Here is a 57,671-nt window from a genome sequence, read left to right on the forward strand (position 1 = left end):
TGATGGGATAGTTGAGAATTTTTGGATGATTTTCTCAGGTTTTGGTTAGAGAAAGGGCTTTTTGTTGAGAAAGTCATGAACCCATTGGTATTGTTGGTCTCTCTCATGATTCATAAAAACAAAAATTAATTCTTGTGAATATTGAACCATCCCAACCGTAAATAAATGGATTAATTAATTGCATTCATAGTGTTCTTTTCTCTTAGATAACTCTTTATAAGCGGCGAATTGATTAGATTGTTGAACGTAACGTTTTGGAAGTGTGGTCACTTGCAATAAATAGTCATTGCCATTTGGGATTAACTCAAAGACAGGGGTGATAATGATGACCTTTAAACTTGAGTTGAGTTCCTTGATTTGAGTCGCTATACCTAGTCCACTTTCAGTATGAAATTTTCCTGCAATATGCACAATTTTTGTATCGGGGTGCTGAGATATATAATCTACAATACTCTCGGCCATGGTTGCATCCCAAGTTAGTTGAGACGCATATAAATTTTCATGTTTATTGGGCTGACCATGGTGCATGGATGCCATAAACTTTTGCTTATATTCTGAATCACGCGTATCTAAATTTTTAGCCACATATTGTCGCTGATCTGGCTCTAACCTCCCTAAATAATCTAAACCTTCTTTTGCGATACATTGAACTATGGGTTTTGGTGCATTGGCAGCAATAACATCCAACTGGTTTGTTTTTGCGATTTCAACCAATGGGCGATAATCACTTTCATAATTCGGCCAAGCTTTTGCTTGTTGTATGAGTGTTTGTTCACCAATTTGGTCGGTTAAGTACTTATTGAGAATCGGCTGGGCATCACGACTAAATTGCTCCATAGAAAGAGCTATACGTGTTTGCTTTTGAAGAAGGGTATGTAAAAAATCTGCCTGAAAGTGATGTACACCAGAATGAGTATGCCATTCACCGATTAAAATTACGTCAGCATTAGTGAACTCTTGTTGCCATTCAGACAAAGGTAGAGGAGAGAGAGTTGCATTGTATAACTGATAATCATAAAAGTGGGAAATAGGCTTTGTATTAGAGGTCATACTGCAACCACTTAATAACAATATAATGATAATGAATTTAAAATGAAGGAATGGTGAATGCTGGATCATAAATTGCCTATATCTAGTACTATTTTTGCCAATAATACCAGATAAATACAAATGAGAACTGTTTTTATTTGGTTTTTTTTAATGGATTCTCTCAAAACTTGGATCATCACAATCTAGTCTTTTACTATTTTTTTCTGATAAATTTGTTAATAAAAGTATTAGAAAAGTATTAAAAGGCACGTAAAATAGAGACTTCAATTAGGAAGTCTCAAATGAAAAAATGGCCATTAATAGCGTGTGTGTTGTTTTCGTCGGTATTGTTTACTAATGGAGTTTCCGCAACCCAGAACACGCAAATAGATTCGTTTTCAAAAGCAAAACGATTGCTGATGAAAAATGTTTATAACAAGACAGAGATGCGTAAAACAGTCTACTGTGACGCTAAATTTGATGAAAAAAAGCAAGTAACACTGCCTCAAGGATTTAATGACTCCTTGTATACTTCACGCTCTAAGCGAGTTGAATTCGAACATATCGTACCTGCTGAAAACTTTGGCCGTGCATTTAAAGAGTGGCGAGAAGGGGATGGCCAATGCGTGAGTAGCAAAGGTAAGCCGTATAAAGGCCGTAAATGTGCAGAAAAAGTAAACCATGAATATCGATTAATGCAGGCTGATGGCTATAACCTATTTGCCGCAATCGGCAGTGTTAACGCATACCGTTCTAATTATAATTTTCAGATGATGTCTGGCACCCAAAGTGATTTTGGATCGTGCGATTTTCATGTTGAAGATAGAAAAGCTCAACCACCACAACAAGCACGTGGTTTAATCGCTCGTACTTATTTATATTTTGATATGACTTACTCACAGTTTCGTTTAAGTAAGCAACAAAAGCAGCTATTTACCGCTTGGGATAAGCAATATCCGGTGAGTGTGTTTGAATGTCAGAAAGCGAAAATAGTAAAAAGTTATCAGCACAACAGTAACCCTATATTAGAAGAGCGTTGTGCTGCTTTGTAGGCCTAAACGTTACTGATATTAGTCATCTTTTTTGCGATAAACTCGTAAAATAAAATCTGCTTCACAATCAAACTGTGGGGCATTTTGTAATTGTACTTTTATTTCTTCTGAAGCCTTCCAAGCAAACGGCGTCATCTGGAGTAAATCTTCCGCTTCACTACCTATCATTGCCATTTCATAATGCAGCTTTTGTTCTTCTAGTAGCGCAAAGCCTGCAATATTCTCTGGTGACTCATCATGTAATCTCACGTCTTGATAAACCAGTTCTCGCAACTGATATAAATGGCGAGCAGCAGGGGTAACCGTAATAACTAGCCCATGCTCTGTAGTCGTTCGTTGCAGTTCTTGATGATCACATGGCGCGTAGATACGTAAAATGGCATCGAGTGAGTGATCTGCAAAGGGTAATCGATGGCTAGAGGCAACACAAAATTGCATCGTTTGATGGTTGTAACGTTTTGCTGCGTAGCGAATGGCAACTTTAGAAATATCTAATCCATAACAAGTAGTTGCTGAGTTTTGTTTCTGAAGCTGTTGTGCTATGTAGTGAGTGTAATAACCTTCGCCACAACCTATGTCTAGTAATTGGTGAGAAGTCTTGACTAGGTGCTTTTTGCACAATTCAGCTACTGCTTCACGCATCGGGTGGTATTGCTCAGATGCTAAAAAGCGACGTCTGGCTTGCATCATTTCTGCATTATCACCCGGTTGCTTAGAGCGTTTATGCTGTACCGGCATTAGATTAACGTAGCCTTCTTTCGCACGATCAAACTGATGATTATGAGTGCAAGTAAACCCATTTTGAGTAGCGTTTAAAGTGTGATGGCAAAGAGGGCATTGATAGGTCATACAGGGTCATTCTTGTTAGTCATTTGAATGTGGAGTATGGCATGGAGTATAAAACCAAAAAAGGGGACTAGATTAAAAAAGTTCCGCTATCTGGTGTCGAAGCTCTAGCACTATGCTGATGTATTTTGACTATTCTTTCAAAGCTCATGCTATATTCAGATGTATTATATACTCAAGTGACTTCAAAACGCAGAATTCAGAGCTATCTTCCAAACTTTAAAGCAAGGAAGATTGGCGAAGGAATGTAGGCACCTTTCAAGTCAATATGACGCTACTATCTCTTATAAAAAAGAAGGGGCTTGAATGAAGCTCCTAAAGGGTATTTAAAGCTTGTTTTATTCTTACTGACATTGGCATATTGAAGTTACTTGGATATAAATGCTATCAGTGTTCTTCAGCACTTGAAGTCGCTTTGTCGCCAATTATTAGTTAGCATTATTCTCTACATAGTATAGGTATAAGGTTATAGTTTATTTTTGTCGAAACAACTTATAACGCTTTACCATGATACTCAAAAAGTAATGACGAAAGCTCAAAAGGCCTTAAGAGTTTACATGAATTTTGCTTCAGCCTTTGAGACGCATAGCCCATCAGAAAAGATACGGCTTTGCATAAAATAGATACCTCGCTTGCTCTTTATACAATGAGCTTTAACCTCAATGAGTGAATTCAAAGAAATTGGTTTGATGAAGCGGACATCCAGTTTGGCGGTCATTGCGCAAACATCGTGAGCAAACAGACAATGTGTCATGGCTGCATCGTGTAAAGCGGCAATCGCACCGCCCTGCATGACACCGTTATAGCCTTGTACTTTTTCTGTGGGTACAATTTTGCCTATAACTCCTCCATCAGCCATAAGATCAAATTCGAGGGTATGGTCATTATTGAAGAAAGGCTTGGAACAAACGGCACATTGTTGATGATTGTTGGGGATAGTGATGGACATAAATTACTACTCGTGTAAAAAAGGCGACAAGCCTAGGCCATAATTACGGAGGAAACCAAAATGGCTAGACCAAAAAAAGAGCGAAACATTTGCCAAAGGGCACCATATGAGTGTTTTAAACCTAATGGTGTGCCAATTTCTCAACTCGATAAAGTTGAATTGTTAGATGAGGAATTCGAGGCGTTGCGTTTAGCTGACCTCGAAGATCTCAGTCAAGCTGCAGCAGCAGCTAGTATGGGGGTGTCTAGGCAGACGTTTGGTAATATCGTGAAATGCGCTAGAGCCAAAGTTGCGCAAAGCTTAGTACATGGTCAAGCACTCATGTTGAATCGAGAATCATAGACATAGCCTAAAAAGTAGAGTTTTTCGGTTCTTGAATTTGGTAAAGTACACGAGCATGATCATCACATATGTCTATGCAGTTACACTCTCTTTCTATATCGATCCTAGTAAGTCCACCACAACTGCCTTGTATGGTTTGGCGATTTAGCATTACACCTACTGCCATTAGAGCTGTAACAGCCAAAAATATGGTAAAGCTGATTAAGTAGGTCATTGTTACTTCTCTGGTTGGTCCGTTGATTTGAATACTTTCGTTAAGTGTTTGAGCGCTTGTGGTGAAAGCTTATTATTCAAATCGCATTGTCCAGGAACTTTGTCTCCACTAAATACTTCTCGAAGATCAATTGTAGATGCGTGTGTCGAACTTTCTCTCGAGTAATTCGCTTTATTTTTCCTATGCGATTGGCGAGCAAATGCCATTTCAGTCACTGGCGTTAAGCGGCTATCGTCAAAGTCATCCAAACAGAATCCACGTGGTGCGCTCAAGACCTTTACATTGAGCTTAAACAGTGCACTTAGCATATTTGAGCCAATTGAACGAACAACAACGGCATCTACTCGATTATCTTCTATCACTTTACGCCATAAGTGTTTATGACCACAACACGGCGATGATTTAGGTAATTCAAAGATTCGTTTGGAATTAGTTTGGCTATTCCACAACATAATCTGAGGGGCCATTGAAAAGTGATTAAAAAGAGAGGTTTCTCTGCATGGGATGGCAAATAACATAGTATTCTCCTTTACCTGACCATTTACACTAATATATAAATGATATTGGCATATGACAATAACCTTTTATGAAAAATAAGGATCCATAACCGAACTACTGTAGGAGCAACTTCATCAAGATACTCCAAACTTGCACTGCCAAACGACATCAACGAGATATGCTCAATTAGTAAAAAATTACGCCAGTATGATATTGCTGGCGTTTATTATGATGTGGCTACCGATGTATTGTTGAGTAAAATAGATACAGCAAAAATCAACAGATCCTGGTTCTATTCATTTTAAGTTTTCAATTGCTAAATTAGTTCTTTAAGCCAATTTGAGTACTTAACTGATAGCTTTCACCTGGTTGTAGTGTGTAGCCATCTTCAAGTGTTTCAGCATATAAAGTTGACTCTACGCACACCATATTGGTATAAGCATCATCTTTCATATCTGCCATGCTTTGTGCAAGTTCCCACGGGTTCCAGATGACAGCAGCATTATCACCTTGGTTTTCTACACGGATAGTACGTTGATTTTGAGGATCTGAAATACACACTTGCTTGGTTGGATGGGTGTAAACACGGTCGACACCTGAAGAGATAGTAAGTATATCTCCACCTAAGCAAACTTTTCCATCTTGTAATTTATCGATGTAATGCTCACCCATACCAATGATTTGAGTGTCTAAAATATTGGCAATGTTGAAATAGCTGTGCAGCGCACCAGAAAATGTCCATGCATGATCATCGGTATTTTTAATATCCAGAGTGACTTTAAGTTGCTCTGATACTTCTACATTAAGAAAGGCGGTAAATTGATGAGGCCAAATCGCCAATGTTTCTTTAGAAGGGCAAAGACCGAGTTTTAATATTACGCCTTGTTCATTTTCACAATGATCAACCAGTTCCCATTCTGATGTGCGACAAAAACCATGTGCAGGTTTAGCAATGCGAGCAAACCATGGCCAACAAACAGGAATGCCGCCACGTAGAGGCGTTTTTCCATCAAAAACGGCATCTTCACTAGTCCAAATTAACTCTTCTGAATTCAGCGGTTTAAATGAAATAATATGACTACCAAATAAAGAAATTGCCGCTTCTGCTTTGGCATGTTGAATTCGGATGATTTTTGCTTGGTCTTTTTGGACTACAGTGACACAGTCAGAGAGAGTACTGATGATAGGTAAATGGGTTAGATTCATGAATCCGGTCCTCGTAACTAGGGTTTCGTTTCTCGAATGGGTAGTTAACACAGCTCGAGATACGAGCTTTCGATATTCCGAGCAACGTAAAATCAAAAAAGGCGACACAATGGTCGCCTTTTATTTAGCTTATCTTCAAATGAAGATCTTGCTTAATGCTTACTTAGAGATGTGAGCGATTAAATCAAGAACTTTGTTTGAGTAGCCGATTTCGTTGTCGTACCAAGATACAACTTTAACGAATTTGTCGTTAAGTGCGATACCAGCAGCTGCATCGAATACAGACGTGTTAGTTTCGCCGATGAAATCTTGAGAAACAACAGCATCTTCAGTGTAGCCAAGAACGCCAGCTAGTTCACCTTCAGAAGCGCGCTTCATTTCAGCACAGATTTCTTCGTAAGTTGCTGCGTTTGCTAGGTTAACAGTTAGGTCAACTACAGAAACGTTAGCTGTTGGTACACGGAAAGCCATACCAGTTAGTTTGCCTTGTACTTCAGGAAGTACAACACCTACTGCTTTAGCAGCACCAGTTGAAGATGGGATGATGTTTTGAGAAGCACCACGACCACCACGCCAGTCTTTCGCAGAAGGACCATCTACAGTTTTTTGAGTTGCTGTAGTTGCGTGAACAGTAGTCATAAGACCAGACTCAATGCCCCACTTGTCGTTAAGAACTTTAGCGATAGGCGCTAGGCAGTTAGTAGTACAAGATGCGTTAGAAACGATATCTTGACCAGCGTAAGTGTCGAAGTTTACGCCGTTAACGAACATTGGAGTTGCGTCTTTAGAAGGACCTGTAAGAACAACTTTCTTAGCACCAGCTGTGATGTGCTTACGTGCAGTTTCGTCAGTTAAGAAAAGACCAGTTGCTTCAGCTACAACGTCAACGTTGATTTCGTTCCACTTAAGATCTTCTGGGTTACGTTCAGCGGTAACACGTACAGTTTTACCGTTAACGATAAGGTTACCGTCTTTTACTTCAACAGTACCGTTGAAACGACCGTGAGTTGAATCGTACTTAAGCATGTATGCCATGTACTCTACGTCGATAAGGTCGTTGATACCAACAACTTCGATGTTGTCACGCTCAACAGAAGCACGGAAAACAAAACGTCCAATACGGCCAAAACCGTTAATACCTACTTTGATAGTCATTGTAGTTGCTCCACAACTTAATTTTAGATTAAAGATAACTGGTAGTAAAATTACAGAAACTAATCACATACTGCAAGGCATAATCGGTATTTACTTGTTTAAAATCAAAAAAAATAGTTACTTTCTTTCTGAATTATCCTAAGTCGATTAATTCATGCCCAGCATGTATGTTTCTGATTTCATTATATCAAACCCCATAAGTAAGAGATTAAATTAGCGTAGGGAAAAGCTTGATAACAAGGCATAAAATTTCTGTTAGCAGGTTACTACATACAAATTTTATAGCACAGTTAGCGAGCATTTTAACAAGCTAAGATGATTAATTACTTGTTGGAATTGGTATGACTACCAATTTGGAAACATTGAGACTATGAACCATAGTTTCCTGTGATTCAAGTCACTATTTTAAACTGTGGGAAAGTATGTGCCACATCATGGGTCATTGGCAAGTTTTTGTTCAAAACAATCAATGGTAAAGTAGGGTAATAATTTTGCTTTAATAATGGTTGACTTTGCAGTGCATAATAATGAGGTCGTTGTGAAAAAGACGGATAAAGAATGGGAAACATCTCTAACAGAAGAACAATATAGAGTCTGTCGCCTTGGGGGAACGGAAGCACCATACTCAGGTACATTGCTTCATAATAAAGAAACGGGTATTTATCAATGTACTTGTTGCCAAGCCGATTTATTTGCCTCAGATGATAAATTCGACTCTGGTTGTGGCTGGCCAAGTTTTGATAAACCGATCTCAAAAAACGTAATTAAATATTTAGAAGATCATAGCCATGGAATGATTCGAACTGAAATCCGTTGTGCGCAATGTGATAGTCATTTAGGACATGTATTTTTAGATGGTCCTCAAGAAACAACCGGTCAGCGTTTTTGTGTGAATTCGGTGTCGTTAGTTTTTAATCGTTAACTTGGGTATATTTCCACATTAATTAAGCGAAGGCAGTGGATATGTTGTCGCTATAATTCGAAAGGGATAAGAATATGAATGTAGAACAATTGCTGAATGCGATGACACCGGAAGTGTTCGAGCGTTTAAATTATGCCATTGAAACGGGTCGCTGGTTAGATGGCTCGCCCATTACCAAAGAACAGCGTGATTCATGTATGCAAGCGGTGATGCTGTATCAGTCAAAGCACAACCATGATTCCCAACATATGTCGGTTGCTGCGGGCGGTGAAGTGACGTTCAAATCGAAAGCTGAACTTAAAAAGCAGTTTTTAGAAGTAGAAGAAGATATCTTGCGAGTGAAGGTGGAGAATTAGAATATCATCCTAGTTTTGAAAGAGCCGGAGCTCGTTTCTCGGGCGCTTTGCTTCTCGTTGCTCGAATTATCTTTTCCGAGCAACGAGAATCCGAATAACGCTTATAAACTCATCTCACCGCGCAATACTTGCTTCATTTGAGATTTAACTTCTTCGTAGCTTAGCTCTTTACTCAACAGGTAGTGTAGTTTCGCTAGGGCTGCTTCATGCGTCATATCATAACCACTAATTACACCTGCTTCTGCTAAAGATACACCGGTCGCGTAACCATCCATATTTACTTTACCAGTTAAACACTGAGTTAGGTTAACTACAATCACACCACGTTCTGACGCTTCTTTTAAATGGCTAAGCATTTCTTTGTTTTGCGGGGCGTTACCCACACCGAAGGTCAGTAAGATCATTGCATTGACGGGTTGACGCAATGTGTTGCGAATCACTTCATGCGAAATCCCAGGGTACATGGTAATCACGCCAATCGGTTGTGGTGTGATGGTGTGAACTCGAAATTCACCTTTTGGTTTTTTATCAATTAAGTCTGGATTGCTGACTTGAATGTTGATCCCAGCTTCAAGTAGATGAGGCATATTAGGTGATGTGAAAGCATTGAAGCCATCAGCACGCGATTTAGTACTACGGTTACCGCGCATCAATTGGTTATTAAAAAATAACGTCACTTCATTGATTGGATAGTTTGCTGCAATGTGTAGGGCATTTAATAAGTTGGCCTGACCGTCTGAACGCAGCTCTGCTAATGGAATTTGAGAACCGGTGACAATGACTGGCTTGCCAAGGTTTTCAAACATGAAAGATAAAGCAGAAGCCGTGTAGGCCATGGTATCGGTGCCGTGCAGAATTACGAAACCATCGTATTTGTCATAGTTGGCTTTAATGTCATCAGCGATATGCTGCCAGTCATTTGGCGTCATATCCGAAGAATCCATTAGCGGAGAATATTCATGTACGGTAAAAAGTGGCATTTCTTCACGGTGGAACTCAGGCATTGCTTGTAGCTGTTGAGTCATGAAACCATCGGCAGGAATATAGCCATGAGAAGAACGCTTCATGCCGATCGTGCCGCCAGTGTAGGCAATGTAGATATGTTTTCTAGTCATAATTTTAGGATATCGTTTGTAGGAACAGACAGGTGGCGGATTATAGCGATAATTAACGGCATACCCAAGCGACTTCCATTGGTCGAGAATTAGAAATTGTATATAGAGAAATGAAAAAACCAGCGATAGGTCACGCTGGTTTTTGATTGGTGACTACTTTGAACGTCGTTAGTTAGCTTGGCAAGTTAAACAAAACGAATAGTAACCTTTAGGATCGTTTAAGCTATTTAGCAGATCGGCACTTTGTGTCATTTGCGCTGCCGCTGGTTTGAGTGAATCTGGTAGCCATTTGTTTAATGGGTTACCGATTGATGCATCCATTGAGTTAAACAGATCTTGCAACATTTGCTGTGTTGGCGTTAGTGGCTTATCTACCCACGTTAATTCATAGCTATCAATCTTCGCCAGTTTTGCCGCTTCATTGATCGCATCATCGAAATCACCAAGTTGGTCCACTAAACCATATTTCATTGCATCTTGACCTGTCCATACTCGACCTTGAGCGATTTTATCGACATCGGCAACTTTAATACCGCGGTTCTTACCGACGAGTGAAATAAAGCGATGATAACCATGTTCAATTCCCATTTGCATGGCTTCAGAAGCGCCTTTCGATAGACCATTGGTTAGGCCAACACCCGAGAATGGACTTGTGCCGATACCATCTGTATTAACGCCAAGTTTACTTAACCCTTTTTCAAAGGTAGTGATAATGCCAAAAATACCAATGGAACCGGTAAGGGTAGTCGGCTGGGCAATGATTTTATCTGCGCTCATTGAAATCCAGTAACCGCCAGAAGCGGCAAGACTGGACATAGAAACCACCACTGGTTTACCCGCTTGCTTTAACGCTTCTATTTCATTACGAATAATCTCAGAGGCAAAGGCACTGCCACCTGGGCTGTCTACACGTAATACTACCGCTTTAATATTATCGTCTAGGCGAGCTTGTCGTAATAGGTGCGCCATGGAATCTCCACCAACACTGCCTTCAGGTTGGTCGCCATCTAGAATGGTGCCGCTTGCGACCACGACTGCAACTTTATCTGCAGTTGTGACGATAGGCTGTGTAACTTTCTCTTTATAGCGATAATAACTAATACCGTTATAGCCATTTTTCTCTGTGCCACCGAATTTAGAACGCATAAATCTCATGGCTTGTTGGCGAGTCATCAATTGATCGACTAAGCCGACTTGTTTCGACAGTTTCGCTAAATCACCATCAACACTTTTCATCTTCGCCAAAAACTCATCCATGCTTGGAGTGATGGTTTTAGCATCGATTTTTCTATTGTGAGAAACATCATCAATATAAGCACCCCATAATTGGGTCAACCATGCGGTTGCTGATTCTTTGGCTGCCGGAGACATATCATTACGAATGAAAGGTTCTACCGCCGATTTGTAAGTTCCTACGCGGAAAACATGAGTGGTAACATCCAGTTTTTCTAATAGATCTTTATAATAAAGCGTATAAGCGCCATAGCCTTTAAGCAGAACCGCACCGTCTGGAGAAAGGAACACTTTATCGGCATAGCTTGCTAGGTAATATTGGCTTTGATTGTAAAAATCACCATAAGCATAAATAGGCTTACCAGTTGCTTTGAATTCACCAATTGCTTTAGCGATATACCTAAGCTTGGTGAGATTGGTTTCTGGCATTTGTTTTAGGTTCAACACTAAACCAGACACAGAATGGTCCGCAGCGGCAAAGCGAATGGTCGAAACGATATCGTAGAGTACATTCTCTTTTGGTAAATCTTTATCAAACAAGGTGCCTGATAAGGAATCAAAAGGGTTAACGTAAGAACGTTGTTCGACAATCGGCCCTTCTAAATTGAGTACCAATGCTTCTTTTTTAGGCGTGTCTGCTTGCTCTGAAGTTGGATCTTGTTGTGGGAAAAAAGAGAAGTAGGCAAGAATCAAAACACCAATAAATAAAAGGTTGAGTAAGGCAACACGTAGGAAGGAGATAAACTTCCATAAGCCTTTAAAGAGCGCGGCAATAAAGCAAAATAGTTTTTTCATATTTCTGTCCGGTTAAACATGATCAATAACTTATCGGAGCAATGTACCATAAGCGGAACTAAGAGTGTTGTCTCATCATTTGTTAAACACAAGATTCATCTAAAATTTTTCTGAACATCTTCCGTTTTTTCGTAACCACATCTTAAAGTTACTTGAGGGAGACTTTAAAAAATAAGATGTGGAAAATTGAGCTAGGTTGCAAAAATGTAAACAGATGTTTGAATGCTAGTGTTAGAAGCTATACCGTGGTCGGACCATATAATAATAAATAGACTCATAGGTGAGATCATGTACCCACATTTATTAGCGCCACTCGACCTTGGATTTACTCAATTACGCAATCGTGTGTTAATGGGCTCAATGCATACAGGATTAGAAGAAGAGCGTGGTGAGCTAAAAAAACTTGCGGCCTTTTATGAGGAACGTGCAAAAGGTGGTGTGGGTTTAATTGTAACAGGTGGATTCTCGCCAAATTTAAGAGGTCGATTGGCACCATTTAGTGCTCAATTAAGTACGTCTTCTCATGCTAAAAAACACCGTGTTGTTACCGAAGCGGTTCATAAGCATGGCGGTAAAATCGCGCTACAAATTCTCCATGCTGGCCGTTATGCAATGCACCCATTCTCACAAAGTGCTACCGCTACTCGTGCGCCAATCTCCAAATTTACTCCGAGTAAAATGAGTGCCAGGCAAATTCGCAATACCATTGATGACTTTGCCAATACGGCCTATTTGGCGCAAACCGCTGGCTATGATGGTGTCGAAATCATGGGGTCTGAAGGCTATTTGATCAATCAGTTCATTTGCCAGAGAACAAACCAACGAGGTGATGAATGGGGCGGCAGTTATCAAAACCGTATTCGTTTCGCTTTGGAAATTGTGAAATCTATTCGAGAAAAAATCGGTAGTGAATTCATTATCATCTTTCGGTTATCCATGCTGGATTTAGTTGAACAAGGCAGTACGTTTGATGAAGTCATAGAGCTTGCTAAGGCATTAGAACAAGCGGGCGTTACTTTAATTAATACCGGCATTGGCTGGCATGAAGCTCGTATACCAACCATTGCAACTCAGGTACCTCGCGCAGCATTTAGTTGGGTGACTGAAAAAGTTAAACCGCATTTATCGATTCCAGTGATCACTTGTAATCGTATTAATACCCCAGAAGTAGCAGAGAATATTTTATCTCAAGGACATGCTGATATGGTATCGATGGCACGTCCTTTCTTAGCCGATCCAGACTTTGTGAATAAAGCTGCTGAGCAAAAATCCAAGCTGATTAACACCTGTATCGGTTGTAACCAAGCTTGTCTTGATAATATTTTCAAAGGAAAGACGGCGAGCTGTCTAGTTAACCCAAGAGCTTGCCATGAAACTGAAATGCCAATTATATCGACCGCAACCAAAAAGCGTGTCGCGGTTATTGGTGCAGGGCCTGCCGGTTTAGCATGTGCAACGATTGCTGCAGAACGTGGCCATCAAGTGGATTTATTTGAGAAAAATGATCGAATTGGTGGGCAGTTCCGTTTGGCGATGCAAATTCCCGGCAAAGAAGAGTTCCGTGAAACGATTCGCTATTTTGCCAACCGAATAGAAGAAACCGGAGTGAACTTAAAGCTCGATACAGAAGTTAATTTTGATGATATTTCAGACTACGATGAAGTGGTTATAGCTTCTGGCGTGAAACCAAGAGTGCTGGATTTAGAAGGGATGAAAGATAATCAAAAAGTTATCGATTACCAAACTTTGATCCGTGAAAAAACGGCACTAGGCGATAAGGTGGCGATTATTGGTGCTGGTGGTATTGGCGTGGATGTCGCGAGTATGATCACTGAGCCAGATCAACATAGTATTAGCGATTGGTTGGATGATTGGGGGATTGATCAGAATCTCAAAATGGCAGGTGGTTTAATGCCATTACCAGAAAGCTTTAGTGATAAAGAAGTGTGGTTAATGCAACGTCGTCAAGGTCGTGTTGGCAAGGGGCCAGGGAAAACCACAGGTTGGATCCACCGTGCTACGTTGCAGAAACGTGGTGTTAACCTGATGGGGGGCGTTGCCTATCAAAAAGTCAGCGAACAGGGCTTGCACATTACGCTAAATGAAAAAGAAACCTTACTTGATGTAGATAATATTATTGTTTGCGCAGGCCAAGTATCGGTTCGCCCGTTTGAAGATAAGTGGCAATCACTCAATGGTAAATTACATGTCATTGGTGGCGCAGACGTTGCAGGTGAATTAGATGCGGTACGCGCGATTCGTCAGGGCACTAAGGTTGCGATGTCATTATGATCTAGGCTTTTTTCCTACATGAATTGTTGAAATTGTAATGAGAATCATAGCCAAGTCATGACGATTTGATTATGATTCTCATTCTTTATATCAGGCCGTAGGGATAGTTATGCAAGCATTGGATTTATTATTAGAGCGCCGTTCAATTGCTAATCTCGTAGAACCTGCACCGGAAGGGAAAGCGTTAGAAAACATTATTAAAGCAGGGCTGAGAGCGCCGGATCATGGCAACCTGACACCTTGGCGTTTTGTGATTGCTCAAGGTGAAGGTTTACGTAAATTAGCCGATATTCTGGTTCATGCTGCTGAAGTGAATCAAAGCTCTGATGCGGTGATTGAAAAATTAAAGAAAGCACCATTTCGTGCCCCTATGGTGATCACTGTGATCGCGAAAGTGAAAGAGCATGAAAAAGTGCCAGCGTTAGAACAATATTTATCGGCAGGTTGCGCCGCACAAGCAATGCAAATGGCTGCAATTGCACAAGGCTTTCAAGGGTTTTGGCGCTCGGGCGAATGGATGTTCCACCAAGAAGTTCATCAAGCATTTGGTTTAGAAGGTGAGGATCAAATCGTTGGTTTTTTATACTTAGGTACGCCAGGTTGCTCTGCGATGAAAGTGCCAGAGCGCAACATTGGTGATTATGTTTCATACCTATAAACGCACCGTACGTTAAATACTGTATAAATTAACAGTTTTGGGTTGATTTTTAAGGGCGACATTCGATAATGTGGCCCTTTGTTTTTGGTGATACGGAAAAATTGTGCGTTTATTTATTGCGGAAAAACCAAGTCTAGGGCGAGCGATAGCCTCAGCGTTACCTAAACCTCATAAAAATGAGCAAGGTTATATTCGCTGCGGCAATGGTGATCTTGTCACTTGGTGTATTGGTCACCTGCTCGAACAAGTTGAGCCGGATGCTTACGATGACCGTTATAAAAAATGGAACCTTGCCGATTTACCGATAATTCCTGAACAGTGGCAGCTGCGTCCTCGTGCAGCGGCTAAAAAACAACTCTCGGTTATCAAACAACTCTTTAAGCAAAAGCCTGATTTAGTCAATGCGGGCGATCCGGATCGAGAAGGGCAATTACTGGTGGATGAAGTCATCGACTACCTCAAAGCCAGCAAAGCACAAAAACAAACCGCGCAACGCCTATTAGTTAATGATTTAAACTTGCCCGCGGTAAAACGCGCACTAACTCAAATGCGTTCTAACCAAGAATTCATTCCACTTTCCATTTCGGCTTTGGCTCGCTCTCGTGCTGATTGGCTATATGGCATGAACATGTCCCGCGCTTATACCTTACTTGGGCAAAAAGCTGGCTATCAAGGTGTATTATCGGTTGGTCGAGTACAAACGCCAGTCTTGGGTTTAGTGGTACGTCGAGATGAAGAAATAGAGAGCTTTATTCCACGAGATTACTTCTCTCTACATGCTTTAATTCCATATCAAAATGGAGCAGATTCATTTGATATTCGCGCTAAGTGGAAGCCAAGTGAAGCGATTAAACCTTGGCAAGATGAAGAGGGTAGAGTGCTTAATCGTAAGTTGGTCGAAAATGTTGCTGAACGAATAAAAGATCAGCCAGCAACCGTCAAGAACTCTGAGCAAAAACAAACCAAACAAGCGCCACCCTTGCCTTATTCATTATCCGCATTGCAAATTGATGCCGCTCGTCGCTTTCAAATGAGTGCACAAGATGTATTGAATGTGTGTCAGTCTTTATATGAAAAGTACAAACTGATCACCTATCCACGTTCCGATAGCCGATACTTACCGAAAGAGCATTTTACCCAAGCTCCAGCGGTAACAAGTGCGATTAGTCAAAATGATAAGCAGTTGGTAAGTGCCGTCGATAATGCGGACTTAACCCTTAAATCTAAAGCATGGAATGACAGTAAAGTGGATGCTCACCACGCGATTATTCCGACGCCGAAAAAGATGTCGAGCAATGGCTTATCTGGGCATGAAGCGAAAATCTACCAGTTAATCGCAAGGCAATATTTAATGCAGTTTTATCCTGCCGCTGTCTACGCTGAATCAAAATTAGAGTTTGATATTGCTGGTGGTTTATTTATCGCAAAAGGTCGAGTGCTCGTCTCCGCTGGGTGGAAAAGCTTACTGCCTGCGGGGAAAGTGCTTCAAGTTGAAGAAGATGAGGCCGATCCAGTGCCTGCATTACAACAAGGTGAAATACTCACTTGTCGTGAAGGTGAGATAAAGGATCATAAAACCGAGCCGCCTCGTCATTTTACTGAATCAACATTATTACAAGCAATGACTGGGATAGCTCGTTTTGTCGCCGATAAAAACTTAAAGAAAATACTGCGTGAAACGGATGGCCTAGGAACGGAAGCCACACGAGCTGGCATATTAGATACCTTATTTAAAAGGCAGTTGTTAGTACGTCAAGGACGAAATATTCTAAGTAGTGAAGCGGGTAGAGGGTTAGTTCATGCTTTGCCAATTGAATCGACTTATCCTGATATGACTGCCCATTGGGAGCACCAACTACAAGCGATGGCTGAAAAACAGCAATCTTATGCGCCTTTTATGCAAAATTTAGAGCAGCAGATCAGCACGATTATCAATAAAGTTCAAAACTCTGGCGTGCCATCTTCATTGCGAGATTTACCACAAGTCGAGCGGAAACCATTCAAAAAGCGTAGTTTTAGAAAATCCCCCACAAAGAAAGCGGCCGTGAAAAAGCCAAGCGGGAAGTAAAGCGTTCTGATATAACTATTGTTAATAATGATTGGTATTAAATGATTGAGTATAAGTAACAAGGATGGATATGAGTATTATTTTAGAATGCATTCGCACCGTTGGACGTGGAGAGCGCGGTCGAAAACCACTTTCAGAGCAACAAGCTTTTGATGTAATGGAGGCATATTTAGCCAGTAAGGAAACTGGCGATGATTCGGTAGGTGATGATCAAATGGCAATGCTATTGATGTTGATCCGTGTGCAGAATGAAACTAATGAAGAAATTGCTGGTTTTGTGAAAGCATTTCAATCACGCATGCCATCGTTAGACGCTGATATTGACTGGCCTTGTTATGCTGGTAAACGTAAAAACGAAGAAGGCACAGGCTTACCTTGGCATGGTTTAGCTGCAAAAATATTGTCGCTTAACGGTTATAAAGTATTACTACATGGTTACAAAGATGATGCAAGCGGCCGTGTGCATATTCAAGATTACTTATCTCAATTAGGCATTTCTCAGGCTGATGACCTTGAGCAAGCTCAATTCTTCCTACAACAAAATAATATTACCTATCTTTCATTAGATACCTTTGCACCGATTGCTAAATCCATGATGAGTTGGAAAAACCGTTATGGTTTACGTACACCAATTAATACCGTCGTTCGTGCGTTAAATCCGGGGGCTGCTCGTATTGGTGTAAGAGGAAGTTTTCATCCAGGCTTTCAACAATTGCATGCTGAAATCGATCAGAAAATTGATCGTAAAAGTTTATCGGTAGTCTCTTATAAAGGCCAAAATGGTGAATCTGAATATAACCCTAAGGTTAGTCAAACTGTATGGGTTAGTGATGAAAAGGGCGTGAGTGAACATTATTGGTCTGCTAATGTGAACAATGACTTACCGCTATTACAGAATAACCCGTTTGATGTATCAGATAAGAATATGCACCAACTAATGAGCAATGCTGTAGTGACTAGTATGGCAGCCGCGTTATTTGCAGAAAACAAAGACTATGCATCATCTTATGTTACTGCTTGCCGATTCTGGCAGTCATATTGTGAAAATTAACTGTTTGTTGTAAAGGTTTATCAGTTTATTGGCATCGGCAATTAATTATCGAACAATCGTTGAATGCTTATTCAAACTTTAATGCAAAAGATCCTATTCAATACTTATGCCTAATCTTAATGCTGCAACTCAATTTTCGACTCAAGAAGTCAATAAAAAAGATTTCATTCGAATTTTTACTATCGTGTTTTTACCTATGTTTTTGGCCGCGATAGATCAAACTTTACTTGCCGCTGCAACTCCAGCCATCGCTCGTGATCTTGGTGGTATTCAAACTGCCTCTTGGATCGCGATAGGTTATCTATTAGCTGGTGCTTCCTCAGTACCTATTCATGGTTGGTTAGGCGATTTATATGGTCGACGCAATGTCCTTATTGTTGCCTTAATCATCTTTTCTATTGGTTCTGTTGTAGCGGCATTAGCGCCATCAATGGGAATACTCATTGCTGGACGGGTGATCCAAGGTATAGGCGGTGGTGGTTTGATGAGCTTATCGCAAGCCTTAATTGGTGAATTAGTTCCCCCACGGCAACGGGCTAAATTCCAAGGCTATTTTGCTTCCATGTTTGCACTGGCAAGTGTGTCAGGTCCTGTAGTCGGTGGATTGGTGGTCAATTATTTCAGTTGGCATTGGCTCTTTTGGGCAAACTTACCGATTGTGATATTTGCTATCTATAAATTATTGGCTTTAGAGTCACCAAAATTAGTTAAATCAACACGTAAAGTCGATTGGTGGGGTTTATTACTGTTTCCAACCACAACAACTATTATCATTTACTGGTTATCCTCAGGAGGTCATGAGTTTGCTTGGCAGTCAGTGACCAGTATTCAGTTATTAATTTCAATGGCAATTCTGTCTGTAGTATTTATCTTCCAACAATCTAGAACGCAAGATTCATTTTTACCATTGGCCTTATTAGCTCGTAGAGAAATTCATATTCCATTATTGTCATCATTCTTATTCGCGGCGTGTATGTTCGCTTTAGTTTTCTTTTTGCCAATTTATTTACAATTAGGATTAGAGGCGAATGCGGCTATGTCAGGGCTATTATTATTGCCATTAACAGCTGGTATTATCACAGGTTCCTACATTACAGGCAAAACCATCGCAAAAACTGGTGTTCCAAAGTGGATGCCGGTTATTGGGATGTCGATAACCACGTGTGGATTCTTATTGTTAGGTTTATTAGAGCCCTCAAAATATATGACAGGCATATTTGGGTTAATTTGTGGTTTAGGTCTAGGGACAGTGATGCCATCGACACAAGTGTTGATTCAAACAGTAGGTGGAAAGCCAAACTTAGGGCGTGTTACCGCAATGGCAAGTTTATGTCGCTCATTAGGCGCATCAGTGGGGACCGCTTTATTTGGTACATTAATTTATTCGTTAATCCCAGGCTTTACGGCAGATAGCACTATTACCGATTTAATGACAGGCCCAAAAGATATTATTATTGAAGCGTTCCAAACGGGCTATTTAGTCGCGGCTGCAATTGCATTTATTACAGTAATGAATGCTGCAAGAGCACCGAAAATCCATTTAGATGATTATTCGTAAGTTGGTTAACTGTCTAAGAGGTAAACAGCAGATGTTAAAAAGCCTGACTCCGGTAGAATACCGAAACCAGGCCTCAGAAGCCGCATAACAGAAATGTCCAACTTTAAGGGGGCACTTCAAAGTAGCGGGCTTTCTTAATGTGGCGGAGGGATAGGGATTTGAACCCTAGAAGAGCTATTAACTCTTGCCGGTTTTCAAGACCGGTGCTTTCGACCACTCAGCCATCCCTCCGAATTGCGATAAATAATATATACAGCTTAAATTTTTGTAAACCCTTAATTTTAATTATTTGTCTGGTTTTTAAGCAAATAAGCGGGGTTAAAATTTAAATATAAAAAAGGAAGCCGAAGCTCCCTTAATTTGTGTTGTTTTAGTGATTAGTCACTTTGACGATAGAAGCGTTTCAGCTCTGAAAGTCCTTGTAATACGATGGAAAGTTTAGGTTTTGCATTGTTATTACGTTGGTAGTTTTTATCGTATACCTTGTAGTTACCAAACTCATCAACCACCGTGGTTGTCTCATTAGTGATTAAAGCAATATTATCTCTATCACCAGCTAGGATCCATGGACGAGATGAGGCATTAAATAAATTTTTGCCACTACCGTAGTCATACGGATTAGAGGATGACTGGAAAAGATCTTGCATTATAGTCGCGGAGAAATCTAAGTGGCTGGTTTTATGTTGATACAGTTCAGGAGCTTTACCCGGCCAATGAATCACCATAGGTACTTGTAACTGGTAACGGCTAAAGTTGCTGTTTGAGCCCCAGCTATTGTTTTTGGTCTCATTAAACTCAGTACCATGATTTGACGTGATTACCACGATGGTATTGTTTAGCAATTTCTTGCTTTCTAACTGAGTGAGAATCTTATTCACTTTCTTGTCAGCAGAAAACGAGGCTGATTTATATTGTGCAATTAACTTTTCAAAAGGAGCTTTTGAGTCAGTTTTAAATCGAGGTAAAACATTTGGAGTATCTTCAAATTGTTCTACTTCTGAAAGCTCAATATAACTGAACCAAGGTTGATTTGGTGATTGGTTTATCCATTGAGTCCATTCTGAAACTGCACTCTGATCTGGGCTGTTCTGGCTTTGCTCATAATTTGCAGTATCAATAGGTGCAAAAATTTCATCATAAAATGCTGTGTCACTAAATCGTTGACTGCCAAATGCCGCCATAGAGTAGTCGCGATCATTCATAGTTGAAATGAATAAAGGTGGAGTGTCTTGTGATTTTATGCTAGCAGAGTAACTGCTTGGTAAACCATAGAATAATCCAAATACACCATAGGTGTTATTGCTTGCACTGTAATGGTTAATAAAGTTCTGATTGTTTTTCGCAAACTGATATGTCATCGGCATGACTTCTTTTGTCAGCATATCACTGCGTAAGTTATCAACCATTATCATCAAGACATTGTACTTTTTACCACGACCATCAAATTTAAGTGGTTCAAGAGGGTAGTTAACCACTTCACTTGCTTCACCATTTTGCTCTAGGCGTTCAAGATATTCATCTTTATCCAATAAGCCATGCTTTTCCATGAAAGATTTTGCTGTCATTGGATAAGACAATGGGAAGTTGGCTTTTTGGCTAGTAATTGGATTATAGAAAAAGGCATCTGCCCAGATATAAACCAAGTGACTACTTACAAAACATAAGAAGAAAACAATGGTTGCAGGTTTGCCAATACGCTTGCGCGATAATTGACGCTGCTTTTTCCAAATCCACTCTGAAATGGCTATTTGTAGCAGGAAAATAACGGGTACTGCTGCAAAGAGATATTGCCACTCTGCATTGAATGAGGTTTTTTCTTTGCTAAGTAATAATTCCCAAACGACAGGATTTAAATGTAGATGTAGTCGTTCATAAGCTTGAGTATCTAACAAAAGTAAAGTCAAGCAGATGGTTGAAAAACATACACTTAATAAACGTAATAACTTTCGAGAAGGTATAATGAAGGTGAGCGGAAATAAAATAAGAATATAAAGGGCGAACACTAGAAAGCTAAAGTGGCCTACCCAAGATACAATGAGGTAGGCTTGCCCCAGTAAAGTCTCCGGCCAAGGTGATTGAGCGACAAAGCTCGTACCAATTAGCATGGCCAAGATGATATTAAAGAAGGCGAACCAGTGTCCCCAGCTTACCAGTCGAGAGACGCGCTCTCCGTATGAATTTTCGCTATCAACCATTTAAAATATCGTTCTAACTCAATTTGGTTTAAGAATACATTTAATCATCAATTGATGATAAAAGAGCTTGAGAAAATTTATCTGCAATGAGTTTACGTTGAGATTTTGGCACATTTGAGTTCAATATGTTAGTAACCATATTACCCGCAATCATTAAGCTTAAATCAGGATTTGCATCATGCTTTTTTAATACGGCAGCAATTTCTGCCAGAATTTGTTCGATTTTTTGGTCGCTGTACTTAGAGTTAATAGGCATAACGTTTTTAAATAACTTCCTAGATTGAGTTAATGATAGTGCTTAATTGCTCTGTGTTATTACTAATTAACATATTGTTTCAGAGAATTTTTAAGTCACTTGGGTATATAAAGCGGCTTATGATAACCTAGTCTTCCTCACAACTGAAACATCAACTGAAACTAATTTACCATGAGCTTAGATATTTCCAACGTTATACTGCATAAATTGACCAAAAATAATCAAGATGAACTTGTTGTTAGCTTACGTGACTCTGCACTGCCTAGTGATGAAGTGACGGAACAATTGGTTGCAGAATTACACCGTACTTTCAGTGCCAAAGCAGGAAAAGGCTTTGGTATTTATAAAGAAGAAAGTGAATTTCAAACTTGGATGAAGCAATTGCGTCAAGGTGAATTGAATTTTTATGACTTTTCACAACAATCGGCTGAACGATTAAAATCAGAATTATCTAAATATCCTTTTGCAGAAGAAGGTGTGTTGGTTTTGGCTGAATACCAATCTTTAGCGACTGACTACTTATTCATTGCTTTATTGCCATCGAATCAAAGTCTAAAAGTCAATGAGGCGTTGGATATCAGCGGAACCGATTATCTCGACATTAATAAAATGGATATTGCGGTGCGTATTGACTTATCTCGTTATGAAACCGATCCAGATTCTAATCGCTATTTAAGCTACATCAAAGGTCGTGTTGGTCGTAAAGTGGCAGATTTCTTCTTAGATTTCTTACAAGCAGAAGTTGGCTTAGATACTAAAAAGCAAAACCAAGTATTGATGCAAGCGGTTGACGATTATTGTGTTGATGCGCAGCTTAATAAAGAAGAAACCGTTGCATGCCGCAAACAGGTGCATGATTTTTGTAACGAACAATTAAAGTCTGGTGATGAAGTTACCATTCAAGAATTATCGGGTGAGTTAAGCGGTGCAGGGCATCATGATAATTTTGCTGAGTTTACTCAAAAGCAAGGTTATGAGTTAGAAGATAGTTTCCCGGTTGATCGCTCAACTATTCGTAAGCTTGCCAAGTACGTTGGGGCTGGCGGCGGCTTGTCGATTAACTTTGATAGCATGTTATTAGGTGAGAGAGTCTTTTATGATCCGGAAACCGATACATTGACTATCAAAGGGATCCCGCCAAATTTGAAAGATCAATTAATGCGTCATTCATAAGCGTTAGCCTATCCATTGTCTTTGAATATAACCAAGTTACTTAGGTATAGATTCTAAATCGCATTTGAAGATTGACGGCAGCAATGAGATAGTAAAGGAAGAATAATGATTGGTGGTCGGTATTGACCACCTGTTTATAATTTTAATTCATGGAGAGGATGAAAGAATGAGAGTAGGTTTAGTTGGATGGCGTGGCATGGTTGGTTCTGTATTGATGCAACGCATGGTGGAGGAGAAGGACTTTGACCTCATTGAACCAGTATTTTACAGCACTTCACAAGTGGGCATTCCCGCTCCCAACCTAGGCAAAGATGCAGGTATGCTACAAGATGCCTTCGATCTTGAAAGTCTAAAGCAGCTTGATGCGATCATTACTTGTCAGGGTGGCTCATATACTGAAAAAGTTTACCCAGCACTTCGTCAAGCAGGTTGGAAAGGCTATTGGATTGACGCTGCTTCAACATTGCGTATGAAAGATGATGCCATCATTACCTTAGATCCAGTTAACCTGAAGCAAATTCAACAAGGAATCCATTCTGGTACCAATACATTCGTAGGTGGTAACTGTACGGTTAGTCTTATGCTGATGGGCCTTGGTGGTCTATATGAAAAAGGCATGATTGAATGGATGAGCGCGATGACTTACCAAGCTGCTTCTGGTTCTGGTGCGAAAAATATGCGTGAATTAATTGCCCAAATGGGGGTGATTAATCAGTCTGTGAGCGCTGAAATGGCCGATCCTGCAAGTTCAATTCTCGATATTGACCGTAAAGTAGCGGAAACAATTCGCTCAAGTGACTACCCAACCAGTGAGTTTGGTTCACCATTAGCGGGTTCACTGATCCCTTGGATTGATGTGAAGCGTGATAATGGTCAGAGTAAAGAAGAATGGAAAGGTACGGTAGAAACTAACAAAATTTTAGGTCTTGATGGTGCTAACGCGGTTCCAATCGATGGTACTTGTGTTCGAATTGGTGCGATGCGTTGTCACTCACAAGCACTAACGATTAAATTAAAGCAAAATGTGCCAATGGATGAAATTGAAGAGATCATCGCAACTCATAATGATTGGGTCAAAGTGATTCCTAATGATCGTGATATTACGACTCAAGAGCTTTCTCCAGCTAAAGTAACTGGTACACTTTCTGTACCAGTAGGTCGCTTACGTAAGATGGCAATGGGTGACACTTTCCTTAATGCGTTTACGGTTGGTGATCAGCTATTGTGGGGTGCCGCAGAGCCGCTACGTCGTACTTTACGAATCATTCTACAAAACCGCTAAGCTTATTTCGATAAAATAAAAGCTTACCGCTAATACTGAAAAGTCCGCATTATTTTTTAATGCGGACTTTTTTGTGGGTGTAGATTCACAACATAGCTTTATTAAATGACGATGTGTTCTTAAGTCGGTTCATCCGGTTTGGGAACCGGCACGACACGTTTATCTGGTTCAGCTAATTCACCACCACAATGTTTACAGAAAAGCGCATCGGTCTCATGACCACCTTTGGCACAGTTTGGGCATAATACCAAAGTGCGGTGGGCTTTCATTTCTTGATTGAGTTCGGCGGTAATGATCCCTGTGGGAACCGCCAAAATAGAATAACCTAGTAGCATTGTCAGTGCGGCAATACCTTGCCCTAGCGGCGTCTTCGGAACCACATCTCCATAACCTACCGTTGTAATCGTGATAATGGCCCAGTAAATTCCACGAGGAATGCTAGTAAAGCCATTTTCAGGCCCTTCGATAACATACATGAGTGCGCCAAAAATCGTTACTAATATTGCTACGGCACTAAAAAATATCAAAATTTTACGTTGAGACATTGCCAGCGTACGAACGAGTAGGTTTGAATCTTGTAAAAAGCGTACTAGCTTGAGAATTCTGAAGATTCGCATGACACGTAATAGGCGAATAATTCCGATGAAGCTTGCTGATGGAAAGAAAAAAGCAAGGTAAGTTGGAAGTATTGCGAGCAAATCTATGATGCCATAAAAGCTTTTGGCATAGGCTTTAGGTTTGGGTGAGCAATATAAGCGCAATAGATATTCAATGGTAAATAAACCAGTAAAAAAATATTCCAGAATATTGAATTCTTGTGGCCATTTTGTGGCAAAGATAGGGACGGAATCTAAAATTAACACTGAGAGTGAACTAATTATTGCCACTATCAGTAATATATCAAAACGTCGCCCTGCTGGAGTGTGCGTGCCAAAAATGATGACATAAAGCTTATGCTTAAACGTCTCTTCGCTCATAAATAGATTCCTTTATTTCTTAGTCCATTAAACCAGGGAAGAGGTTTCGTATGCCATTTGCAATAAATTCGACACCTAAAGCCGCTAATATTAAACCCATAATACGAGTGATAACGTTAATTCCTGTTTGCCCTAAAAATCGAACAATTAATGGTGCAGAACGAAATAATAGCCATGAGCAAAAACAGAAAGCGGCAATGGTCGCAATAATTCCAGCGGTTTCAATCAGAGTGGGGTAGCGAGATCCATAGACAATCGTTGAACTGATTGCACCGGGACCGGCCATAAGAGGCATTGCTAGAGGAACGACACCAATTTGTTCTCGGCTTATGGATTCTGTGAGCTCTTGTTTATTTTGTTTATCTTCACCAAGTTTACCGCTCATCATGGAAAAGGCGATACTCATAAGCAGTAGGCCACCTGCAATGCGGAATGAATCAAGAGAAATAGTAAACATATCAAGTAGGAGCTGCCCACAGAGTAACGAGACGACTAATATGGCACCTACAGCAATATTGGCTGTTTTAGCCGTTTTACTTTTTTCTTCTGGAGACATATGGCCAGTCAGTGAAACAAAGACTGGCATGATTCCAATCGGGTTGACGGCGGCAACGAGTCCAAGAAAAAATTGTAAATAGATGGCAAATTCAATGGAAGCCATAGTGTGATCTCAGATAATAAATAGAAGATGAGTATACCTATGGGCACTGGATCTTTCGAGGCTAAATTACTTGGCTATATAGGTAAAGTGGGCACTTTAATTGAATTAAGCTAAGTTAATTGTTGGTTAGCTCTAAAGTATTACTTTCTTTGTGAGACTGCGTATACTTACTGTAGCACAATACTTACGTAGTTGTTTTGTTGATGAGTGACTGAAATAAATTTATGGATATTATGCTTTTTGGATGCGTTTAAAACACCAGCTTGGATATTTTTTACTTGATGAAATAATTTAATTTTCTTTTAAAACAATATCTTATTTGATTTCTCTTTGTTGCTCTACTGCTTTGGTGGTATTTAGGCTTCAGGAACTGATCTACATCAATATTTTTAATATTTGAAAGCATATACTCAGTTTTGAAAGCGATTTATTAAGAAGGTTTTCCTTGATGGTTCATAGGTTACTGAGCAAACAAACCGCCTTACTAAATAGTTTTTAATTTTAAATCTTAGGAGATTCATTATGCCTGTAACTAATTTAGCTGAGCTAGACGCACTTGTTGAACGTGTTCAAGCTGCGCAAAAAGAGTTTGCGACTTATTCTCAAGAGCAAGTCGATAAGATCTTTCGCGCGGCATCTCTAGCTGCTAACCAAGCACGTATTCCTTTAGCGCAGCAAGCGGTAGCGGAATCTGGCATGGGTATTATTGAAGATAAGGTTATCAAAAACCACTTCGCTTCAGAGTTTATATATAACAAATACCGCGATGAAAAAACATGTGGCATCCTTGAAGAAGGGACTGACACGATTACTATCGCTGAACCTGTCGGCATTATCTGCGGTATTGTTCCAACGACCAACCCAACATCAACTGCGATTTTCAAATCTCTTATTTCTTTGAAAACTCGTAACGGTATTATCTTTTCTCCACACCCACGTGCGAAAAACTCAACCAATGATGCTGCAAAACTGGTACTAGAAGCTGCTGTTGCTGCGGGGGCTCCTAAAGACATCATCGGCTGGATTGATCAACCTTCAGTTGAATTATCTAACGCATTGATGAAGCATGACGGTATCAACCTTATCCTTGCAACGGGTGGCCCAGGTATGGTTAAAGCCGCATACTCTTCAGGTAAGCCAGCTATCGGTGTGGGTGCAGGTAATGTACCTGTCGTTATTGATGAAACGGCTGATATCAAGCGTGCTGTTGCTTCTGTTCTTATGTCTAAAACATTCGATAACGGTGTAGTTTGTGCATCAGAGCAAGCTGTCATCGTTATGGATGAAGTATACGAAGAAGTGAAAGAGCGTTTTGCTTCTCACAAAGGTTACGTTTTATCAAAAGCTGAAGCAGATAAAGTGCGTAAAGTTCTGTTAATCAACGGCAACCTAAACGCTGATATCGTAGGTCAACCTGCGGTTAAAATTGCTGAGTTAGCGGGTGTTAAAGTTCCTGCAGATACGAAAGTATTAATCGGTGAAGGTGGCGTTGTAAGCCATGATGACGAGTTTGCTCACGAGAAACTATCTCCAACACTAGGTATGTTCCGCGCATCTTCTTTTGAAAATGCAGTAGAGCAAGCGGTAACTATGGTTGAAATCGGCGGTATCGGTCATACCTCTGGTCTTTATACTAACCAAGATACTAACGCTGATCGTATCAAATACTTCGGCGACAAACTAAAAACAGCTCGTATTCTTGTGAATATCCCAACGACTCACGGTGGTATCGGTGACTTGTACAACTTCAACGTTGCACCATCGTTAACTCTAGGTTGTGGTTCATGGGGGGGTAACTCTATCTCTGAAAACGTAGGTCCTAAACACTTAATCAACAAAAAAACGGTTGCTAAGCGAGCTGAAAATATGTTGTGGCATAAACTTCCAAAATCAATCTACTTCCGTCGTGGCAGTCTACCTGTTGCATTGACTGACCTAGAAGGCAAAAAACGTGCATTCTTAGTCACTGACCGTTTCCTTTTCAACAACGGTTATGCAGATGAAATCGTAAACTTATTGAAATCTCAAGGTATGGAAGTTCAAACTTTCTTCGACGTAGAAGCGGATCCAACGCTATCTGTTGTTGAAAAAGGTGCAGCACAAATGCAAAGCTACCAACCAGATGTAATCATTGCTCTAGGCGGTGGTTCACCGATGGATGCAGCGAAAATCATGTGGGTGATGTACGAGCACCCAGAAACGCACTTTGAAGAACTATCAATGCGCTTCATGGATATCCGTAAACGTATCTACAAATTCCCTAAAATGGGCGAAAAAGCTGAATTAGTATGTGTAACAACAACTTCTGGTACCGGTTCTGAAGTAACACCATTCGCGGTTGTGACTGATGACCGTACTGGCGCGAAATACCCATTAGCGGATTACGAGTTAACACCGAACATGGCTATCGTTGATGCGAACCTTGTTATGAACATGCCTAAGTCTCTAACAGCATTTGGGGGTTATGATGCAATTACTCACGCACTAGAAGCTTACGTTTCAGTTCTTGCTAATGAGTACTCAGATGGCCATGCTCTACAAGCGCTTAAGATGCTAAAAGAGTACCTACCATCTAGCTACCAAAATGGTGCAGCTGACCCAATCGCTCGAGAGAAAGTACATAACGCAGCCACTATCGCGGGTATGTCATTTGCGAACGCATTCTTAGGTGTATGTCACTCAATTGCACACAAAATTGGTGCAGAGTTCCACATCCCACACGGTCTTGCTAATGCATTAATGATTTCTAACGTTATCCGTTTTAACGCTAACGATAACCCAACTAAACAGACTGCGTTCTCTCAATACGACCGTCCAAAAGCACGTCGTCGTTATGCTGAAGTCGCTGACCACCTGGGTCTAAGCCAACAAGGTGACCGCACTGCACAGAAAATTGAGCGTCTATTAACTTGGTTGGATGAAATGAAGAAAGACTTGGATATCCCAATGTCTATTCAAGCGGCTGGTGTTAACGAAGCTGATTTCCTTGCGAAACTCGATAACTTAGCAGTAGATGCGTTTGATGACCAATGTACTGGTGCTAACCCACGTTACCCTCTAATTTCTGAACTTAAAGAAGTTCTGAAAGCAGCGTACTACGGTACTGCTTATATTGAAGGTGAAACGTTCGAAGGCACAACCGTTATCAAAAAAACTGAAGAACCAGTAAAAAAATCAGCTAAGAAAAAATAACCTTAACCTGAAATAATGAAAGCCCTGCTTATTGATGTAAGCAGGGTTTTTTTACGTTTTGAAGTTGTGGAATGATTGACTAAATTGAGCGTTCTAGTTTGATTAATATGAATCTAAAATACGACCATTAAAGTACTCATTTTCCACAATGTACTCCGTGTTTCTGATTAACTCATCATGACTCTTTGCCCAGTCACGATGTTTAGTGTGTCGTTCAGCGCAGCTTGGTAATATTCCTCCCACCCGAATATTAAAGGGCATTAATTCTTTAGCCCAATTCTGAGTAAATTCGGAGATTAAAGAAGAAGGTTGAGAAAGACTGCCTTGCTCTTGACTTGATAGTGATAAGTTAACAATCACCCCACGTTTTTGATTATGCCGCATTTGTCTGGCAGCCAATTTACTGAAGCAAAGCATAGTTGTCGCCAGTTTCGAATACTGACGGCTGTAGTTGTCGATCTGTTCGTCCTTGATGAGAGAAGGGGATGGTAGGCTTGGGTATAGGTTAATTAAGACATCAATACCTTTGTCAAATTGTTGGTTGATAGAAGAAAACAAAGGTTGGACACTTTCAAAGCTTTCATCATCGAGAAGATATTGGAATACATTGGAAGAGTACGGTTGACAATGATGTAAAGCTTGATTTAGCGATGCTTCGTTGTTATCAACGAGAATGACGTTAGCATTTAGAGAAAGAAAGTGTTGAGCTAAATTTTGACCTAAATGAGAGCCTGCTGATGTGATTACCACAACGGAGTTTTGTATGTTCATATAGCACCTCATTGGTATCAAATAAAAAATATCTAATGCCCTTAAACACAAAGCCATGAATGGCGTTACCTATTACCTCCAAGGTGTCTATGGGCCTTAGATAGTAATAATGGTAGTAAAACGTGTAAAGATCCTGTGAATAACATCAAAGAACAGAAATGAAATAATGAAAACTACTAATGTATAAGGGAAAGCGGTGTGAATAAATATTTTTTATTTTCTGTGTATAACCTCACCAAATTATTAAATAAGAAGGTCAGAACATAAAAAAAGACCAGCCGAAGCCAGTCTTTTTAATATCAAATGATTTCTCGACGGAGCGGGAATTATTTGATTAGGTTTTCTTCTACGAAAGACCAGTTAACTAGTGCCCAGAAACCATTCATGTAATCTGGACGAACGTTACGGTAATCGATGTAGTATGCGTGTTCCCACAGATCAACAGTAAGAAGTGGAGTAACGCCTTCTTCTGTTAGTGGAGTCGCTGCATTAGACGTGTTGATGATGTCTAGAGAACCATCTGCTTTTTTCACTAACCAAGTCCAAGAAGAACCGAAGTTGTTGATTGCAGAATCAGTGAATTTTGCTTTGAACTCATCGAATGAGCCAAATTGTTGTTTGATTGCTTCTGCAACAGCACCTGTTGGTTCGCCGCCAGCGTTTGGAGCTAGGCAGTGCCAGTAGAAAGTGTGGTTCCAGATTTGTGCTGCGTTGTTAAAGATGCCACCTGTTGAAGTCTTAATGATTTCTTCAAGAGACTTACCTTCAAACTCAGTACCAGGGATTAGGCCATTAAGCTTAACCACGTATGTATTGTGGTGTTTGCCGTGGTGGTAATCTAAAGTTTCTGCTGAGATGTGTGGTTCTAGTGCATCTTTTTCGTAAGGCAGGGCTGGTAATTCAAATGCCATTGCTCAAATCTCCATGTGTTAGAAAGGGAGTTTCTTATGTTCTAAATAGAACAGGTTCCGATTTTTTGTAATCATACTAACTGATGATGCCATTTCCATGACAATGAAACATCAATCGTCTTGTTTAAACAATGAAATGATTAAGTGACAATTGTTAAGCATCAGTTTGAGCCATTAACGACTAAGCTCAGTTTAGCAAGTTTTTACTTTATTAAAAGACTTGGACCTAAAATTTTCTTATGCATCACTTATTTGTACACGAATGGTAAGGTGGTGAATATCCTTAATGGTATAACAATACGGTGCACAAATTCGTCAATTAGAATACCCTTACAAATAATGCCTTTTTATTCTGTTATAGTTACAAGTAGAATGGACTAACAACTTAAAGCGATGCTTAAATCCTAGAGAGGAAGCGATGGAAACTATCGATAAAATTAAACAACAGATTTCTGAAAACACAATTTTGTTATACATGAAAGGTTCACCGAAACTACCAAGCTGTGGTTTCTCTTCTCAAGCTTCACAAGCTTTGATGTCATGCGGTGAGAAGTTTGCTTATGTAGATATTTTACAAAACCCAGACATCCGTGCTGAGTTGCCAAAATACGCTCAATGGCCAACATTTCCACAATTGTGGGTTGAAGGTGAGCTAATTGGTGGTTGTGATATTATCATCGAGATGTTCCAAAAAGGTGAATTGCAAACCTTGATCAAAGAAGCGGCAGCGCGTGCGCCGGCAAGTGAAGAATAAAATTATTTTTTACTGAAAGAAAAAGAGCCAATTGCGGCTCTTTTTTTATATCTGAAAAAGAGAGAATTAATGATGAAAGGGATTTTGTATTACATTCACGATCCTATGTGCAGTTGGTGCTGGGGCTACAAACCAACATGGGATAAATTAAAATCAGCGTTATCTGAAGATATCCAAGTGGAATATTTGCTTGGTGGGCTTGCTCCAGATAATCATGAGCCCATGCCACAAGAGATGCGAGTAATGTTGCAGCAAACGTGGAAGCGAATTGAAAGCCAACTCGGGACTCAATTTAATTATGATTATTGGACACTAGCTAAGCCCGTTAGGACAACGTATCCCGCTTGTCGTGCTGTGATTGCCGCCCAACAGCAGGGAGCCGGAGAGGCGATGAATCAGGCCATCCAACAGGCTTATTATTTGCGAGCGATGACGCCGCATACCGAGTCAACACACGCTCAATTAGCCGAGGAACTTAATCTTGATGTTGAGCGATTTATTCAGGATTGCAAAAGCACTGACGTAGAGCAGGAATTTAAGCGTCAACGTGAGTTTTGTCAGTTGCTAGGCGTTCATTCTTTCCCAAGTTTAGTGTTACAACTTGGCGAAAAATATTACGTAGTGAAATTGGATTATGTTTCGGAACTTACCAGCTTGAAAGATATCGAGCAGCGTATTAAGTGGGCGAATAGTATTGAGACCACGAAACGTTGGGTTGGATTAAAACCGAAAGACTAAGAGTATTTAGCTCCAGCTACAAAAAAGCGCATGTTTCGATTAAACGAAGCATACGCTTTTTATTTAACTTGAGGTAATGATTATACCAATCGTACTAATTATCTGATCATTCTTGCTTGCTAAAAGGCTTGATAACTTCGTTGGAAATTTTGACTGTAGAATAACTACTTATCGAAAATTTTCGCCTTGTTCTCAAGCCTTTTTCCTACGCAATTTCTGACCAGCTAATTAGTGTGACTGGTATTACAGAACCATTGCCGCAATCCAACCAAACATGATAAGCGGTAGGTTGTAGTGTAGGAATGTTGGGATTACTGAGTCTTTAATGTGATCGTGCTGTCCGTCTGCATTTAAGCCGGATGTTGGACCTAAGGTTGAATCTGACGCTGGAGAACCGGCATCACCCAACGCAGCTGCAGTACCAACCAGTGCAATGGTTGCCGCTGGCGAGAAACCAAATGAAATCGCAAGAGGAACATAGATGGTTGCGATGATTGGAATAGTTGAGAAAGATGAACCAATACCCATAGTGATCAATAGGCCAACAATTAGCATCATTAGCGCGGCTAAAGCTTGGTGACCATTCATGCTCGTTTGTAAGAAGGTCACTAGCGTTTCAACACCACCCGTCGCTTTCATTACACTTGCAAAGCCGTTGGCAGAAATCATGATAAAACCAATCATCGCCATCATTTGTACGCCACGAGTGAAGCTATCTTGGCTAGTTTGGAATGGCTTACCGAATGATAAAATGATGAAACCGACTAGTGCACCTACAATCATTGAACCTGAATATAGTTGAGCAGATAAAGTCGCAATGATACTTATGGCAGCAACAATTACCGCTTTTTTATCAATGCCATTTTGTTTTACTTCAGTGGCTTCATTTTGTTTCTCAGTATAAGTACGCGGCTTACGGTAACTGATGAAAATACTCACTAATAAACCAAAGATCATGCCACAAGCCGGAATAATCATCGCAGCAGGAATTTGAGCGGCAGTAGCACTTGTTAGCCCATTGTTTTGTAGCGCTGGCAATAAGATATCATTTAAGAAGATACCACCAAAACCGATAGGCATGGTCATGTATGGAGTCACTAAACCAAAGGTTAATATACACGCAACCATACGACGGTCGATGTTCATCTTATTGAAAGCCGATAATAGTGGCGGAACAATAATTGGAATGAAGGCAATATGAACCGGGATAACGTTTTGGGAGAAAATCGCCATGATGAATAGTGCGCCGAAGATGGCATATTTCACCATGCTTGAGGCCTTTTCATTTTCTTTACCATGAACGCGTTTAATCACTGCATTAGACAAAATGTCAGTAATGCCAGTTTGAGAGAGTGCCACCGCAAATGCACCTAATAAAGCATAACTTAAAGCGATTTCTGCACCGTCACCTAAACCTGATTGAAAGGCTGAGATGGTTTGATCAAGTGACATGTTAGCAAGTAAGCCACCGGTAATGGCACTTAAGGTTAGAGCTATCACGACATTGACTCGGAAAACGGATAGCGCAAGCATTAAGCACACGGAAATAACGACAGGATTCATTGTAATTCTCTTTGTAAAATTTATGTTGTGTATTAAATGTGTACCGATCTTAGTCGGTATCGTTATTATTTTCTGCAGCGAGTGGCCAGCCACCTAAGGCTTTCCATTTGTTAACGATGTTGCAAAATAATTTAGCGGTAATTTGAGTATCATATAGAGCAGAGTGCGCAGCTTGATTATCAAATTCAAAACCGGCAGCGCGGCAAGCTTTCGCTAGTACAGTTTGGCCGTAGGCTAGGCCACTTAATGCCGCAGTATCAAATGTGGCAAAAGGGTGAAATGGAATACGTTTTAGTTTGCTACGCTCCGCTGCTGCCATGACAAAACTCAAATCAAAATTCGCATTATGAGCCACCATAATCGCTCTGCTGCAATCTGCTGCTTTTTGTTCTTTACGGATTAATTTGAAAATTTCTTTGAGAGCTTCCGATTCTGTGACGGCACCTCTTAATGGACTGTATGGGTCACGAATGCCGGTAAACTCTAAGGCTTCTTTTTCAAGATTAGCGCCTTCAAATGGCTCAACATTGAATTGAATGGTGGAGGCTGGATATAAATCGCCGTTTTCGTCCATGGCCAAGGTTACAGCACAGATTTCGAGTAATGCATCAGTTTTAGCATTAAAACCTGCGGTCTCTACATCGATAACGACGGGGAAATAGCCACGAAATCGTTGTTTTAGTGTCAAGGCTTCATTTTTGTCAGTCATATACTTTCAGGTCTATGAATTTAGGCGCGTATTATTGCAGATTAGAATTTGAACTTCACTCTCTAATGTTGCTTGTCAGTAAGAAAATATGAGATTTTATTTAGAATAAATGATTTTTTATTGCGACTACAAAAGAGTGGGTATTGCTTGATTAATGAAGTTTATAGGATAAAAAAGAACCCGATTGTCGGGCTCTTCTATGTTGTTCGGGAGAGTGAGAGGGGGAATTACCCTTCTAAGCCTGCTGACATTTGGCTGCGTTGGATAAGTTCAATCATGTAACCATCTGGATCTTTAACAAACGCGATATGCGTGCTGCCGCCTTTTACTGGGCCCGGCTCACGAGTAACCGTACCACCAGCGGCTTTAATTGCATCACATGCGGTGTAGATATCATCAAAACCAATCGCAATGTGACCGTAGCCAGTGCCTAGATCGTATTCAGAAGTATCCCAGTTATAGGTCAGTTCGATCACTGCACCTTGAGATTCGTCACCGTAGCCCACGAAAGCGAGAGTATATTTATATTCCGCGTTTTCATTTTTACGTATTAGCTGCATACCAAGAACTTTGGTGTAGAACTCGATTGAACGATCAAGATCGCCAACACGAACCATAGTATGCAAAACTCTTCCATTCGACATTGTGTGCTCCTTATTAGAATGTAAAGTAATCAAACGGTATGATTACTCTTCAGGATAAACTTTTTCTTTGAACTCGCAGAGATCTTCAATCAGGCAACTACCACAGCGTGGCTTACGTGCGATGCAGGTGTAGCGGCCATGCAGAATTAGCCAGTGGTGAACATCGAGCTTAAATTCTTTAGGCACAACCTTTAATAACTTTGCTTCAACGTCATCAACCGTTTTGCCCATTGCTAATTTTGTTCTATTCGATACGCGATAAATATGAGTATCGACTGCAATAGTTGGCCAACCAAAAGCGGTGTTGAGTACTACATTAGCGGTTTTTCGACCTACGCCCGGCAATGCTTCTAATGCCGCGCGATCTTCCGGTACTTGGCTGTTATGCTTTTCAATTAAGATCTTACAAGTTTTAATAGTGTTTTCTGCTTTGGAATTAAACAGGCCAATCGTTTTGATGTATTCTTTTAACCCATCAACGCCTAGTGCCAGAATGGCTTCAGGTGTATTGGCAACTGGATACAATTTATCCGTGGCTTTATTGACGCTGATATCGGTAGCTTGAGCGGAAAGAAGTACCGCGATCAATAACTCAAATGGCGTTGACCAATTCAGCTCAGTTTGAGGATTGGGATTATTTTCTCGTAGCCTTTCAAGAATCAGTCGGCGTTTTTCATTATTCATTGTTTTTTACCAATCAGTCGATCGTAATAGTTTATATTCGTTAGGCGTTAGTCACTCTAGCTCGCTCAATCGTTGGCTTTTCTTTTACTGGTTTTCGTTTATCAACTTGCTTATCAATTACTTGTTTTAACGCAATTAGGAAACCAACACCGATAAATGCACCTGGTGGTAATAAAGCAAGTAAGAAGCTACTATCAATATGAAAAACTTCGACGCGTAAATACGCGGCCCAAGTACCTAGTAAGAGGTCTGCACCATCAAACAGAGTACCTTGTCCAATCACTTCACGTAGCGTACCCAAAACCGTCAGGGCTACAAGCATACCAAGACCCATCCAAAAACCATCTAAGGCGGCTTTTTTCGGGGCATTTTTTGATGCGTAGGCTTCTGCGCGACCAATGATCACACAGTTGGTGACGATAAGAGGAATGAAAATACCAAGTGACAGATAGAGACTGTAAGCATAAGCACTCATCAATAGCTGAACACAAGTTACGACAGAAGCAATGATCATCACAAAGATGGGAATTCGAACTTCTTTTGGCACGTAGTTACGTACTAACGAGACAATCGTATTAGTTGAAATCAGTACCAGCATCGTCGCCAGCCCCAAGCCAAGTGCGTTGGTGATGGTCGATGACACTGCCAGTAATGGACATAAGCCCAAAAGCTGAACAAGGGCAGGGTTATTATCCCATAAGCCATTTTTCATTAACTGCTTATTCTCAGGATCAGACACTTGGGTTGCTGAATCTAATGATGTATCAAGCGTTGCGCTATCTTCAGACATTTTATCCCTCACAGTTTAATGGTTGGTTGAGAATACTTTGTTTATTTTCTTTAAAGTACACCACGGTTTTCTTCACCGCTTTTACGACTGCTCTAGGGGTAATGGTAGCACCTGTAAATTGATCAAATTGACCACCATCTTTACGTACCGCCCACTCAGAGTCGTTACTTTGGCTGACTGTTTTGTGGTCAAAGCTAAAAATCCAGTCAGTTTTACGGGTTTCTATTTTATCGCCTAAGCCTGGAGTTTCTTTATGATCTAATACCCGAGTACTTGTGATGACACCTTGCATATCCAAACCAACGATAATTTTAATCGCACCATTATAGCCATCAGGCGCATAAGTCTCGATGGCAATCGCCGTCGGTTGGCCAGCTTTGGTTGCTAGGTAAGCCGGTAGTGGTTTAGTGGTGACGGTACTTTGTGATGGTAGCAACATACATGATGCGAACAGTTGATTGTCGTGCATGCTTTGCGGGATTACTTGGTTGAGCGTTTTTTGCAACTCTTGTTGTTGTTGTGTGACAATTGTATCGTGTGTGATCCAATTGGTGATCGCAACCAAAGAGGTAGAAGCAATTGCAAAGATTGCCAAAATGCCGCCATTTTTTTTCATTGCATTTAGCATAACGATATTACCTTATATGCCCATAAGTACGTGGTTTGGTGTAGTAATCAATTAATGGCACCGTCATATTGGCTAATAGAACAGCAAAGGCAACACCATCAGGGAAACCACCCCAGCTGCGAATTAAGAACACTACAATACCGATAAATGCACCGTAAATGATTCTACCTTTAGTTGTGGTAGAAGCAGTGACAGGATCGGTAGCAATAAAGAAAGCACCAATCATGGTTGCGCCAGAAAGTAGGTGCAAAATAGGGGAGGCAGTTGTACCTGGAGCAAATAGTGAAGCAATCGTGCTTACCACTAATAGACTAACTAAGACTGCCAGAGGAATTTGCCATTGAACAATACGCAACCTGACTAACATCAGTCCACCTAATAAAAATGCAATATTGACCCATTGCCATCCGACACCGGCTAAGCCCGAAAAAGTAGGCTGTTGCATGATTTCACTTGCAGTGTGCCCAGTATGAAGTGAGGTTTTGAAAGTATCTAGAGGTGTTGCCATTGTGACACCGTCAATACCTGCACGAACTTGCTGCAAAGATAATCCATCAAGATTGAAGCCAGTAAAAAAGAGTCTTAAGCAATCATCAAAATGTAAATGAACATGTGCTAATGATTCTGGGCTTACCCAACTTGTCATTTGAACAGGAAACGAGATAAGCAATACCACATAAGCGACCATTGCAGGGTTGAATAGGTTTTGCCCTAAACCACCATAGAGATGTTTACCAATGACAATGGCAAAAAAGATACCAATAGTAAGGATCCACCACGGTGACAGCGGAGGAATGGCTACCGCGATCAACATGCCGGTGACCAGAGCACTATTATCTCTTAAGCTCAGAATAGGTGGACGTTTACGTATTAACATAATGGTGGCTTCAAATAGCCAAGCCAATAAAATAGCAAAAACTATTTGGATCAATACGCCGTAGCCAAAGACGTAGGTTTGTACCGCAATACCGGGCAATAAACATAAGGCGACCCACATCATAATATTTGATGTGGTGCGTTTAACACGGACGTGTGGAGAACTCGCTATAAAGAACGACACTATTTTTTCTCCTGAGATGATTTGTCGATAAATACTGGAATATCCAATAGATCTAAGGTAATTCCAGAGTCTGGTTTATCTTTTGATGAAGAATCATCCGTTGATTCACTATTTTGTGAGTCATCATTGGATATGATTTCTTGTTGGGGTTTGTCTTGTTGTTGTGCAGCTTTACGAGCTTTAGCGCGAGCAATCGCAGCCGCCACAGCCGCTTTCTTCGGATCGCTAGCTTCTGCCGGAGTCGTATCCGATTCAGTTGTTGGTTTTTCAGTGTTTGTTTGCTCAGGCGCTATTTCATCGGCATCTTGTTGTGCAGCTTTACGAGCTTTGGCGCGAGCAATCGCAGCCGCCACAGCCGCTTTCTTCGGATCGCTTGCTTCTGCCGAAGCAGTATCCGATTCAGTCGTTGGCTTGTCAGTGTTTGTTTGTTCAGGCGCTATTTCATCAGCACCTTGTGGTGCAGCTTTACGAGCTTTAGCGCGAGCAATCGCAGCCGCCACAGCCGCTTTCTTCGGATCGCTTGCTTCTGCCGGAGTCGTATCCGATTCAGTCGTTGGTTTTTCAGTGTTTGTTTGTTCAAGCGCTATTTCATCAGCACCTTGTTGTGCAGCTTTACGAGCTTTAGCGCGAGCAATCGCAGCCGCCACAGCCGCTTTCTTCGGATCGCTTGCTTCTGCCGGAGTCGTATCCGATTCAGTCGTTGGTTTTTCAGTGTTTGTTTGTTCAAGCGCTATTTCATCAGCACCTTGTTGTGCAGCTTTACGAGCTTTAGCACGCGCAATTGCGGCGGCGACCGCTGCATTTTTCGGTGTTGATTCTTGAGTTGCAACGTCGTTTGAAGCCGGCTCTTCTGATTGCTGCTGAGCTTTCTTCTCACGTGCTAGACGTTTTCGTTCTTCTCGCAGTTTGATCATTTCTGAATTATCAGGTTCAGTTTGACCTGCTTTTACTGCTGCAGCTTGTTTGGCTTTAGCTCGTGCGATTGCCGCTGCTACTGCGGGTTTCACTGCTTTCTCTGTTGGTTGTTCCGCTTCTGCTTGTTTAGCTTTAACACGAGCAATCGCGGCCGCGACCGCATCATCACCGCTAGTTTGTTTCATTTCGCTGCGGCGTTTTTCTGCGGCCTGTTTAAAGCGTTGTTCACGTTCTTGCTTATCACGTTCTAAGCGTTTTTGGCGCTCTTCAAAGCGCTGCTTAGCCCGTTCAGCTTCTTTAGCTTCTTGATTACGGGTCCAAATTTCTGATTTCGCTTGGCGGTAATATTGTACTAGTGGAATATCACTTGGACAGACATAGGCACAAGCGCCACATTCGATACAATCGGAGAGATGGTATTCTTCACACTTTTCATAATCTTGCGCTTTGGCATACCACTGTAATTGTTGTGGTAGTAAGGACGCCGGGCAAGCTTCCGCACAAGCGGTACAACGAATACAGGCTAACTCTTGGCCAGTTGGGGCAATCTCTTTACGTTTCGGTGCTAAAATACAGTTGGTGATTTTAGTAATCGGTACGTCAGCGTGTGGCAGAGTAAAGCCCATTAAAGACCCCCCCATAATCAAACGAGGGTGTTTTTTCTCGGCCTTGTAACCAAATTGACGTAGTAGCGAGGATATTGGTGTACCGAGGCGCGCTAAAACATTACCTTTTTGAGCAAAGGAATCACCGGTTAAAGTAACGACGCGTTCAATTAATGGTTCACCATCAATAATCGCTCGCTTAATAGCAAAAGCCGTACCTACGTTTTGCATCAACACACCAATCGCTGCGGAGTGTTCTTTACTTGGTACTTCGCGACCCGTCAGTACTTTTATTAACTGTTTCGAGCCGCCGGATGGGTATTTAGTTGGTATAACACGAATGATGAGGTCAACATCTTTTGCTGCTTCTTCTAAAGCGCCAATGGCTTCTTTTTTGTTATCTTCAATACCAATAATTGTCACTTCAGGTTGCAGAATATGCTGAATAACCTGAACACCTTGAATAACTTCTTGGGCATAATCTTGCATTAAACGATCATCGGCTGTGATATAAGGTTCACATTCTGCAGCATTAATGATGAGTATTTTGGTTTTGGCTAAACCCGTATGTAATTTACGCGCGGTAGGGAAGCCTGCCCCACCCATTCCTGAAATGCCAGATTGGCGAATCTTCTCAATTAATACTTCAGCGTCTCTTTCTAAATAATTGGAGACGGGATTTTTTTTACACCATGTGTCATTACCATCTGGTTTGATCACAATACAAAGATCAGAAAGTCCAGAAGGGTGGGCGATGGTACGTTTTTCAATCGCAGTGACCGTACCTGAACTTGGCGCATGCACCGGTACCATAAAGGCCAAGTTGGCTTGGGTTAATTGCTGACCTTTTAAAACCTTATCACCGACATTGACACAAACATCACCCGGTCTCCCAATATGTTGTTTCAGAGGCAATACAAACTCTTCAGGCAATTCCGCATGAACAATAGGCGATCTTGACGATTGAACTTTATTTTCAGGCGGGTGAATACCACCGGGAAAATCCCAAATCATACCGTGACGAATCTGTTCAATTAACGACAACATACTTTTTCCTTTAACTCACGGTTTGTTCTTTAGAGTCAGCAGAGGCTGATGATGGTTCAAGATCGGTCACGACAGGGATAAGCTCTAGCTGCCACTTCCAAGTATCTGGTGTTGTTTCAATTGGAATCATTTCAATACAATCAGTTGGACACGGTGCGACACAGAGATCACAGCCAGTACATTCACTTTTAATGACGGTGTGTAGTGCTTTTGTACCACCTACAATGGCATCGACAGGGCAGGCTTGGATGCATTTAGTACAGCCAATGCACATATCTTCATGAATAAAGGCGACAGTTTTAACTGCATCTTCCACGCCATTTGAATCAGTTGGAACGTCCACTCCCATCAAGTCGGCTAATTTCTCAATGCCGGCTTGTCCACCCGGAGGACATTTCGTGATGTCATCACCGTTAGCAATTGCTTCAGCGTATGGACGACAACCGGGGTAGCCACATTGACCACATTGGGTCTGCGGTAAAATATTATCAATTTGGTCAACAATAGGATCGGCTTCAACTTTAAAACGAATCGAAGCAAACCCTAAAATTATGCCGAAAATAGCGGCGAGGGCGGCAATAGCAGCAACCGCAATCAAGATGGTAGTCATGGATTATTTCACCAAACCTGTGAAGCCCATAAAGGCCAGAGACATTAATCCTGCGGTAATCATGGCAATAGAAGCACCTTTAAATGGCGCAGGAACATCCGCTGCGGTAATACGCTCACGCATCGAAGCAAATAAAATCAAAACAAGCGAGAAGCCAACTGCAGCACCGAAACCATAAATAATGGATTCAATAAAGTTATGGTTTTCATTGATATTAAGAAGTGCAACCCCTAATACCGCACAGTTAGTGGTAATCAGAGGTAAAAATATCCCAAGAAGACGGTATAAAGTTGGGCTAGTTTTGTGTACCACCATTTCAGTGAACTGCACCACGAAAGCGATCACTAAGATAAAACTCATGGTTTGTAGATATTCGATTCCTAGTGGTCGTAAAATATAAGTTTGCACTAAGTATGAACAGACAGATGCTAAGGTTAAAACGAAAGTCGTCGCAAGGCCCATACCAATTGCGGTTTCAAGCTTTTTAGATACCCCCATAAAAGGGCAAATACCGAGAAATTTAACCAGAACAAAGTTGTTGACTAGAACAGTGCCAACAAGTAACAGTAGATAGTCTGTCATATCGTCTCTTTGGGTTAATAATGATCCCAACATTATCGTCATTTGTGACGTTAATAACAACCTACAGGAAATAGGTATTTGAAGGTATTAAGTAATTAATGATGGAATGCGTGAAAAATGAACGAAAAAAAGCCGCACTTTAACAATGCGGCTTTTTAGTATTTGGCTCCCTGTGCTGGACTTGAACCAGCGACATACGGATTAACAGTCCGCCGTTCTACCAACTGAACTAACAGGGAAAAGTTATGGGCAGGATTTTAGCTATGGTGAAACAGACTGTCAACGCCAAAAAGCGACAAAAAAGTAAAAAATAATCCGCTTTTTCTCTTTACTTTTTTGTAAGCCTCGCCAAATAAGGCGGTTGTGTAGTTATCCACTAAATTTGTGGATAAGTGTGTTGATGAAGGTTGGGCAAGTTTTTATGCTTAATAATTAAAGGTTAGAAAATACGAATTAAATGAGATAATGAATTGTTTTTAAATGATTTTATATTTTGTTTTGTTGAGATGTGTTTGTGGGTAAATAATAAGAAAATTAATGAAAATGTAAAATCAACTGTTTTTTGGGGAAAACCCGTGGATGAAAAGTAGGTGAAATATTAGATGATATTTTTGGCGGGATGAGAATACTACCAAACTGTAATAGGGTAAGCTAGAGTAAAAATGACTTTTTTATACCCTTCGTATTTGAAGCTGCAGTTTTGTTACCAGCGCTCATTCACCCCAATCGAATAGGCAAGCTATATTCATGGGGTTTCACTCGCTTGGCGCCTCACTGCAACGCCAACTACTTTGTGTATAGGCCATAATTTAGTTAATAAAACTGCCACATAACCTACCGCGATTTAAAGCGCTAATAATAGGCTTGTGGTAAGGTCAATCAATCGAATAAACCGCGAGAATTCTCCATTTAAGAGGCAAGTATGAGTAAGTTGTATCAACTGGTTTCCGATTACCAGCCAGCCGGCGATCAGCCAGAGGCGATTGCAAAGTTATCTGAAGGTTTGGAAGTAGGCTTAGCCCATCAAACATTATTAGGTGTAACGGGTTCAGGTAAAACATTTACCTTAGCTAATGTGATCGCTAAAGCGCAGCGTCCAACGATTTTACTTGCTCCAAATAAAACGCTTGCCGCACAATTGTATGGTGAAATGAAAAGCTTCTTTCCCAATAATGCGGTTGAATATTTTGTCTCTTACTATGACTATTATCAGCCGGAAGCGTATGTGCCGACCACAGATACTTTTATTGAAAAGGATTCTTCGGTTAACGCTCATATCGAGCAAATGCGTTTATCTGCCACTAAATCTTTAATTGAACGTAAAGATGCGATTATTGTTGCCTCTGTGTCGGCGATTTACGGCTTAGGTGATCCGGATTCTTATTTAAAGATGATGCTGCACATTCGTCGCGGAGACATTTTAGAGCAGCGTGATATTATTCGTCGTTTAGCTGAGCTGCAATACAGCCGAAATGACATGGTTTTTGAGCGAGGGAATTTCCGAGTTCGGGGTGAAGTGATCGACGTATTCCCAGCCGATTCTGAGCATGATGCCATTCGTCTGGAAATGTTCGATGAAGAAGTGGAATGCATTAGTGTTTTTGATCCGCTAACGGGCGCAATTAAACAACGAGATATTGCTCGTGCCACCATTTATCCTAAGACCCACTACGTCACACCACGTGAACGCATTCTTGAAGCAATTGAAGAGATCAAAGAAGAGTTGGTTGAAAGACAAAAGGTTCTACGAGAAAACAATAAACTATTAGAAGATCAGCGTATTACGCAACGTACTCAGTTTGATATCGAAATGATGAATGAATTGGGTTTCTGCTCTGGCATCGAAAACTACTCACGCTATTTAAGTGGACGCAAAGAGGGTGAGCCACCACCGACTCTCTTTGATTACTTACCTCATGATGGCCTGCTTATTATCGATGAATCTCACGTGACAGTGCCGCAAATTGGCGCGATGTATAAAGGTGACCGTTCTCGTAAAGAAACCTTAGTCGAATTTGGTTTCCGTTTACCTTCGGCCTTAGATAACCGACCACTGCGCTTTGAGGAATTTGAATCGCTCGCGCCGCAGACCATTTATGTTTCAGCAACCCCAAGTGCGTATGAGTTAGATAAATCCGGTGGTGATGTGGCTGAGCAGGTCGTGCGTCCAACTGGGTTACTCGATCCTGAAATTGAAGTTCGTCCGGTTGCCACGCAAGTTGATGACTTATTATCGGAGATTCGCTTACGCGTTGCGGTAAATGAGCGTGTGCTTGTGACTACTTTAACCAAGCGCATGGCGGAAGATTTGACCGAATATCTTACCGAACATGATGTCAAAGTCCGTTATCTGCATTCAGATATTGATACGGTTGAACGTGTTGAAATTATTCGAGATCTACGTTTAGGTGAATTTGATGTGTTAGTGGGTATTAACTTACTTCGAGAAGGTTTGGATATGCCTGAAGTATCTTTGGTGGCAATTCTAGATGCTGACAAAGAAGGTTTCTTACGTTCAGAGCGCTCATTGATTCAGACGATTGGTCGAGCGGCACGTAATGTTCAAGGTAAAGCGATTTTATATGGTGACAGCATCACAAAATCGATGCGTAAAGCGATAGATGAAACGGAACGTCGTCGGGCGAAACAGCAGCAATATAATGAAGAGATGGGGACGACGCCTCAAGCACTGAAGAAAAGCATTCAAGACATTATGGAACTGGGTCATGTCGGTACACGCAAAGGTAAGAAAGACAGCAATGTGATTTCATTATCTAAAGTCGCAGAGCAAGCGGCCGAATACCAAGCGTTAACTCCACAGCAGCTTGAGAAACAAATAAACCAGTTGGAAAGCGAGATGTACCAACACGCACAAAATCTGGAGTTTGAACAAGCGGCACAAAAACGCGATGAGATTGAGAAATTAAGAGCGCAGTTTATAGTGAATAGTTAATCGTTTCTCGTAGCTTGGACGCTCCGCTTCTCGTTGCTCGATGTATTTGCCGAGTCACGAGAAACGAGTTTCCGAGCAACGTTATTTATTGCAAAATAATCTTCTCAATTTCTTGTTGGAGCTTTTTACGATCATGACGCCATTCATGGTTAGGTGAGGCGAGGTTAACTTCGATACATTGATAATTTTGGTCAACGCTTTCAGAAAAATTTTCACCAAGTAGTACATCAACTTTACGACCATCACAAGCACGCTGACACCATTTTAGTTTTTCTTCTAGGTTCATCATTCCAGCTGGACCAAATTCCTTATCAAGGTTATCAACAAAAACCAATTTGGCTTGGGTGTTTTGAGCGATGGCTTTGCCGATATCCGGTAATAATAAAGGCGGCATAATGCTGGTTAAGAAACTGCCTGGGCCTAAGATAATGCAATCTGCCGATGAAATGGCATCGATGCCTTCTGCGGTTGCTGGCACTTCAGGCTCCACATATAAACGCTGTAATGGCTCTGACATATCATCAACATTGGTTTCACCGCGTACCCATTTGCCAGTTTTTGATAATGCAGTCAGATCGGCAGGGTGCTCGGACATAGGGACAATATTGACTTCCACCTTCAACATGTCACAAATAAGATGAATGGCATCCAGTGGACGAATTGAGAGGTTATCGAGCGCGGTGAGCATTAAATTGCCTAGGTTATGACCGTTCAATTCACCGGCACCACGAAAACGGTACTCAAACATCATTGAGCTAATATTCGGTTCGGTAATCAACTGATTGATGCAGTTTCGGGTATCTCCCCAAGCAATCCCACCTTGGCATTGCCGAATACGTCCGGTCGAACCACCGTTGTCAGTGGTGGCCACAATACCGGTGGCGTTAGGGCCAAAATCTTTTAGTGCTGCCAGCATACGGCCTAGGCCATGACCACCACCAATTGCGACGACTTTTTTGGTTTTATGAAAGGACATAATTTATATTCTCTGCTGAATTAACCTTAGAGATCAGGCTAAATAACAATTCTTTGATTTCAATTAACTAAATATAACGGCCTTATGCCTAAATGGGTATGGAAAAATCTCGTTTTGTTGCGTACCATTTAAAAGTAGTGTTGCTGGTTTATTTATCAGCAATCACGTCATAACTCCGAGCGTTAATTACTAAGTTCATTATTCATTGTATCAATGACTACTGGATACGTTTTTAAAGCCAGTGACATACTGTCACCAGGGTTGGTTTAGAAATGAGCCTTCCTCCCGTATTTGGAAAGGTGTTTCGTGACTCAATTAGTTTCCCAATATATTCCTGATTTTTCGGGTGTATCCGATGTGGCATCTCCCATATCAACTACAGAAAATGCGCAATTTGTCGATCGTTTTTCGCGCAAGTTTTACTATTTACGTCTGTCGATTACCGATGTGTGTAATTTTAAATGCACCTATTGCTTGCCTGATGGTTATCATCCAACCGGAAAGAAGAACTCGTCTTTTTTAAATCAAGCTGAAATTAAACGTATAGTTAATGCCTTTGCTGATTGTGGTACTACTAAAGTCCGCATTACTGGTGGTGAGCCGACATTACGCAAAGACTTCAATGACATCGTTGCATCCGTTGCACAAACCTCGGGCATTACTAAGGTTGCGACTACAACCAATGGTTACCGTATGGCTAAGCAAGTTGGCGATTGGAAAGAGGCTGGTTTAACGCATATTAATGTCAGTATTGATAGCCTTGATCCTCGTTTGTTTCATCAAATAACCGGTGAAAACAAATTTCATGATGTGATGGCTGGTATTGATCGTGCATTTGAAGTTGGGTATCAGCAGGTTAAGGTAAACGTTGTTTTGCTGAAGCAGTTTAACGGCCATGCGTTACCGAGCTTTTTAAACTGGATTAAAGATCGCCCGATTCAATTACGTTTTATCGAGTTAATGCAAACTGGTGAAATGGATGAATTATTTGAACAGCAACATCAATCTGGTGTCAGCATTCGTAATCATTTAATTGCAAATGGTTGGCTACTGAAGGTGAAAGAAGCCAATGATGGGCCGGCGCAAGTGTTTGTGCATCCTGACTATCAAGGTGAAATTGGCCTGATTATGCCGTATGAAAAAGGTTTTTGTGAAACCTGTAATCGTCTGCGTGTTTCTGCGACAGGCAAACTGCATTTGTGTTTGTTTGGCGAAGAAGGCGTAGAGTTGCGTGATTTGTTGCAACAGGATGAGCAAGAAAAAGATCTTATTGCACGAATTCAAGGCGCGCTCGATACCAAATCTGTCAGCCACTTTTTACAGGAAGGCAAAACGGGGATGACACCACACTTGGCCTCTATCGGCGGTTAATTTCCTCTTATCACTTTATGTTTCATCTTTCCGTTTAAAAATTTCTAATAAGGAATGATATCCATGTCTCAATTTACTCATATTAACGCCTCTGGCGAAGCCAACATGGTTGATGTATCTGCTAAACAAGAAACGGTACGTGAAGCGCGGGCTGAAGCTTGGATCACCATGTCTAAAGAAACATTAGACCTTATTGTATCGGGTTCGCATCATAAAGGTGATGTATTTGCTACGGCACGTATTGCAGGCATTCAAGCGGCCAAGAAAACATGGGACTTAATTCCACTTTGTCATCCTTTACTGCTTTCAAAAGTAGAAGTTCAGTTAGAAGCTAAGCCGGAAACCAATCAAGTTCGCATTGAATCTGTATGTAAACTAGCTGGTAAAACGGGCGTTGAAATGGAAGCGCTAACCGCAGCTTCAGTGGCGGCGTTGACCATTTACGATATGTGTAAAGCAGTGCAAAAAGATATGGTGATTGGTCAAGTTCGTTTACTTGAAAAAACTGGCGGTAAGTCTGGTCGTTTCGTGGCTAATGAATAATCTTGGGAAGGTTGAACAATGATTAAGGTTTTATTTTTCGCTCAAACTCGTGAGCTAATTGGTGTTGATTCAGTGACAGTGGAGGCCGATCAGGTTACAGCAGAGTCGTTACGTCAGCAGTTATGCAACAAAGGTGCACAATGGGCGCAAGCGCTACAATCTGGTAAATTGCTGGTGGCGGTTAACCAAGATATGGTGAAAATGGATACCGTGCTTAAATCTGGTGATGAGATTGCCTTTTTCCCACCAGTAACAGGAGGCTAATATGTCTTCGGCAGAAATGGTTAGCGTACAGTTTGAAGATTTTGATGTTGGTGCTGAGTATCAGCAACTTTCACAAGGTACTGATGCGGGCGCGATAGTAACCTTTGTTGGTAAAGTGCGAGATATGAACCTTGGAGATTCAGTCACCGGATTGAGCTTAGAACATTATCCAGGAATGACTGAGCGTTCTTTAGTTCAGATATGTGAACAAGCAAAATCACGTTGGCCACTTTTGAATATTCGTGTGATCCATCGTGTTGGCGATTTAGACTTGGGTGATCAAATTGTATTCGTTGGTGTTTCAAGTGCGCATCGTAATGCGGCGTTTGAAGGTTGTGAATTTGTGATGGACTACTTAAAAACTCAAGCACCATTTTGGAAGAAAGAACGAACAACCGAAGAAGTTCGCTGGGTAGATTCTCGTGATTCAGATGCCAAAGCGGCGGATCGCTGGAAGTAGATTAAAATTGATACTTTATAATATAAAAGCTTCTGAACATATTTGCTCAGAAGCTTTTATTTGTTTTGAACTATGTGTTTGTGAACGACTTAGTTTAGACTTCTAATGACGTTAATTTAGGGTAAGTTTGGAAACGAACGCCCATCATGTGTTCCATGCAATGAACCACTTGGCAGCTATAACCAAACTCATTGTCATACCATATATATAAAACACAGCGATTATCTTGCGCGATGGTTGCAGCACCATCAACCACTCCTGGATAACGTGAACCAACTAAATCCGTCGAAACAATTTCCGTGGATTGTGTATAGTCAATTTGTGGTGATAACTCAGAGCGATACGCCATTTGTTGTAAGTAGTGGTTCAACTCTTCTTTGTTTGTGTTTTTTTCTAGATTCAAATTAGCCACTGCCATTGATACATTTGGCGTTGGAACTCGGATCGCATTACCTGTGAGTTTCCCCTGTAATTGAGGTAGTGCTTTGGCGACAGCTTTAGCCGCTCCAGTTGAGGTTAACACCATATTCAATGACGCACTGCGGCCACGGCGTTCGCCTTTATGGAAGTTATCAATTAAATTTTGATCATTGGTATATGAATGCACAGTTTCGATGTGACCAGATAAAATACCATAACGATCATTGACCGCTTTTAGTACTGGCGTTATTGCATTGGTAGTACAGCTGGCGGCAGATACGATGCTATCGCAAGCTTCTATATCTTGATGATTGACACCAAAGACAATGTTTTTGATTTCACCTTTACCGGGCGCAGTTAATAATACTTTTGAGCTGCCTGGACATTCTAAGTGCTGACTAAGCCCTTGCGCATCACGCCATACTCCCGTGTTATCTACAACTAATGCTTCTTTAATTCCATACTGTTTGTAATCCACTTCTTGTGGAGAATTAGCATAGATAAACTGGATGTAGTTGCCATTAACAATTAACGCACTATTTTCCTTGTCAATAATGATGCTGCCATTAAATTGTCCATGCACCGAATCCCGGCGTAGCAAGTTGGCACGTTTTTCTAAATCACCACCTTTACCTCCACGTACAACCACTGCGCGTAAACGAAGCGGGTAACCTGGGCCGCTTTTTTCAATCAAAAGTCGCGTCAATAAACGTCCGATTCGACCAAAACCATATAGAACTACATCTTTAGGATCGGTAACGGTTTGGCCATTTAGCGCCTCTCTCAGTTCTGAAACTAAGAAATGACCTATACTGCCGGATTCATGGCGCTTATATTGTTGGCTGAGTTTGCCAATATCAATATAACAAGGGGAAAGAGGCATATCGCAAAGCTGTTCAATCAGAGGTTCAATTTGTTGTAGATTAAGTGACTGGTGAGTGTAGCGATGAGCGAGGTGAGTCAGTTTGATCATGTCGATGGTACTGGCATTAATTAATGTCTTACCAAACATGAGAAGTTCTACGCCTTTTTGTCGATAGAGCTGAGCAATTTTAGGTAGTAAGTTCTCAGCAATGGTTTGAGCTTGTTGCCATTCTTGTTGATGGGCTTGAGCATTCATGTGGTTACCTTTTATGAGTACTGGATTAGTAAAACAGGTTTTCTGGGCATGGTGTCACTCTTGTTGGTGATTATTTGGCGTGTAATTGATATGCCAGAAAATTTGCCGAAGATTGTATGGTCAGGCAGATGATTATGCTAAGAAAATGTGAAATTTGATTGAGCTTTTGTTAACTGGTTCACGTCAAGATTTGGTTTTGTAAAAAGGTTGGGTGTATTTGGAGGGCTGAAACTTGTACCTTGAAGTAACTTGACTACATACGTCTAAATGAAAGGCTTACTCATAAAAATGAGTAAGCCTTTGAGTTTTAATTAATCTGGGTTTTAGTTAATTTGAATTTTGAAAACTTAATCACAGTTGGCTGCGCCCAAGTTTTTCCACACGCCCCATTCGCCAGATTGAGATGGGTCTTGTCCTTGAGTCCACCATTTGGCTTCATATAAGGTTCCATCTTGAGTGACTTGGTCTCCACCAGTATAAACGTTTGTAGCATCCCATGCGTTGTCACAGGTATCGATAGTACCTGATTTTTTCAGTACAACTACAGAAGCTGAAGCTTCGTTCGTCAACTCACCATCACTTACGATTACCGTGAAGTTAAGCGTTGTATCTTGCTCATATTCATCGGCAACAAAGTTAATGCTTGAACCTGAACCTGTTACGCCTGATGGTAGAGTCCAAGTGTAAGTTAGAGCATCACCTTCCGCATCAGTTGAACCTGAAGCATCGACCGTTACGGTATCGCCAGCATTAACTTGAGTAGGAGCGCTTAAGTTAGCAACTGGTGCAGTATTTGTTGGTTCTAGATTAATAGGGTTAATAGTAATGACCACATTGTCACTATCAGTTGCCCCTTCATTATCGGTGACCGTTAAAGAGAAGCCTAAAGTTTGGACTTCGGTTACTTCAGCAATATCAAAGCTAGCAGTTGCAGAGCTTGAGTTTTGAAGAGTAACGGATGGACCAGAAGTTTGCGTCCATTGATATGATGCAATGCTGCCATTGCGATCATTAGAAGCAGAACCATCTAATGTTACTGTAGCAGGACCGACAACCGTTTGATCGACACCTGCGCTTGCGGTTGGTGCATAGTTAGTAGGCTCACCCGTTAACCCTTCGTGCATCGCATTAAGGATGTCACCGTTATCGGCATCTATTTCCCAAGAGAATAGACCTGCTAAGCCTAAGCTGCGAACATATTCACCTTTAGCGATAACAGAGCGAGGGCTATCATAAGTCACTAACTTACCATCAGAACGGTTCCAAACCCATGCGGCTTCAGCTTGTTCATCATAGCCAGCCTCAAAGCCATTGATGCCTTCACCATTTGGGCCAATCATAGTGCTCTTCACACCTTTATAGTCAATAACACCTGCTTCCCAGACACCTTGATCTTTCGTGCCGGTTAGTTTTCCGTTACCTGTACCCGTCATTGGATCACCTGCTACAGTTAAGCTTTCAGGCATGACACCATCCCAGCCTCGACCATACATAGCTGCACCTACAACCAGTTTATTAGCTGGAACACCTTGCTCTAGTAAAATATTGATTGCGTTGTCTGTTGTATAAGCAGGGCCTTTGTATGGTTCACCTTCTGCATCAATACCTGTACCATCACATTGGCCAGGGCGCATGAAGCTACCACAGTAAAGGGCAGTTTGGTGGCCAGGAACATTATTCCAACCACCGTAGAAGTCATAAGTCATGGCAAAGATGTAATCCATGTACTGAGCCGCGTCAGCATAATCGACATCTTCTAACTTATCGTAACCAACACCAATTGCTGAAGTCAGTTCGTATTCTTTACCATTTTGAACTTCTAATTCATCTAACATGGCGCGTAATTCACGCATTAACGAAATATAAGCTGGACCATCGTTAACAGGATCACCTAGGTCAGCTGCTTGACCGCCGCCACCTGGGAATTCCCAATCAATATCCACACCGTCAAAGAATTTCCAAGTTGTTAGGAACTCTTTAACCGATGCTACAAAGATGTCGCGTTTAGACTTATCAGTGAAGGAAAAAAATGGGTCAGAAAGCGTCCAGCCACCGATAGATGGGATAATTTTAAGATCAGGATTACGTTGTTTCAGAGCCATCATCATACCAAAGTTTCCTTTGATAGGGGTATCGTATTCATGTCCTGCTTGTTTGAAACTCTTTTGGTATGCTGCCCATGGGTCATGGATAACTACGTTGTAATCTGGCACGCCTTGACAAGCGGTTTGCAATGCATTAAAGCTGTTACCGCCTACTGATTTAAGCGATTCATTTGGTCCACAGATTGGGATAAACCCATATAGGATATGAGTTAGATTATCGGCTGGAAGGTTATCAACGGTATATCCGCGGTCATAAATACCCCATTCAACAAAGTAGGTTCCGACTACCGTATTTGGATCCGTGTTATAAGTTTTGTTATTTGGATCGATGTTCATGGTTAATGGATCTAAATGAGAACCATCGGTATCGGCAATGGAAAGCTCAGTAGGTTGCGTTTTAGTACAACTTGTCGCATCACAAGCTTCGATTTCCATTTGAAATACACCACCTTGAGCATATTCAAATGATGCTGTGGTCTTACTGCCGCTAATCGGGCCGGTTGCGACTTTTTCACCATCAAAGTAAATGTTGTAAGTATCACCTCTTTCACCGCTATATTGATTAAAGATAATGTCTATTTGGGCATTATCATGGTATTGAACCATGTCGTTGTAACCTGAAGTTGTTTCCATCGCGAGATCGATTTTAGAAAACTTAAGGTTTTTAGAGCCGTACATATCCAAACTTGGCATTGTCGGGGCAGCCATGACTGAGGCAGACCCTAATGCTAGTGCAATACTCACGGTTGTGAGATTGAAACGTTTCATAGTCATTTCTCTCTTTAGTCCTTTCCTAATGTGTTCACCTAAAAAAGTTCAAGTGAAACCTGCACTTCAGTTGTGCATCAGGCGCAGTGTTGATGAGATACTGTGGGTCAACAAAGAACAAAAAGACAATTTTGAATCGATATACAAATAATAATTCGTGTTATGAAATATCTTTCAAGCAAACTCTCTTTGAAGTCTCTATTTGATAAAACTTGTCAAAAATAGGCTTGAAAGTAATAAAAATTGAGCTACGTAAAACAGGAAGTAAAAGATTGAAATCCATATAGGCAGAGTGAATTTAACTATGCAATCGATTTCATTTGGATATACATACTGTTAATAGGGAAAAGTGTAATCTATGTTATGTTTTTATTATTTTGTTGTGGTGGATCCCAGAAAATATTGATAGCTTACTCCGCTCTATATATCGATATAACGGTACTGGTTAGAGTAAAAATCGAACAAAACTTTAAAAATTAGTGAAGACGACTAATTGACCAATGCTAGATAGTTATAATCGATATAAAGATGTCACGGATGCATTAATATAAAAAATTGGAGTTTACCCATATGCGTAAAAATAAAATCACTCAAGTGATCCTACTTGGTGCCGGTCTTGCTTTCGGTGCTGCTTCTCTTTCTGCTTCTGCTGCTCAGGTACCTGCAGGCGTTAAATTAGCGGAAAAACAAGAATTGGTGAAAGGCAACGGTGCAGAAGTTGCTTCTATCGATCCGCAGAAAACCGAAGGCGTGCCTGAATCCAATGTGATTCGTGATTTATTTGAAGGCTTAGTTAACCAAGACGCAGACGGTAACGTTGTTCCTGGTGTGGCTGAAAGTTGGGAAACTCAAGACAACAAAACCTTTATCTTCCACCTACGTAAAGATGCAAAATGGTCAAATGGCGATCCTGTCACGGCTGATGACTTTGTCTTTACTTTCCAACGCGCTGTTGATCCTGCAACTGCATCGCCATACGCATGGTATTTAGAAATGACTACCATGAAAAATGCTGCGCAAATCATTTCTGGTAAAGCTGATAAATCAACTCTTGGCGTGAAAGCCATTGATGCAAATACGCTTGAAGTAAGCCTTGAATCTGCAGTGCCTTATTTTGTGAAAATGATGGGGCATACCACGGTTAAACCAGTGAATAAAAAAGTACTGGAGAAGTGGGGCGATCAGTGGACGAAGCCTGAACATTTTGTAAGTAACGGTGCTTATGTCCTGGATAGCTGGGTACTGAATGAGCGCATGGTGCTAGTGCGTAATAAGAATTACTGGGATAACGACAGTACGGTTATCAATAAAGTGACTTATCTACCAATCGAAAGCCAAAATGCTGAAATGAACCGTTTCTTAGCTGGTGAACTTGATATGACGGATGAGTTGCCAAATGAGCAATTTAAACGTCTACAAAAAGAGCATCCTGAAGATGTTAAAGTGGTGGGTAACCTATGTTCTTATTACTATGGTTTCAATAACCAAAAGCCACCGTTTGATGATGTACGTGTGCGTAAAGCTCTTTCTTATACTATCGACCGTGATGTGATGACTCGTATCTTGCTTGGCCAAGGTCAAAAACCGGCTTATTTCTTAACACCAGAAATTACTGCCGGTTTCCATCCAACTATGCCGGAATACGGTACATGGACACAAAAAGAACGTAATGAGAAAGCAAAGCAATTGTTAGAAGAGGCTGGATATAATAAGTCGAATCCTCTTAAATTTAACCTGCTTTATAACACCGATGATAACCATAAGAAAAATGCCGTTGCGATTGCATCTATGTGGAAAAAATCACTTGGCGCGGTTGATGTGACTTTAGAAAACCAAGAGTGGAAAACTTACCTTGATACGCGTCGCCAAGGTAATTTTGACGTAACTCGTGCGGGTTGGTGTGGTGACTATAACGAAGCTTCTGCGTTCTTGTCTCTAATGCAGTCTAACAACAGCTCGAATGACCCTCGTTACCATAGCAAAGAGTATGATGCGGTAATGGAAAAAGCACTTAACTCGACCAGTGACGAAGAGCGTGCTGATTTATATGCGGAAGCAGAGAAACTATTGGCTCGTGATATGCCAATTGCCCCTATTTATCAATACGTGAAAGCTCGTTTGGTTTCACCGTTAGTAGGTGGCTTCCCACAAAATAATGCGGAAGATAAAATTTATACTAAAGATCTGTATAAAATCGCTAAGTAATTATTGCTAAAGATTAGGTTCTGTATGGAGACATGCAGAACCTATTTTTGTTTTTGGTTATTACCAAGTGTTAAAACTATCAATAATGTTTAAGAACGGTTGAAGGATTGAGTATAAAAATGAGAAGTTATTTATGTTTTATTTATACAAGTAACTAGTCATTTCTAAAGGAACGTAATATAAATATCACAATATTTATGAATTTAGTCGCTAATTATTAGATTATTCTGTTGAATGTTGATAATGTTTAGCTGAAGAAATAGAGCCAAAAGTCAAAGCGTATGGAATGCGCTTAAAATGGCTTTTTGCAGTAAAAAATAAGCGATTTCTCATCATACGGGGCAAGGAGTCGAAGTATGTATTTGAATAGAAATAGCAACAAAATAAGCGTGCTAGTGAGTGATTTCACAACGACTATTTTGATAAGTGAACGAGTTCAACTTCATCACTTTGCTTCTTTTTTATCAAAGCTATGCTTACCTTCCTTAATACTCCACAATGATTCGTTTACCGATTGGTTAAGTAGAAACCCTGTGACACAAAGTCGAGCTCAATTTTTTGTTTTATTTGATAAAAATCATGAGTTCATGGTCGTGCCACAAACATAATAAAAATAATATAACAAGGATGCTCATTGATAATGGGCAAGCTATTTATTAGTCACAACTGGAAGTTTTACTATGTTTAAATTCATTCTTAAAAGGCTTATCGAAGCGATACCGACCTTGTTGGTATTGATCACGGTGTCTTTCTTCTTGATGCGCTTTGCACCAGGTAATCCGTTCTCGAGCGAACGCCCATTACCTCCAGAGGTTATGGCCAATATCAATGCGAAATATGGGCTCGATCAGCCGGTATTAGTGCAATACACCACTTATTTGACCAATATTTTACAAGGTGACTTTGGTCCATCATTTAAGTATCAAGATTACACGGTAAATGAACTGGTTTACGCTGCTTTGCCGGTATCTGCCAAAGTGGGCTTTTTTGCCTTCGTGTTTACTGTGATTATGGGGGTAGGGGTCGGAACCATTGCGGCGCTTCGGCAAAATACTTGGGTAGACTACACCATTATGTCGACTGCCATGCTCGGGGTAGTGATGCCCTCATTCGTATTAGCACCTGTTTTGATTTATATCTTCTCGATTAACCTAGGTTGGTTCCCAGCTGGTGGTTGGAAAGACGGTGGCTTCCAGTATTTATTCTTGCCTATGGTTGGTATGTCTCTGCTTTATGTGGCGACGTTTGCCCGTATTACTCGTGGCAGCATGATTGAAACCTTGAATAGTAATTTCATCCGTACGGCGCGCGCAAAAGGTTTGAGCTATAGATACATTATTTTCAAACATGCATTAAAACCTGCATTGCTTCCTGTTGTGTCATACATGGGGCCAGCGTTTGTCGGCATCATTACCGGCTCTGTGGTTATCGAAACTATTTTCGGTTTACCGGGTATTGGTAAATTGTTCGTTAACGCCGCCTTCAACCGTGATTACTCACTAGTAATGGGAATTACCATTCTGATTGGTTTCCTCTTCATTCTTTTCAATGCCATTGTCGACGTACTACTGGCTTATATTGATCCGAAAATTCGTTACTAATCAGGGACTGACGCTATGTTAACTAAAAAAGAAAATTTAGAAGCGATCGAAAAGTTCTCTGAGAACTTAGAAATTGAAGGTCGCAGCCTTTGGCAAGATGCTCGTATTCGCTTTATGCGCAACAAAGCTGCAATGGTGAGCTTAGTGATTTTGGCATTGATTACATTATCTGTGATTTTCCTACCAATGTTCGCCCAGTTTGCTTATGACGATACCGATTGGTATTCATTACAAGCTGCGCCTTCTGCTGAACATTTATTCGGCACCGATAGCCTAGGCCGAGATTTATATGTTCGTACCTTAATGGGCGGTCGAATCTCTCTGATGGTTGGAGTTCTAGGTGCATTTGTTGCGGTATTAATCGGAACTTTATACGGTGCAGCTTCGGGCTTTATCGGCGGTAAAATCGACCGTATTATGATGCGTATTTTGGAAATCTTATACGCCGTACCTTTCATGTTCTTGGTGATTGTACTGGTGACTTTCTTCGGTCGTAATATCATTTTAATCTTCGTTGCGATAGGGGCGATTGCTTGGCTTGATATGGCGCGGATTGTACGTGGTCAAACACTTAGCCTACGTAATAAAGAATTCATCGAAGCCGCGCACGTTTGTGGCGTAAGCAACTGGAAAATCATTACTCGTCACATTGTGCCAAACGTGCTGGGTATTGTTGCAGTTTATTCAACGCTGCTCGTACCAAGTATGATTCTGACCGAGTCTTTCTTATCTTTCCTAGGTCTAGGGGTGCAAGAGCCAATGACCAGCTGGGGGGCATTACTGCAAGAAGGCGCACAAA

50 protein-coding genes, 2 tRNA genes and 1 riboswitch (1 of these 53 running past the window's edge) are annotated in these 57,671 nt (G+C 41.0%); of the genes, 22 read left to right on the forward strand and 30 right to left on the reverse strand.

Translation table 11 applies throughout. From position 1 onward, the window contains the following. Positions 1-174 precede the first annotated feature (174 nt). Positions 175-1,119, reverse strand: coding sequence for a ChaN family lipoprotein (locus ACN0T8_RS00005; RefSeq protein ID WP_417878652.1), 945 nt, complete (start codon positions 1,117-1,119; stop codon positions 175-177). Positions 1,120-1,331: 212 nt separating this feature from the next. Between ACN0T8_RS00005 and ACN0T8_RS00010 the strand changes: the two genes are divergently transcribed. Further along, complete coding sequence (locus tag ACN0T8_RS00010; protein ID WP_417878653.1) at positions 1,332-2,081, forward strand: endonuclease; 750 nt, start codon at positions 1,332-1,334, stop codon at positions 2,079-2,081. An 18-nt stretch (positions 2,082-2,099) separates the two neighbouring features. Here ACN0T8_RS00010 and rlmA read toward each other — a convergent pair whose 3' ends face one another. After that, positions 2,100-2,930, reverse strand: coding sequence for a 23S rRNA (guanine(745)-N(1))-methyltransferase (gene rlmA, locus ACN0T8_RS00015; RefSeq protein ID WP_417878654.1), 831 nt, complete (start codon positions 2,928-2,930; stop codon positions 2,100-2,102). A 550-nt stretch (positions 2,931-3,480) separates the two neighbouring features. Next, positions 3,481-3,876 (reverse strand): PaaI family thioesterase, encoded by a 396-nt coding sequence (locus ACN0T8_RS00020; protein ID WP_417878655.1) that lies wholly within the window; start codon positions 3,874-3,876, stop codon positions 3,481-3,483. A 60-nt stretch (positions 3,877-3,936) separates the two neighbouring features. On the opposite strand from ACN0T8_RS00020, the gene ACN0T8_RS00025 reads away from it, so the two are divergent. Next, complete coding sequence (locus ACN0T8_RS00025; protein WP_417878656.1) at positions 3,937-4,218, forward strand: DUF134 domain-containing protein; 282 nt, start codon at positions 3,937-3,939, stop codon at positions 4,216-4,218. Between the two features lie 7 nt (positions 4,219-4,225). Here ACN0T8_RS00025 and nqrM read toward each other — a convergent pair whose 3' ends face one another. The 4 genes from nqrM to gap form a co-directional block, all read right to left on the reverse strand. After that, positions 4,226-4,432: a (Na+)-NQR maturation NqrM gene (gene nqrM / locus ACN0T8_RS00030; protein WP_417878657.1), complete on the reverse strand. Its 207-nt coding sequence runs from the start codon at positions 4,430-4,432 to the stop codon at positions 4,226-4,228. 2 nt (positions 4,433-4,434) lie between these two features. After that, positions 4,435-4,950: a NifB/NifX family molybdenum-iron cluster-binding protein gene (locus ACN0T8_RS00035; protein WP_417878658.1), complete on the reverse strand. Its 516-nt coding sequence runs from the start codon at positions 4,948-4,950 to the stop codon at positions 4,435-4,437. A gap of 301 nt (positions 4,951-5,251) precedes the next feature. Beyond that, positions 5,252-6,136: a D-hexose-6-phosphate mutarotase gene (locus tag ACN0T8_RS00040; RefSeq protein WP_417878659.1), complete on the reverse strand. Its 885-nt coding sequence runs from the start codon at positions 6,134-6,136 to the stop codon at positions 5,252-5,254. Between the two features lie 159 nt (positions 6,137-6,295). Continuing rightward, a complete protein-coding gene (gene gap, locus ACN0T8_RS00045; protein ID WP_089122609.1) occupies positions 6,296-7,291 on the reverse strand; it encodes a type I glyceraldehyde-3-phosphate dehydrogenase in 996 nt (331 codons plus the stop codon). Between the two features lie 538 nt (positions 7,292-7,829). On the opposite strand from gap, the gene msrB reads away from it, so the two are divergent. Together msrB and ACN0T8_RS00055 are read left to right on the forward strand one after the other, a co-directional pair. Beyond that, positions 7,830-8,213, forward strand: coding sequence for a peptide-methionine (R)-S-oxide reductase MsrB (msrB, locus tag ACN0T8_RS00050; protein WP_417878660.1), 384 nt, complete (start codon positions 7,830-7,832; stop codon positions 8,211-8,213). Between the two features lie 74 nt (positions 8,214-8,287). Further along, positions 8,288-8,569, forward strand: a complete 282-nt coding sequence (locus tag ACN0T8_RS00055) for a YeaC family protein (protein ID WP_417878661.1) — start codon at positions 8,288-8,290, stop codon at positions 8,567-8,569. Positions 8,570-8,670: 101 nt separating this feature from the next. Here ACN0T8_RS00055 and ansA read toward each other — a convergent pair whose 3' ends face one another. Both ansA and sppA read right to left on the reverse strand, forming a co-directional pair. After that, positions 8,671-9,684, reverse strand: coding sequence for an asparaginase (gene ansA, locus ACN0T8_RS00060; RefSeq protein WP_417878662.1), 1,014 nt, complete (start codon positions 9,682-9,684; stop codon positions 8,671-8,673). A gap of 168 nt (positions 9,685-9,852) precedes the next feature. Further along, positions 9,853-11,712: a signal peptide peptidase SppA gene (gene sppA, locus ACN0T8_RS00065; RefSeq protein WP_417878663.1), complete on the reverse strand. Its 1,860-nt coding sequence runs from the start codon at positions 11,710-11,712 to the stop codon at positions 9,853-9,855. Positions 11,713-12,000: 288 nt separating this feature from the next. Between sppA and ACN0T8_RS00070 the strand changes: the two genes are divergently transcribed. From ACN0T8_RS00070 to ACN0T8_RS00090, 5 genes are all read left to right on the forward strand, one after another. Continuing rightward, a complete protein-coding gene (locus ACN0T8_RS00070; protein ID WP_417878664.1) occupies positions 12,001-14,004 on the forward strand; it encodes an FAD-dependent oxidoreductase in 2,004 nt (667 codons plus the stop codon). Between the two features lie 109 nt (positions 14,005-14,113). Continuing rightward, positions 14,114-14,662: an NAD(P)H nitroreductase gene (locus ACN0T8_RS00075; RefSeq protein ID WP_417878665.1), complete on the forward strand. Its 549-nt coding sequence runs from the start codon at positions 14,114-14,116 to the stop codon at positions 14,660-14,662. A 100-nt stretch (positions 14,663-14,762) separates the two neighbouring features. Next, positions 14,763-16,730 (forward strand): DNA topoisomerase III, encoded by a 1,968-nt coding sequence (locus tag ACN0T8_RS00080; protein ID WP_417879458.1) that lies wholly within the window; start codon positions 14,763-14,765, stop codon positions 16,728-16,730. Positions 16,731-16,800: 70 nt separating this feature from the next. After that, on the forward strand, positions 16,801-17,781 hold the full coding sequence (locus tag ACN0T8_RS00085; RefSeq protein WP_417878666.1) for a glycosyl transferase family protein: 981 nt from the start codon (positions 16,801-16,803) through the stop codon (positions 17,779-17,781). A 106-nt stretch (positions 17,782-17,887) separates the two neighbouring features. Further along, positions 17,888-19,339 (forward strand): MDR family MFS transporter, encoded by a 1,452-nt coding sequence (locus ACN0T8_RS00090; RefSeq protein WP_417878667.1) that lies wholly within the window; start codon positions 17,888-17,890, stop codon positions 19,337-19,339. A gap of 140 nt (positions 19,340-19,479) precedes the next feature. On the opposite strand, the gene ACN0T8_RS00095 is transcribed toward ACN0T8_RS00090, so the two are convergent. The 3 genes from ACN0T8_RS00095 to ACN0T8_RS00105 all read right to left on the reverse strand — a co-directional run bounded on the left by ACN0T8_RS00095 (position 19,480) and on the right by ACN0T8_RS00105 (position 21,790). After that, a tRNA-Ser gene (locus tag ACN0T8_RS00095) sits at positions 19,480-19,570 on the reverse strand. A 146-nt stretch (positions 19,571-19,716) separates the two neighbouring features. Next, entirely contained in the window at positions 19,717-21,534 is a 1,818-nt protein-coding gene (locus ACN0T8_RS00100; RefSeq protein ID WP_417878668.1) for a DUF3413 domain-containing protein, read from the reverse strand. 40 nt (positions 21,535-21,574) lie between these two features. Then, positions 21,575-21,790: a YejL family protein gene (locus ACN0T8_RS00105; protein WP_027697369.1), complete on the reverse strand. Its 216-nt coding sequence runs from the start codon at positions 21,788-21,790 to the stop codon at positions 21,575-21,577. Positions 21,791-21,961: 171 nt separating this feature from the next. On the opposite strand from ACN0T8_RS00105, the gene yejK reads away from it, so the two are divergent. Further along, the gene (gene yejK, locus ACN0T8_RS00110; protein WP_417878669.1) at positions 21,962-22,963 is read left to right on the forward strand and encodes a nucleoid-associated protein YejK; all 1,002 of its coding nucleotides are present in this window, start codon (positions 21,962-21,964) and stop codon (positions 22,961-22,963) included. A 166-nt stretch (positions 22,964-23,129) separates the two neighbouring features. Continuing rightward, on the forward strand, positions 23,130-24,245 hold the full coding sequence (gene asd, locus ACN0T8_RS00115) for an aspartate-semialdehyde dehydrogenase (RefSeq protein ID WP_417878670.1): 1,116 nt from the start codon (positions 23,130-23,132) through the stop codon (positions 24,243-24,245). A gap of 119 nt (positions 24,246-24,364) precedes the next feature. Here the strand turns inward: asd and ACN0T8_RS00120 are convergent, their stop codons facing one another. Both ACN0T8_RS00120 and ACN0T8_RS00125 read right to left on the reverse strand, forming a co-directional pair. Continuing rightward, a complete protein-coding gene (locus ACN0T8_RS00120; RefSeq protein ID WP_417878671.1) occupies positions 24,365-25,222 on the reverse strand; it encodes an ion transporter in 858 nt (285 codons plus the stop codon). Between the two features lie 19 nt (positions 25,223-25,241). Continuing rightward, a complete protein-coding gene (locus ACN0T8_RS00125) occupies positions 25,242-25,883 on the reverse strand; it encodes a YchE family NAAT transporter (protein WP_417878672.1) in 642 nt (213 codons plus the stop codon). A gap of 522 nt (positions 25,884-26,405) precedes the next feature. Between ACN0T8_RS00125 and adhE the strand changes: the two genes are divergently transcribed. Further along, on the forward strand, positions 26,406-29,075 hold the full coding sequence (gene adhE, locus ACN0T8_RS00130) for a bifunctional acetaldehyde-CoA/alcohol dehydrogenase (protein ID WP_417878673.1): 2,670 nt from the start codon (positions 26,406-26,408) through the stop codon (positions 29,073-29,075). A gap of 102 nt (positions 29,076-29,177) precedes the next feature. Here the strand turns inward: adhE and ACN0T8_RS00135 are convergent, their stop codons facing one another. Both ACN0T8_RS00135 and sodB read right to left on the reverse strand, forming a co-directional pair. Then, positions 29,178-29,846: an SDR family oxidoreductase gene (locus ACN0T8_RS00135; RefSeq protein ID WP_417878674.1), complete on the reverse strand. Its 669-nt coding sequence runs from the start codon at positions 29,844-29,846 to the stop codon at positions 29,178-29,180. A gap of 326 nt (positions 29,847-30,172) precedes the next feature. Beyond that, entirely contained in the window at positions 30,173-30,757 is a 585-nt protein-coding gene (sodB, locus tag ACN0T8_RS00140) for a superoxide dismutase [Fe] (protein ID WP_417878675.1), read from the reverse strand. A gap of 418 nt (positions 30,758-31,175) precedes the next feature. On the opposite strand from sodB, the gene ACN0T8_RS00145 reads away from it, so the two are divergent. Continuing rightward, complete coding sequence (locus ACN0T8_RS00145) at positions 31,176-31,511, forward strand: Grx4 family monothiol glutaredoxin (protein WP_417878676.1); 336 nt, start codon at positions 31,176-31,178, stop codon at positions 31,509-31,511. A gap of 72 nt (positions 31,512-31,583) precedes the next feature. Next, entirely contained in the window at positions 31,584-32,249 is a 666-nt protein-coding gene (locus ACN0T8_RS00150) for a DsbA family protein (RefSeq protein WP_417879459.1), read from the forward strand. A 243-nt stretch (positions 32,250-32,492) separates the two neighbouring features. On the opposite strand, the gene ACN0T8_RS00155 is transcribed toward ACN0T8_RS00150, so the two are convergent. The 11 genes from ACN0T8_RS00155 to ACN0T8_RS00205 all read right to left on the reverse strand — a co-directional run bounded on the left by ACN0T8_RS00155 (position 32,493) and on the right by ACN0T8_RS00205 (position 42,325). Beyond that, the gene (locus ACN0T8_RS00155; RefSeq protein ID WP_417878677.1) at positions 32,493-33,812 is read right to left on the reverse strand and encodes a Na+/H+ antiporter family protein; all 1,320 of its coding nucleotides are present in this window, start codon (positions 33,810-33,812) and stop codon (positions 32,493-32,495) included. 49 nt (positions 33,813-33,861) lie between these two features. Continuing rightward, positions 33,862-34,521 (reverse strand): ribonuclease T, encoded by a 660-nt coding sequence (gene rnt, locus ACN0T8_RS00160; RefSeq protein WP_417878678.1) that lies wholly within the window; start codon positions 34,519-34,521, stop codon positions 33,862-33,864. Positions 34,522-34,748: 227 nt separating this feature from the next. Further along, a complete protein-coding gene (gloA, locus tag ACN0T8_RS00165) occupies positions 34,749-35,165 on the reverse strand; it encodes a lactoylglutathione lyase (protein ID WP_089139073.1) in 417 nt (138 codons plus the stop codon). Positions 35,166-35,207: 42 nt separating this feature from the next. Continuing rightward, the gene (nth, locus tag ACN0T8_RS00170; protein WP_417878679.1) at positions 35,208-35,849 is read right to left on the reverse strand and encodes an endonuclease III; all 642 of its coding nucleotides are present in this window, start codon (positions 35,847-35,849) and stop codon (positions 35,208-35,210) included. 40 nt (positions 35,850-35,889) lie between these two features. After that, complete coding sequence (locus tag ACN0T8_RS00175; RefSeq protein ID WP_417878680.1) at positions 35,890-36,639, reverse strand: electron transport complex subunit E; 750 nt, start codon at positions 36,637-36,639, stop codon at positions 35,890-35,892. A gap of 1 nt (position 36,640) precedes the next feature. Continuing rightward, positions 36,641-37,267 carry an electron transport complex subunit RsxG gene (rsxG, locus tag ACN0T8_RS00180; protein WP_417878681.1) on the reverse strand — a complete coding sequence of 209 codons (627 nt, stop codon included), beginning with the start codon at positions 37,265-37,267 and terminating at the stop codon, positions 36,641-36,643. A gap of 7 nt (positions 37,268-37,274) precedes the next feature. Continuing rightward, positions 37,275-38,327, reverse strand: coding sequence for an electron transport complex subunit RsxD (rsxD, locus tag ACN0T8_RS00185; RefSeq protein ID WP_417878682.1), 1,053 nt, complete (start codon positions 38,325-38,327; stop codon positions 37,275-37,277). Continuing rightward, on the reverse strand, positions 38,327-40,894 hold the full coding sequence (gene rsxC, locus ACN0T8_RS00190) for an electron transport complex subunit RsxC (RefSeq protein ID WP_417878683.1): 2,568 nt from the start codon (positions 40,892-40,894) through the stop codon (positions 38,327-38,329). Before rsxC ends, rsxD begins: the two co-directional genes overlap by 1 nt. A 10-nt stretch (positions 40,895-40,904) precedes the next feature. Then, complete coding sequence (gene rsxB / locus ACN0T8_RS00195) at positions 40,905-41,504, reverse strand: electron transport complex subunit RsxB (RefSeq protein WP_417878684.1); 600 nt, start codon at positions 41,502-41,504, stop codon at positions 40,905-40,907. Between the two features lie 3 nt (positions 41,505-41,507). Continuing rightward, the gene (gene rsxA / locus ACN0T8_RS00200) at positions 41,508-42,086 is read right to left on the reverse strand and encodes an electron transport complex subunit RsxA (protein WP_417878685.1); all 579 of its coding nucleotides are present in this window, start codon (positions 42,084-42,086) and stop codon (positions 41,508-41,510) included. 163 nt (positions 42,087-42,249) lie between these two features. Continuing rightward, positions 42,250-42,325: transfer RNA gene (locus ACN0T8_RS00205), tRNA-Asn, on the reverse strand. Between the two features lie 683 nt (positions 42,326-43,008). Here ACN0T8_RS00205 and uvrB point away from each other — a divergent pair. Then, complete coding sequence (uvrB, locus tag ACN0T8_RS00210; protein WP_417878686.1) at positions 43,009-45,039, forward strand: excinuclease ABC subunit UvrB; 2,031 nt, start codon at positions 43,009-43,011, stop codon at positions 45,037-45,039. A gap of 85 nt (positions 45,040-45,124) precedes the next feature. On the opposite strand, the gene yvcK is transcribed toward uvrB, so the two are convergent. Continuing rightward, positions 45,125-46,015: a uridine diphosphate-N-acetylglucosamine-binding protein YvcK gene (gene yvcK / locus ACN0T8_RS00215; protein ID WP_417878687.1), complete on the reverse strand. Its 891-nt coding sequence runs from the start codon at positions 46,013-46,015 to the stop codon at positions 45,125-45,127. Between the two features lie 161 nt (positions 46,016-46,176). After that, a riboswitch (molybdenum cofactor riboswitch) is annotated at positions 46,177-46,333 on the forward strand. Positions 46,334-46,384: 51 nt separating this feature from the next. Here yvcK and moaA point away from each other — a divergent pair. From moaA to moaE, 4 genes are all read left to right on the forward strand, one after another. Next, on the forward strand, positions 46,385-47,386 hold the full coding sequence (gene moaA, locus ACN0T8_RS00220) for a GTP 3',8-cyclase MoaA (RefSeq protein ID WP_417879460.1): 1,002 nt from the start codon (positions 46,385-46,387) through the stop codon (positions 47,384-47,386). A 63-nt stretch (positions 47,387-47,449) separates the two neighbouring features. Continuing rightward, entirely contained in the window at positions 47,450-47,929 is a 480-nt protein-coding gene (gene moaC, locus ACN0T8_RS00225) for a cyclic pyranopterin monophosphate synthase MoaC (protein WP_417878688.1), read from the forward strand. Positions 47,930-47,947: 18 nt separating this feature from the next. Continuing rightward, complete coding sequence (gene moaD, locus ACN0T8_RS00230) at positions 47,948-48,193, forward strand: molybdopterin synthase sulfur carrier subunit (RefSeq protein WP_417878689.1); 246 nt, start codon at positions 47,948-47,950, stop codon at positions 48,191-48,193. 1 nt (position 48,194) lies between these two features. Continuing rightward, the gene (moaE, locus tag ACN0T8_RS00235) at positions 48,195-48,653 is read left to right on the forward strand and encodes a molybdopterin synthase catalytic subunit MoaE (RefSeq protein WP_417878690.1); all 459 of its coding nucleotides are present in this window, start codon (positions 48,195-48,197) and stop codon (positions 48,651-48,653) included. Positions 48,654-48,747: 94 nt separating this feature from the next. On the opposite strand, the gene ACN0T8_RS00240 is transcribed toward moaE, so the two are convergent. Both ACN0T8_RS00240 and ACN0T8_RS00245 read right to left on the reverse strand, forming a co-directional pair. After that, positions 48,748-50,193 carry a glyceraldehyde-3-phosphate dehydrogenase gene (locus ACN0T8_RS00240; RefSeq protein ID WP_417878691.1) on the reverse strand — a complete coding sequence of 482 codons (1,446 nt, stop codon included), beginning with the start codon at positions 50,191-50,193 and terminating at the stop codon, positions 48,748-48,750. A gap of 347 nt (positions 50,194-50,540) precedes the next feature. Then, entirely contained in the window at positions 50,541-53,066 is a 2,526-nt protein-coding gene (locus ACN0T8_RS00245; protein WP_417878692.1) for a glycosyl hydrolase family 18 protein, read from the reverse strand. Positions 53,067-53,636: 570 nt separating this feature from the next. Here ACN0T8_RS00245 and ACN0T8_RS00250 point away from each other — a divergent pair. The 3 genes from ACN0T8_RS00250 to oppC form a co-directional block, all read left to right on the forward strand. After that, complete coding sequence (locus tag ACN0T8_RS00250; protein ID WP_417878693.1) at positions 53,637-55,271, forward strand: ABC transporter substrate-binding protein; 1,635 nt, start codon at positions 53,637-53,639, stop codon at positions 55,269-55,271. 680 nt (positions 55,272-55,951) lie between these two features. Next, positions 55,952-56,872: an oligopeptide ABC transporter permease OppB gene (gene oppB, locus ACN0T8_RS00255; RefSeq protein ID WP_417878694.1), complete on the forward strand. Its 921-nt coding sequence runs from the start codon at positions 55,952-55,954 to the stop codon at positions 56,870-56,872. 15 nt (positions 56,873-56,887) lie between these two features. After that, a protein-coding gene (oppC, locus tag ACN0T8_RS00260) for an oligopeptide ABC transporter permease OppC (RefSeq protein ID WP_417878695.1) crosses the window boundary here: on the forward strand, positions 56,888-57,671 show its 5' portion. It continues 119 nt past the right edge of the window; 784 of the gene's 903 nt are visible here — the first part of the coding sequence; its start codon is at positions 56,888-56,890; its stop codon lies beyond the right edge, outside the window.

The organism is Vibrio sp., from assembly GCF_048266485.1.
GTDB lineage: Bacteria > Pseudomonadota > Gammaproteobacteria > Enterobacterales > Vibrionaceae > Vibrio.

Bases quoted from the DNA above. Each gene is read 5' to 3' on its own strand.
- ACN0T8_RS00135 (WP_417878674.1), bottom strand. From the start codon at position 29,846: ATGAACATACAAAACTCCGTTGTGGTAATCACATCAGCAGGCTCTCAT.
- rsxG (WP_417878681.1), bottom strand. From the start codon at position 37,267: ATGCTAAATGCAATGAAAAAAAATGGCGGCATTTTGGCAATCTTTGCA.
- sodB (WP_417878675.1), bottom strand. From the start codon at position 30,757: ATGGCATTTGAATTACCAGCCCTGCCTTACGAAAAAGATGCACTAGAA.
- rsxA (WP_417878685.1), bottom strand. From the start codon at position 42,086: ATGACAGACTATCTACTGTTACTTGTTGGCACTGTTCTAGTCAACAAC.
- ACN0T8_RS00075 (WP_417878665.1), top strand. From the start codon at position 14,114: ATGCAAGCATTGGATTTATTATTAGAGCGCCGTTCAATTGCTAATCTC.
- ACN0T8_RS00175 (WP_417878680.1), bottom strand. From the start codon at position 36,639: ATGTCTGAAGATAGCGCAACGCTTGATACATCATTAGATTCAGCAACC.
- ACN0T8_RS00125 (WP_417878672.1), bottom strand. From the start codon at position 25,883: ATGGCTTCCATTGAATTTGCCATCTATTTACAATTTTTTCTTGGACTC.
- ACN0T8_RS00005 (WP_417878652.1), bottom strand. From the start codon at position 1,119: ATGATCCAGCATTCACCATTCCTTCATTTTAAATTCATTATCATTATA.
- ACN0T8_RS00090 (WP_417878667.1), top strand. From the start codon at position 17,888: ATGCCTAATCTTAATGCTGCAACTCAATTTTCGACTCAAGAAGTCAAT.
- ACN0T8_RS00240 (WP_417878691.1), bottom strand. From the start codon at position 50,193: ATGAATGCTCAAGCCCATCAACAAGAATGGCAACAAGCTCAAACCATT.
- rsxC (WP_417878683.1), bottom strand. From the start codon at position 40,894: ATGTTGTCGTTAATTGAACAGATTCGTCACGGTATGATTTGGGATTTT.
- moaD (WP_417878689.1), top strand. From the start codon at position 47,948: ATGATTAAGGTTTTATTTTTCGCTCAAACTCGTGAGCTAATTGGTGTT.
- nth (WP_417878679.1), bottom strand. From the start codon at position 35,849: ATGAATAATGAAAAACGCCGACTGATTCTTGAAAGGCTACGAGAAAAT.
- gloA (WP_089139073.1), bottom strand. From the start codon at position 35,165: ATGTCGAATGGAAGAGTTTTGCATACTATGGTTCGTGTTGGCGATCTT.
- oppB (WP_417878694.1), top strand. From the start codon at position 55,952: ATGTTTAAATTCATTCTTAAAAGGCTTATCGAAGCGATACCGACCTTG.
- ACN0T8_RS00010 (WP_417878653.1), top strand. From the start codon at position 1,332: ATGAAAAAATGGCCATTAATAGCGTGTGTGTTGTTTTCGTCGGTATTG.
- ACN0T8_RS00040 (WP_417878659.1), bottom strand. From the start codon at position 6,136: ATGAATCTAACCCATTTACCTATCATCAGTACTCTCTCTGACTGTGTC.
- ACN0T8_RS00055 (WP_417878661.1), top strand. From the start codon at position 8,288: ATGAATGTAGAACAATTGCTGAATGCGATGACACCGGAAGTGTTCGAG.
- asd (WP_417878670.1), top strand. From the start codon at position 23,130: ATGAGAGTAGGTTTAGTTGGATGGCGTGGCATGGTTGGTTCTGTATTG.
- rlmA (WP_417878654.1), bottom strand. From the start codon at position 2,930: ATGACCTATCAATGCCCTCTTTGCCATCACACTTTAAACGCTACTCAA.
- ACN0T8_RS00070 (WP_417878664.1), top strand. From the start codon at position 12,001: ATGTACCCACATTTATTAGCGCCACTCGACCTTGGATTTACTCAATTA.
- rsxB (WP_417878684.1), bottom strand. From the start codon at position 41,504: ATGACTACCATCTTGATTGCGGTTGCTGCTATTGCCGCCCTCGCCGCT.
- ACN0T8_RS00020 (WP_417878655.1), bottom strand. From the start codon at position 3,876: ATGTCCATCACTATCCCCAACAATCATCAACAATGTGCCGTTTGTTCC.
- gap (WP_089122609.1), bottom strand. From the start codon at position 7,291: ATGACTATCAAAGTAGGTATTAACGGTTTTGGCCGTATTGGACGTTTT.
- adhE (WP_417878673.1), top strand. From the start codon at position 26,406: ATGCCTGTAACTAATTTAGCTGAGCTAGACGCACTTGTTGAACGTGTT.
- sppA (WP_417878663.1), bottom strand. From the start codon at position 11,712: ATGAAAAAACTATTTTGCTTTATTGCCGCGCTCTTTAAAGGCTTATGG.
- uvrB (WP_417878686.1), top strand. From the start codon at position 43,009: ATGAGTAAGTTGTATCAACTGGTTTCCGATTACCAGCCAGCCGGCGAT.
- ACN0T8_RS00025 (WP_417878656.1), top strand. From the start codon at position 3,937: ATGGCTAGACCAAAAAAAGAGCGAAACATTTGCCAAAGGGCACCATAT.
- ACN0T8_RS00035 (WP_417878658.1), bottom strand. From the start codon at position 4,950: ATGTTATTTGCCATCCCATGCAGAGAAACCTCTCTTTTTAATCACTTT.
- moaC (WP_417878688.1), top strand. From the start codon at position 47,450: ATGTCTCAATTTACTCATATTAACGCCTCTGGCGAAGCCAACATGGTT.
- yejK (WP_417878669.1), top strand. From the start codon at position 21,962: ATGAGCTTAGATATTTCCAACGTTATACTGCATAAATTGACCAAAAAT.
- ACN0T8_RS00245 (WP_417878692.1), bottom strand. From the start codon at position 53,066: ATGAAACGTTTCAATCTCACAACCGTGAGTATTGCACTAGCATTAGGG.
- ACN0T8_RS00250 (WP_417878693.1), top strand. From the start codon at position 53,637: ATGCGTAAAAATAAAATCACTCAAGTGATCCTACTTGGTGCCGGTCTT.
- ACN0T8_RS00150 (WP_417879459.1), top strand. From the start codon at position 31,584: ATGAAAGGGATTTTGTATTACATTCACGATCCTATGTGCAGTTGGTGC.
- ACN0T8_RS00105 (WP_027697369.1), bottom strand. From the start codon at position 21,790: ATGCCTATTAACTCTAAGTACAGCGACCAAAAAATCGAACAAATTCTG.
- ACN0T8_RS00120 (WP_417878671.1), bottom strand. From the start codon at position 25,222: ATGAGCGAAGAGACGTTTAAGCATAAGCTTTATGTCATCATTTTTGGC.
- ACN0T8_RS00155 (WP_417878677.1), bottom strand. From the start codon at position 33,812: ATGAATCCTGTCGTTATTTCCGTGTGCTTAATGCTTGCGCTATCCGTT.
- rnt (WP_417878678.1), bottom strand. From the start codon at position 34,521: ATGACTGACAAAAATGAAGCCTTGACACTAAAACAACGATTTCGTGGC.
- ansA (WP_417878662.1), bottom strand. From the start codon at position 9,684: ATGACTAGAAAACATATCTACATTGCCTACACTGGCGGCACGATCGGC.
- ACN0T8_RS00100 (WP_417878668.1), bottom strand. From the start codon at position 21,534: ATGGTTGATAGCGAAAATTCATACGGAGAGCGCGTCTCTCGACTGGTA.
- yvcK (WP_417878687.1), bottom strand. From the start codon at position 46,015: ATGTCCTTTCATAAAACCAAAAAAGTCGTCGCAATTGGTGGTGGTCAT.
- ACN0T8_RS00145 (WP_417878676.1), top strand. From the start codon at position 31,176: ATGGAAACTATCGATAAAATTAAACAACAGATTTCTGAAAACACAATT.
- ACN0T8_RS00085 (WP_417878666.1), top strand. From the start codon at position 16,801: ATGAGTATTATTTTAGAATGCATTCGCACCGTTGGACGTGGAGAGCGC.
- nqrM (WP_417878657.1), bottom strand. From the start codon at position 4,432: ATGACCTACTTAATCAGCTTTACCATATTTTTGGCTGTTACAGCTCTA.
- moaE (WP_417878690.1), top strand. From the start codon at position 48,195: ATGTCTTCGGCAGAAATGGTTAGCGTACAGTTTGAAGATTTTGATGTT.